At 67.7% G+C, this 55,453-nt stretch carries 56 protein-coding genes and 1 tRNA gene (2 of these 57 running past the window's edge); 25 read left to right on the forward strand and 32 right to left on the reverse strand.

Going from position 1 to position 55,453, the window contains the following annotated elements; all coding sequences use genetic code 11:
* A protein-coding gene (locus FBR43_RS14040; protein WP_249276606.1) for a hypothetical protein crosses the window boundary here: on the forward strand, positions 1–102 show its 3' portion. It extends 210 nt beyond the left edge of the window; the window shows 102 of its 312 coding nt (coding positions 211–312); its start codon lies off the left edge, out of view; the stop codon is at positions 100–102.
* Positions 103–104: 2 nt separating this feature from the next.
* Here the strand turns inward: FBR43_RS14040 and FBR43_RS14045 are convergent, their stop codons facing one another.
* Together FBR43_RS14045 and FBR43_RS14050 are read right to left on the reverse strand one after the other, a co-directional pair.
* Positions 105–875, reverse strand: coding sequence for a hypothetical protein (locus FBR43_RS14045; RefSeq protein ID WP_136943686.1), 771 nt, complete (start codon positions 873–875; stop codon positions 105–107).
* A complete protein-coding gene (locus FBR43_RS14050; protein WP_136943687.1) occupies positions 815–2,083 on the reverse strand; it encodes a TIGR04063 family PEP-CTERM/XrtA system glycosyltransferase in 1,269 nt (422 codons plus the stop codon). The genes FBR43_RS14045 and FBR43_RS14050 overlap by 61 nt, the downstream gene beginning before the upstream one ends.
* Before the next feature lie 83 nt (positions 2,084–2,166).
* On the opposite strand from FBR43_RS14050, the gene FBR43_RS16560 reads away from it, so the two are divergent.
* Together FBR43_RS16560 and FBR43_RS14055 are read left to right on the forward strand one after the other, a co-directional pair.
* The gene (locus FBR43_RS16560; protein ID WP_262708695.1) at positions 2,167–2,301 is read left to right on the forward strand and encodes a hypothetical protein; all 135 of its coding nucleotides are present in this window, start codon (positions 2,167–2,169) and stop codon (positions 2,299–2,301) included.
* Positions 2,294–3,394: an acyltransferase family protein gene (locus FBR43_RS14055; RefSeq protein WP_136943688.1), complete on the forward strand. Its 1,101-nt coding sequence runs from the start codon at positions 2,294–2,296 to the stop codon at positions 3,392–3,394. Before FBR43_RS16560 ends, FBR43_RS14055 begins: the two co-directional genes overlap by 8 nt.
* Here FBR43_RS14055 and FBR43_RS14060 read toward each other — a convergent pair.
* Positions 3,354–3,911 carry a type 1 glutamine amidotransferase domain-containing protein gene (locus tag FBR43_RS14060; protein WP_136943689.1) on the reverse strand — a complete coding sequence of 186 codons (558 nt, stop codon included), beginning with the start codon at positions 3,909–3,911 and terminating at the stop codon, positions 3,354–3,356. The two genes, FBR43_RS14055 and FBR43_RS14060, sit on opposite strands and share 41 nt — an antisense overlap.
* Before the next feature lie 114 nt (positions 3,912–4,025).
* On the opposite strand from FBR43_RS14060, the gene FBR43_RS14065 reads away from it, so the two are divergent.
* Together FBR43_RS14065 and FBR43_RS14070 are read left to right on the forward strand one after the other, a co-directional pair.
* Positions 4,026–5,060 (forward strand): DNA topoisomerase IB, encoded by a 1,035-nt coding sequence (locus tag FBR43_RS14065; RefSeq protein WP_136943690.1) that lies wholly within the window; start codon positions 4,026–4,028, stop codon positions 5,058–5,060.
* Between the two features lie 10 nt (positions 5,061–5,070).
* Positions 5,071–6,267: a mechanosensitive ion channel family protein gene (locus tag FBR43_RS14070; protein ID WP_136943691.1), complete on the forward strand. Its 1,197-nt coding sequence runs from the start codon at positions 5,071–5,073 to the stop codon at positions 6,265–6,267.
* A 16-nt stretch (positions 6,268–6,283) separates the two neighbouring features.
* On the opposite strand, the gene putA is transcribed toward FBR43_RS14070, so the two are convergent.
* Positions 6,284–9,316, reverse strand: coding sequence for a bifunctional proline dehydrogenase/L-glutamate gamma-semialdehyde dehydrogenase PutA (gene putA, locus FBR43_RS14075; RefSeq protein ID WP_136943692.1), 3,033 nt, complete (start codon positions 9,314–9,316; stop codon positions 6,284–6,286).
* Between the two features lie 105 nt (positions 9,317–9,421).
* On the opposite strand from putA, the gene FBR43_RS14080 reads away from it, so the two are divergent.
* The 4 genes from FBR43_RS14080 to FBR43_RS14095 all read left to right on the forward strand — a co-directional run bounded on the left by FBR43_RS14080 (position 9,422) and on the right by FBR43_RS14095 (position 12,552).
* On the forward strand, positions 9,422–9,874 hold the full coding sequence (locus tag FBR43_RS14080; RefSeq protein WP_136943693.1) for a MaoC family dehydratase: 453 nt from the start codon (positions 9,422–9,424) through the stop codon (positions 9,872–9,874).
* A gap of 103 nt (positions 9,875–9,977) precedes the next feature.
* Positions 9,978–11,153 (forward strand): acetyl-CoA C-acyltransferase, encoded by a 1,176-nt coding sequence (locus tag FBR43_RS14085; protein WP_136943694.1) that lies wholly within the window; start codon positions 9,978–9,980, stop codon positions 11,151–11,153.
* Between the two features lie 62 nt (positions 11,154–11,215).
* On the forward strand, positions 11,216–12,007 hold the full coding sequence (locus tag FBR43_RS14090) for an energy transducer TonB family protein (protein WP_136943695.1): 792 nt from the start codon (positions 11,216–11,218) through the stop codon (positions 12,005–12,007).
* 62 nt (positions 12,008–12,069) lie between these two features.
* Positions 12,070–12,552, forward strand: coding sequence for a pyridoxamine 5'-phosphate oxidase family protein (locus tag FBR43_RS14095; RefSeq protein ID WP_136943696.1), 483 nt, complete (start codon positions 12,070–12,072; stop codon positions 12,550–12,552).
* A 59-nt stretch (positions 12,553–12,611) separates the two neighbouring features.
* On the opposite strand, the gene FBR43_RS14100 is transcribed toward FBR43_RS14095, so the two are convergent.
* The gene (locus FBR43_RS14100) at positions 12,612–13,844 is read right to left on the reverse strand and encodes a polyhydroxyalkanoate depolymerase (protein WP_136943697.1); all 1,233 of its coding nucleotides are present in this window, start codon (positions 13,842–13,844) and stop codon (positions 12,612–12,614) included.
* A 159-nt stretch (positions 13,845–14,003) separates the two neighbouring features.
* On the opposite strand from FBR43_RS14100, the gene FBR43_RS14105 reads away from it, so the two are divergent.
* Together FBR43_RS14105 and FBR43_RS14110 are read left to right on the forward strand one after the other, a co-directional pair.
* Positions 14,004–15,836: an ABC transporter transmembrane domain-containing protein gene (locus FBR43_RS14105; RefSeq protein ID WP_136943698.1), complete on the forward strand. Its 1,833-nt coding sequence runs from the start codon at positions 14,004–14,006 to the stop codon at positions 15,834–15,836.
* 14 nt (positions 15,837–15,850) lie between these two features.
* Positions 15,851–17,014: a saccharopine dehydrogenase family protein gene (locus tag FBR43_RS14110; RefSeq protein WP_136943699.1), complete on the forward strand. Its 1,164-nt coding sequence runs from the start codon at positions 15,851–15,853 to the stop codon at positions 17,012–17,014.
* A gap of 32 nt (positions 17,015–17,046) precedes the next feature.
* Here FBR43_RS14110 and FBR43_RS14115 read toward each other — a convergent pair whose 3' ends face one another.
* From FBR43_RS14115 to FBR43_RS14145, 7 genes are all read right to left on the reverse strand, one after another.
* Complete coding sequence (locus FBR43_RS14115) at positions 17,047–17,361, reverse strand: hypothetical protein (protein ID WP_136943700.1); 315 nt, start codon at positions 17,359–17,361, stop codon at positions 17,047–17,049.
* Positions 17,358–19,622: a ribonuclease R gene (gene rnr / locus FBR43_RS14120; RefSeq protein ID WP_136943701.1), complete on the reverse strand. Its 2,265-nt coding sequence runs from the start codon at positions 19,620–19,622 to the stop codon at positions 17,358–17,360. The genes FBR43_RS14115 and rnr overlap by 4 nt, the downstream gene beginning before the upstream one ends.
* A 35-nt stretch (positions 19,623–19,657) precedes the next feature.
* Positions 19,658–20,134: a hypothetical protein gene (locus FBR43_RS14125; protein WP_136943702.1), complete on the reverse strand. Its 477-nt coding sequence runs from the start codon at positions 20,132–20,134 to the stop codon at positions 19,658–19,660.
* A 7-nt stretch (positions 20,135–20,141) separates the two neighbouring features.
* Positions 20,142–20,498, reverse strand: a complete 357-nt coding sequence (locus FBR43_RS14130; RefSeq protein WP_136943703.1) for a DUF6152 family protein — start codon at positions 20,496–20,498, stop codon at positions 20,142–20,144.
* 65 nt (positions 20,499–20,563) lie between these two features.
* Complete coding sequence (locus FBR43_RS14135) at positions 20,564–22,096, reverse strand: aminoacyl--tRNA ligase-related protein (protein WP_136943704.1); 1,533 nt, start codon at positions 22,094–22,096, stop codon at positions 20,564–20,566.
* Positions 22,097–22,149: 53 nt separating this feature from the next.
* Entirely contained in the window at positions 22,150–22,863 is a 714-nt protein-coding gene (locus FBR43_RS14140; protein WP_136943705.1) for a glutathione S-transferase, read from the reverse strand.
* Positions 22,860–23,150, reverse strand: a complete 291-nt coding sequence (locus tag FBR43_RS14145; RefSeq protein ID WP_136943706.1) for a BolA family protein — start codon at positions 23,148–23,150, stop codon at positions 22,860–22,862. The genes FBR43_RS14140 and FBR43_RS14145 overlap by 4 nt, the downstream gene beginning before the upstream one ends.
* A 41-nt stretch (positions 23,151–23,191) precedes the next feature.
* Between FBR43_RS14145 and FBR43_RS14150 the strand changes: the two genes are divergently transcribed.
* Complete coding sequence (locus FBR43_RS14150; RefSeq protein WP_136943707.1) at positions 23,192–23,800, forward strand: J domain-containing protein; 609 nt, start codon at positions 23,192–23,194, stop codon at positions 23,798–23,800.
* Positions 23,801–23,859: 59 nt separating this feature from the next.
* On the opposite strand, the gene phaP is transcribed toward FBR43_RS14150, so the two are convergent.
* Together phaP and FBR43_RS14160 are read right to left on the reverse strand one after the other, a co-directional pair.
* Positions 23,860–24,711 (reverse strand): phasin family protein, encoded by an 852-nt coding sequence (phaP, locus tag FBR43_RS14155; RefSeq protein ID WP_249276607.1) that lies wholly within the window; start codon positions 24,709–24,711, stop codon positions 23,860–23,862.
* 113 nt (positions 24,712–24,824) lie between these two features.
* Positions 24,825–26,603, reverse strand: a complete 1,779-nt coding sequence (locus tag FBR43_RS14160) for a PHA/PHB synthase family protein (protein ID WP_136943708.1) — start codon at positions 26,601–26,603, stop codon at positions 24,825–24,827.
* A gap of 96 nt (positions 26,604–26,699) precedes the next feature.
* On the opposite strand from FBR43_RS14160, the gene FBR43_RS14165 reads away from it, so the two are divergent.
* The gene (locus FBR43_RS14165; protein ID WP_136943709.1) at positions 26,700–27,908 is read left to right on the forward strand and encodes an LL-diaminopimelate aminotransferase; all 1,209 of its coding nucleotides are present in this window, start codon (positions 26,700–26,702) and stop codon (positions 27,906–27,908) included.
* An 8-nt stretch (positions 27,909–27,916) separates the two neighbouring features.
* Positions 27,917–28,345 (forward strand): acyl-CoA thioesterase, encoded by a 429-nt coding sequence (locus FBR43_RS14170; RefSeq protein WP_136943710.1) that lies wholly within the window; start codon positions 27,917–27,919, stop codon positions 28,343–28,345.
* A gap of 20 nt (positions 28,346–28,365) precedes the next feature.
* Here the strand turns inward: FBR43_RS14170 and FBR43_RS14175 are convergent.
* From FBR43_RS14175 to sdhC, 11 genes are all read right to left on the reverse strand, one after another.
* Positions 28,366–28,442, reverse strand: a tRNA-Pro gene (locus tag FBR43_RS14175).
* Between the two features lie 54 nt (positions 28,443–28,496).
* The gene (locus FBR43_RS16235) at positions 28,497–28,826 is read right to left on the reverse strand and encodes a hypothetical protein (RefSeq protein WP_169542624.1); all 330 of its coding nucleotides are present in this window, start codon (positions 28,824–28,826) and stop codon (positions 28,497–28,499) included.
* A gap of 23 nt (positions 28,827–28,849) precedes the next feature.
* Entirely contained in the window at positions 28,850–30,346 is a 1,497-nt protein-coding gene (locus FBR43_RS14185) for a L,D-transpeptidase family protein (protein ID WP_136943711.1), read from the reverse strand.
* A gap of 73 nt (positions 30,347–30,419) precedes the next feature.
* Positions 30,420–31,532: a cell division protein ZapE gene (zapE, locus tag FBR43_RS14190; RefSeq protein WP_136944245.1), complete on the reverse strand. Its 1,113-nt coding sequence runs from the start codon at positions 31,530–31,532 to the stop codon at positions 30,420–30,422.
* Positions 31,529–31,990: a PaaI family thioesterase gene (locus FBR43_RS14195; protein WP_249276608.1), complete on the reverse strand. Its 462-nt coding sequence runs from the start codon at positions 31,988–31,990 to the stop codon at positions 31,529–31,531. Before FBR43_RS14195 ends, zapE begins: the two co-directional genes overlap by 4 nt.
* A 65-nt stretch (positions 31,991–32,055) precedes the next feature.
* Entirely contained in the window at positions 32,056–32,502 is a 447-nt protein-coding gene (locus FBR43_RS14200) for a GFA family protein (RefSeq protein WP_136943712.1), read from the reverse strand.
* A gap of 18 nt (positions 32,503–32,520) precedes the next feature.
* Positions 32,521–33,306, reverse strand: coding sequence for a succinate dehydrogenase iron-sulfur subunit (locus FBR43_RS14205; protein WP_136943713.1), 786 nt, complete (start codon positions 33,304–33,306; stop codon positions 32,521–32,523).
* A 111-nt stretch (positions 33,307–33,417) separates the two neighbouring features.
* A complete protein-coding gene (locus tag FBR43_RS14210; RefSeq protein WP_449448564.1) occupies positions 33,418–34,257 on the reverse strand; it encodes a hypothetical protein in 840 nt (279 codons plus the stop codon).
* A 118-nt stretch (positions 34,258–34,375) separates the two neighbouring features.
* Complete coding sequence (sdhA, locus tag FBR43_RS14215) at positions 34,376–36,178, reverse strand: succinate dehydrogenase flavoprotein subunit (protein WP_136943714.1); 1,803 nt, start codon at positions 36,176–36,178, stop codon at positions 34,376–34,378.
* On the reverse strand, positions 36,175–36,567 hold the full coding sequence (gene sdhD, locus FBR43_RS14220; protein ID WP_136943715.1) for a succinate dehydrogenase, hydrophobic membrane anchor protein: 393 nt from the start codon (positions 36,565–36,567) through the stop codon (positions 36,175–36,177). Before sdhD ends, sdhA begins: the two co-directional genes overlap by 4 nt.
* Position 36,568: 1 nt before the next feature.
* Complete coding sequence (gene sdhC, locus FBR43_RS14225) at positions 36,569–36,982, reverse strand: succinate dehydrogenase, cytochrome b556 subunit (protein ID WP_136943716.1); 414 nt, start codon at positions 36,980–36,982, stop codon at positions 36,569–36,571.
* Positions 36,983–37,157: 175 nt separating this feature from the next.
* Between sdhC and FBR43_RS14230 the strand changes: the two genes are divergently transcribed.
* The 5 genes from FBR43_RS14230 to FBR43_RS14250 are packed head-to-tail and all read left to right on the forward strand — an operon-like array spanning position 37,158 to position 43,401.
* A complete protein-coding gene (locus tag FBR43_RS14230; RefSeq protein WP_136944248.1) occupies positions 37,158–38,501 on the forward strand; it encodes a methyl-accepting chemotaxis protein in 1,344 nt (447 codons plus the stop codon).
* Between the two features lie 19 nt (positions 38,502–38,520).
* Positions 38,521–39,882, forward strand: coding sequence for a methyl-accepting chemotaxis protein (locus tag FBR43_RS14235; protein WP_136943717.1), 1,362 nt, complete (start codon positions 38,521–38,523; stop codon positions 39,880–39,882).
* A 56-nt stretch (positions 39,883–39,938) separates the two neighbouring features.
* Positions 39,939–42,686, forward strand: a complete 2,748-nt coding sequence (locus FBR43_RS14240; RefSeq protein ID WP_136943718.1) for a [protein-PII] uridylyltransferase — start codon at positions 39,939–39,941, stop codon at positions 42,684–42,686.
* A gap of 26 nt (positions 42,687–42,712) precedes the next feature.
* A complete protein-coding gene (locus tag FBR43_RS14245) occupies positions 42,713–43,096 on the forward strand; it encodes a VOC family protein (RefSeq protein WP_136943719.1) in 384 nt (127 codons plus the stop codon).
* The gene (locus tag FBR43_RS14250; RefSeq protein WP_136943720.1) at positions 43,093–43,401 is read left to right on the forward strand and encodes a hypothetical protein; all 309 of its coding nucleotides are present in this window, start codon (positions 43,093–43,095) and stop codon (positions 43,399–43,401) included. The genes FBR43_RS14245 and FBR43_RS14250 overlap by 4 nt, the downstream gene beginning before the upstream one ends.
* Positions 43,402–43,417: 16 nt before the next feature.
* On the opposite strand, the gene infC is transcribed toward FBR43_RS14250, so the two are convergent.
* The 4 genes from infC to FBR43_RS14270 form a co-directional block, all read right to left on the reverse strand.
* Positions 43,418–43,948, reverse strand: a complete 531-nt coding sequence (gene infC, locus FBR43_RS14255) for a translation initiation factor IF-3 (RefSeq protein WP_136943721.1) — start codon at positions 43,946–43,948, stop codon at positions 43,418–43,420.
* Between the two features lie 105 nt (positions 43,949–44,053).
* Positions 44,054–44,623 (reverse strand): Uma2 family endonuclease, encoded by a 570-nt coding sequence (locus FBR43_RS14260; RefSeq protein ID WP_136943722.1) that lies wholly within the window; start codon positions 44,621–44,623, stop codon positions 44,054–44,056.
* Positions 44,624–44,633: 10 nt separating this feature from the next.
* Complete coding sequence (gene thrS / locus FBR43_RS14265; protein WP_136943723.1) at positions 44,634–46,634, reverse strand: threonine--tRNA ligase; 2,001 nt, start codon at positions 46,632–46,634, stop codon at positions 44,634–44,636.
* Positions 46,635–46,689: 55 nt separating this feature from the next.
* Positions 46,690–47,514, reverse strand: a complete 825-nt coding sequence (locus FBR43_RS14270; protein ID WP_136943724.1) for an LD-carboxypeptidase — start codon at positions 47,512–47,514, stop codon at positions 46,690–46,692.
* 83 nt (positions 47,515–47,597) lie between these two features.
* Between FBR43_RS14270 and FBR43_RS14275 the strand changes: the two genes are divergently transcribed.
* The 6 genes from FBR43_RS14275 (at position 47,598) to FBR43_RS14300 (ending at position 51,882) form a co-directional block, all read left to right on the forward strand.
* The gene (locus tag FBR43_RS14275; protein ID WP_136944249.1) at positions 47,598–49,007 is read left to right on the forward strand and encodes a glutamate ligase domain-containing protein; all 1,410 of its coding nucleotides are present in this window, start codon (positions 47,598–47,600) and stop codon (positions 49,005–49,007) included.
* Positions 49,004–49,750, forward strand: coding sequence for an alpha/beta fold hydrolase (locus FBR43_RS14280; protein ID WP_136943725.1), 747 nt, complete (start codon positions 49,004–49,006; stop codon positions 49,748–49,750). Before FBR43_RS14275 ends, FBR43_RS14280 begins: the two co-directional genes overlap by 4 nt.
* Before the next feature lie 32 nt (positions 49,751–49,782).
* Positions 49,783–50,235 carry a VOC family protein gene (locus FBR43_RS14285; RefSeq protein ID WP_136943726.1) on the forward strand — a complete coding sequence of 151 codons (453 nt, stop codon included), beginning with the start codon at positions 49,783–49,785 and terminating at the stop codon, positions 50,233–50,235.
* A 1-nt stretch (position 50,236) separates the two neighbouring features.
* On the forward strand, positions 50,237–50,977 hold the full coding sequence (gene gloB / locus FBR43_RS14290; protein WP_136943727.1) for a hydroxyacylglutathione hydrolase: 741 nt from the start codon (positions 50,237–50,239) through the stop codon (positions 50,975–50,977).
* A 78-nt stretch (positions 50,978–51,055) separates the two neighbouring features.
* Entirely contained in the window at positions 51,056–51,481 is a 426-nt protein-coding gene (locus tag FBR43_RS14295; protein ID WP_136943728.1) for a hypothetical protein, read from the forward strand.
* On the forward strand, positions 51,481–51,882 hold the full coding sequence (locus tag FBR43_RS14300) for a hypothetical protein (protein WP_136943729.1): 402 nt from the start codon (positions 51,481–51,483) through the stop codon (positions 51,880–51,882). The genes FBR43_RS14295 and FBR43_RS14300 overlap by 1 nt, the downstream gene beginning before the upstream one ends.
* On the opposite strand, the gene FBR43_RS14305 is transcribed toward FBR43_RS14300, so the two are convergent.
* The 3 genes in view from FBR43_RS14305 to FBR43_RS14315 are tightly spaced (at most 55 nt apart) and all read right to left on the reverse strand, a layout consistent with a single transcriptional unit that may run on beyond the window.
* Positions 51,832–53,481 (reverse strand): amidohydrolase family protein, encoded by a 1,650-nt coding sequence (locus FBR43_RS14305; RefSeq protein WP_136943730.1) that lies wholly within the window; start codon positions 53,479–53,481, stop codon positions 51,832–51,834. The genes FBR43_RS14300 and FBR43_RS14305 overlap by 51 nt on opposite strands.
* Positions 53,482–53,534: 53 nt before the next feature.
* Complete coding sequence (gene hslU / locus FBR43_RS14310; protein ID WP_136943731.1) at positions 53,535–54,827, reverse strand: ATP-dependent protease ATPase subunit HslU; 1,293 nt, start codon at positions 54,825–54,827, stop codon at positions 53,535–53,537.
* 55 nt (positions 54,828–54,882) lie between these two features.
* A protein-coding gene (locus tag FBR43_RS14315; protein WP_136943732.1) for an FAD-dependent oxidoreductase crosses the window boundary here: on the reverse strand, positions 54,883–55,453 show its 3' portion. It continues 527 nt past the right edge of the window; only the last 571 of its 1,098 coding nucleotides appear in the window; its start codon lies off the right edge, out of view; its stop codon occupies positions 54,883–54,885.

Here is a 55,453-nt window from a genome sequence, read left to right on the forward strand (position 1 = left end):
ATGCCCGGGCATCTGCTCGCCGACTGTGCGGTCGTCGCCGTCGAGCATGCCGCCGGCACGCTCGCTGCCCGAATCGAAGCGCTGAGCGTCGAGGAGCGTTAGGGTCAGCGCGTGGCGAAGCGCCGCAGCGTGACGAGCGCGTCCTCGAGCCCTTCGGCATCGGGCCGCTCGGTCATCGCCGGCGTGGTGCGGCGGCGCGCCATGCCGCGCTCGAGCCGATCGAGCAGCAGATGGATCGTGGCATCGGTCTCGGCGGCGACGATCGCGGGCTCGGGTTCGCGTAATTCGGCGCGGATCGGCAGCGGCAGCGGCCGTACCGGCGGCGTCAGTTCGAACGTCTCGATCCGCGCCTCGCTGGCGACGGGCTCGGGTTCTACGTCGACATCGGGTTCGATCGCACCGCGAGCGAAGGCGACCATCGGCACTTCGAGATTGGCGGGCAGCGGGCGCTCGACCGGCGCGGAATCTGCCGAGACTTCGGCTTCGAGCTCGCGTGGTGCCACGACCTCGAGAAACGGCGTGCCCAGATCGCGTGCGGCCATCACCGGCTCGCGCAGCGGTGCGTCGGGATGCAGATCGGCACGCCGTTGGAGCGTGCGTGCGCGCGGCGCCGGCGTCAGCACGCGACGCGCGACGAACAGCGTCGCCCCGCCTGCGATGCCGCCGGCGGCGAGCACGATGAGCAGGCGAGCGGTCGCTCCCAGCGGCGGCTGTGCCGGCGGGAACAATGCGGCGATGCCCGTGTCGAGCATCAGCCCTTCGAGACGCCAGGTGGGAAACAGTCCGGCAGCGAGGGCCGCGGCAGCGCCGACGATCAGCGCGGCGAGCGGTGCGAAGGGGAGGTTGCGGGGGAGACTGGCGGTGAGCGCGACCATGTTCGTTCCATTCCGTCGGCCGAGAGCAGCCGTTGATATACCGGGCGATAGCGCGAAACATTTGACGACCAGTTACGCTCGCGCTCGACAAAGGCGCGCGCCGCCGCACGCCGCGCATCCCAGCCGGCACGGTCCGCCAGCATCCGCGCCAGTGCCGCGGCGATCGCCGGCGGCGAATCGGGGGCGAACAGCGTGCCCGTGACGCCGTCCTCGATGAGTTCGCGATGCCCGCCGACATCCGATGCCGCGACCAGCCGGCGTTGCGCCATCGCCTCGAGCGGCTTGAGCGGCGTCACCAGATCGGTGAGGCGCATATGCTTGCGCGGATAGGCGAGAATATCGATCAGGCTGTAATAGCGCTCGACCTCGTGATGCGGCACGCGGCCGACGAAGCGGATATGATCGGCAACGGGCGATGCGGCGGCCTGTGCCGCGAGCGCCGCCGCCATCGGCCCGCCGCCCACCAGCAGCAGTTGCGCATCAGGCTGCGCTGCGACGAGTGCGGGCATCGCCGCTACCAGATCGTCGAGGCCCTCATATTCGTAGAAGCTGCCGACATAGCCGATCACCGATGTGCCTAGCCCCAGTTCGGCGGCGAGCGCCGCGTCGCGCGGCGGCGGATCGCCGAACAGGTCCATGTCGACGCCGTTGGGGCTCACCATGATGCGCTCGGGCGCGACGCCGCGCGCGATGAGATCGCCGCGCAGCCCCTCGCAGATCACCGCAACGGCATCGACGCGGCGCACTGCCCAGCTCTCGGCCGCGCGCGTCAGGCGATAGCGTGCCGAGCCTTCGCGGCCGGTACCGTTGCCGACGGCGGCATCCTCCCAGAATGCGCGAATCTCGTACAGGAGCGGCAGCCCGTGCCGGCGCGCCACGCGCAGCGCCGCCAGTGCGTTGAGCACGGGCGAATGCGCATGCAGGATATCGGGGCGAAAGCGATCGATCGCGCGCTCGATTCCCGCTGCCAGCGCGCCGATCTCGCGCCATTCGCCGATCGGGGTGGGCGCCGATGCGGGCGCGATGCTGCGATGGAAGTCGAGCCCGTCGAAGCACTCATGCGATGCGTCGGCAGTGCCGTGCCGCGGCCCGGTGACGCCCGCCACGTCCCAGCCCAGCGCCTGCTGCGCCTTCAGGATCGCGCGCGTGCGAAAGGTATAGCCGCTATGCAGCGGCAGGCTGTGATCGAGCACGTGGAGTATCCGCATGAGCGCGCAATGCCACGCAGGCGCTTAACGGGCCGTCAACCGGCGATGGCCTATCGCCCGTTCATGCAGCGAGGCCGCCCCGCATGATCGACAATTTCTCGCTCGGCATCACGCACGCGTTGATGCTCTATGCCTGCTGGCTGATGCTGCGGCGCCCCGATCTCGACAGCGAAGCGCCGCAGGAAAAGGGCTTCGGGCGCCCGCCCCGCGATGGCTGAGCCTAGCGCTGCACCGGCCGAACTGCGCGCGCTCACCGCCGCGCGCGGGCTCGCTGCCTGGTGGGTGGTGCTCTACCATATCCGCGATTCGATCGGCGGGCTCGATGGCTGGCCGATGGCAGTGCTCGCGCGCGGCTATCTCGCGGTCGACTTCTTCTTCCTGCTGTCGGGCTTCGTGCTGTGGCTGAGCTATGCCGAGCGGCTGCGCGGCGGCGGCTGGCCGGCGGTCGCGAGTTTCCTGCACCGCCGCTTCGCGCGCATCTGGCCGCTGCACGCCTTCGTCCTGACCGGCGGCGTGATGCTCGCGCTGTTGCTGGCGGCGACGGGGCGACACGATCCGGTCGAGTTCCCCTTCACCGAGCTGCCTTGGCATTATCTGTTGGTGCAAAGCTGGGGCATGGAAGGCGCGCTCGCGTGGAACAAGCCCGCCTGGTCGATCTCGGTCGAGAGTGCCGCCTATCTCGCCTTTCCACTGCTGATCCTTTCGATCGACTGGCGGCGCGTGCCGACGCCGGCGGTGATCGCCGCGATCGTCGCGCTGCTCGTGCTGCTGGCGACCACGCTGGCCGCGCGCGATGCCGATACGCTCAACCAAACGAGCGGGCGCCTGGGGCTGCTGCGCTGCATGTTCGAGTTCGCCGCCGGCACCGCCGTCTGCGCGCTGTGGCTGCGCTGGCGCGCACGCCCGCGCGCCGCGACGATCGCATCACTCGGCGTGATGGCGATGCTCGGCGCGCTATGGGCAGCCGGCGCGCTGCCCGAAATCCTCGCTGTCCCGCCGATGTTCGCCGCACTGTTGCTCGTGCTGGCGCTCTCGCATCGCGGCGGCGTGCTCGCCAGCGCGCCGCTACATTGGCTTGGTGAGGTGAGCTATGCCACCTATCTGGCGCATTATCTGATGTGGAAGGCGTTCAAGCTCGCCTTCGTCGCCGCCCCCGGTGCGGTCGCATGGCCGCTGATCGCGCTGTACCTGCTGATGGTGCTCGTCGCCTCGGGGGCGCTCTACCGCTGGGTAGAACGCCCCGCGCAGAAACGGATCAACGCGTGGCGCTTCAGTCGGCGTCGGCCCCGACCTTCGCCAGCGCTTCGATGATCGCGCGGTTGAAGGCGGGAATGTCGCCCGGATTGCGGCTGGTGATGAGATTGCCGTCGACCACGACTTCCTCGTCGACCACGTCGGCGCCGGCATTCTCCAGATCGGTACGCACCGACGGCCAGCTCGTCACGCGGCGCCCGTCAACCACATCGGCTTCGACCAGCAGCCACGGCGCGTGGCAGATCGCCGCGACCAGCTTCTCGTCGTCGACGAAATCCTCGACGATCTCGACCGCGCGCTCCTCCATCCGCAGCTTGTCGGGATTGCCGACGCCGCCGGGCAGCACCAGCGCCTCGTAATCGTCGACATCGACATCGGCGAGCGTCAGGTCGGGCGTGATGCTGTCGGCAGGTTCGCTGTCGTTCTTCACGCCCCGGATCGGATCGGTCTTGATCGAGGCGAGCGTCACGGTGGCGCCGGCATCGAGCAGTGCCTGCCGCGGTTCGAACAGCTCGCTGTTCTCGAACCCGTCGGTGGCGAGCATCAGCACGCGGATTCCCTGTAGATCGGCCACGTCGGTTCTCCTTGGATGTCGGTTGGATCGCGTCGCCAACCCCTGCGCACCCCCGCTGGTTCCGGAACGAAGCGCCGGCCCGCGCATTCCTTGCGCCATACCGATGGAGCAACGATGACCGGCACGATCACCTATTGCGACGATTGCCAGCCGGGAATCACCCGGCGCAAGGTGCGCGGCGGGTGGGGATATTGGGGCGCCGACGGCAAGCGGATCACCGACCGCGACGAGATCGACCGGCTGAATGCGATCGGCCTGCCGCCCGCCTATCGCGACGCATGGTTCTGCCCCGATGCCAGCGGCCATATCCAGGCGGTGGGCTGGGACGAGAAGGGCCGCAAGCAGTATCGCTATCACGCGGGGTTCCGCGAAGCGCAGGAAGCCGCCAAATATTCGCGCTGCGCGGTGTTCGGCGAGCGGCTGCCGCGACTGCGCAAGCAGGTCGAACGCGACCTGCGTGCGCGCAAGCTCTCGCGCGAGCGCGCGGTCGCCGCCGTGGTGCGGCTGCTCGATCGCGGGCAACTTCGCGTCGGCAACGAGGGATATGTGAAGGCCAACAACAGCTTCGGCGCCACCACGCTGCGGCGGCGCCATGCCAAGCTCACCACCTCGTCGCTGCTGCTCCAGTATCGCGCCAAATCGGGCAAGATGCGGGTGCTGACGATCACCGACGGGTCGCTCATCCGCTTCGTGCGGCGGTGCCAGGACCTGCCGGGCCAGCATCTTTTCAGCTGGGTCGACGAAGCCGGCGAGGTGCGCCCGGTGACATCGACCGACGTCAACGTCTATATCCGCGAGGCGATGGGCGAGGATTTCACCGCCAAGCATTTCCGCACCTGGGGCGCGAGCGCGATCGCATTCGAGGCGCTGGCTACGGCGGATGCGCCGATCGGTCTGAAAGCCATGCTCGAGCCGGTCACCGAAGCCTTGGGCAATACGCCGGCGATCGCGCGCAAAAGCTATGTCCACCCGACGCTGGTGGCGCTCGCCAAGGACAAGCCGGCGCAACTCGCGCTGCGCGAGACACTGCGCCTGCCGCGCGCCACGCGCCACCTGAGCCGCGCCGAGCGCGGACTCATCGCGTTGCTCAAGGCCGAAGCCGAAGCGGCCGACGCCGGCGCATCGCCCGCCCCTCCCCGCGCAGCCTGAAGAAGGCCACATGTCGAATGTCAACGCCGCGGTGGCAAACACCGCCGATACCGTTTCGGTAACGCCCCAACTGATCGCCGGGCAAGCGCGTCGCCTGTGGATCGACAGTATCGACTGGCTGCAGGGCCACTGGCTGCAAATCCTGGTGGCGGTCGCGGTCGCGACCATCATCGTGCTGGCGCTCGCAGCGCTCAAGAGCTGGGGCAAGCGCTATTGCGAGCGGCAGCCGGTCATCACCGGCTGGTCGGGCGTGTTCGGCCGCGCGATCGCGCGCACCAACAGCTTCTTCATGGTGATGATCGCCGCCAAGCTGGTCGAAGGCTATGCCGATGCGCCGGCGGCGGTCAGCGCCACGGTCAACTTCCTTTTCACCGTCGCGGCGGTGTTCCAGGCCGCGATCTGGGTGCGCGAGATCGTGCTCGGCATGGTCGAGGCGCGCACGCAGACCGATCGGCACGGCGCCGAGGCGCTGGGCACCGCGATGGGGCTCATCCGCCTGCTCGTGACCTTCGCGGTATTCGCGATCGCGCTCATCGTCGTGCTCGACAATCTGGGCGTCAACGTGACCGGCCTCGTCGCGGGTCTGGGCGTCGGCGGCATCGCCATCGGTCTGGCGGCGCAGGGCATCTTCGCCGATCTGTTCGCGGCGCTTTCGATCATCTTCGACAAGCCGTTCCGCCGTGGCGACAGCATCAGCTACGATACGACCAGCGGCAGCATCGAGGAAATCGGCCTCAAATCGACGCGCATCCGCAGCTTCCAGGGCGAGGAGCGGATCATCTCGAACAAGCAGCTGCTCGACAAGGAAATCCAGAACAACACCAAGCGCGACCATCGCCGCGCCAAGTTCGTGATCGGCGTGACCTATCAGACGCCGCCCGAGACGTGCGCGCGCATCCCGGCGCTGTTGCAGGAGATCGTCGAGGCGCACGACAAGAGCTTCGTGCGCGCCGGTTTCACCGGCTTTGGCGCGTCGAGCCTCGATTTCGAGGTCGAGTTCGACTCGCCCACCGCCGACTATGCGAGCTTCTACGACGGCCGCACCGCCGTCGGCATCGCGATCCTCAAGCGGTTCAACGACGACGGGATCGAGATCGCCTATCCGACGCAGACGACCTTTACCGCAGCGCCCGACGGCACGCTCGTCATGCCCTATCCGCAGGTGCAGCCGGTACGGCAGATCGACGACGGCGGCGCGGGCGACTGAACCGCCCGCGCCAGCCTCAGATGCCGCCTTCGTCGAGACTGAGCAGCGATGCGTTGCCGCCGGCACTGGTGGTATCCACCGAAACCGCGCGCTCGGCACAGAAGCGCGGCAGATAATTGGGACCGCCGGCCTTGGGGCCGGTGCCCGACAGCCCCTCGCCACCGAAGGGCTGGCTGCCGACGACGGCGCCGATCATCGAGCGGTTGACGTAGAGATTGCCGATGCGCGCGTGGCGCTCGGCGAGATCGGCCGATCGTGCGATGCGGCTGTGTAGCCCCATCGTCAGCCCGAACTTCTTGGCGTTGATCCGCTCGATCGTCTGCACCAGTTCGCCGGCCTTCCATGTCGCCATGTGGAGCACGGGGCCGAACCATTCGCGGTTGAGATCGTCGGGCGAATCAATGCCGATCAGCGTCGGCGGCACGAACAGGCCCTCGGCGGGCGCATCGACGGTCTTGAGCCAGCGCGGGCGCATCGTCTCGCGATAGGCCATCAGCCGATCATAGGCGTCGCGATCGATCACCGGCGGTACGTCGGTTCTCGGATCGGCTGGGTCACCGAGCACGAGCAGGTCCATCGCGCCGCGCAGCATCTCGAGGATCGCGGGTGCGACTTCCTCCTGCACCAGCAGCAGCCGCAGCGCCGAGCAACGCTGTCCCGCCGAGCGGAAGGCGCTGGTAACCACGTCGAGCACGACCTGCTCGGGCAGCGCCGTCGAATCGACGATCATCGCGTTGATACCGCCCGTCTCAGCGATGAACGGAATGATCGGCCGCTCGTCGTCGACCAAAAGCGCGTGCGCGATGCGCTTGGCGGTGGCGGTCGATCCGGTGAAGGCGACGCCGGCGATACGCGTGTCCGAGATCAGCTCGGCGCCCACATCGGCGCCGCCCGTCACGAGGATGAAGGCATCGCGCGGGATGCCCGCCTCGTGCGCCAGCTCGACCGCGCGGCGCGCAATCAGCGGCGTCTGCGGCGCGGGCTTGGCGACGACGGTGTTGCCCGTCACCAGTGCAGCCATGTTCTGGCCGGTGAAGATCGCCAGCGGAAAGTTCCAAGGCGCAACGGTCGCCCAGGTGCCGCGGCCCTCGAGGCGCAGCTCGTTGCGCTCGCCCGTCGGCCCCGGCAGCGCGCGCGGCGGCAGCACGGCGCGCGCCTGCATCGCATAATAGCGGCAGAAATCGGCAGCCTCGCGGATCTCGCCGAGCGCATCGGGGATCGTCTTAAACGCTTCTTTCACGCACAACGCCATCAGTTCGGTGCGGTTGGCCTCGATCAGGTCGGCATAGCGCTCGACGATCGCCGCGCGCTCGCCCACCGGCCGCGCGTCCCAGGCGGGATAGGCCGCCTGCGCGCGCGTCACCGCATCGTGGACCGCGCTGTCGGCGGTGTGCCAGGCCTCGATCGCTCGCTTGCCGCGACCGCTGGCGCGGCGCGGATCGGCATGCACGGCATCGGTGCCGCGATTGTCGATGCCCACCGCGCCGATCGCCTGCGCGGTGTCGCGCAGCAGCGCACGATCGAACAGGTCGATGCCTTCGGAATTGCGCCATCCGCCCATCAGATCGACGGGCAGCGGGATCGACGGATGCCGTGTGCCACCTACCGCCGCGACCTTCTCGACCGGATCGGCGAGCAGCTGCTCGTCGGTCAGATGCTCGTCGGCAAGCTGGTGGACGAAGCTCGAATTGGCGCCGTTCTCGAGCAGGCGGCGCACCAGATAGGCGAGCAGATCGCGGTGCCCGCCGACGGGTGCGTAGATGCGGCAATGATAGCCCTCATCACGCACAAGCCGCTCGTAGAGCCCCTCGCCCATGCCGTGCAGGCGCTGGAACTCGAAATCGCGCGCATCGCCCGCCCATTCGAGAATCGTCGCGACGGTCAGCGCATTGTGGCTGGCGAAGGCGGGGCGGATATGCGTCGCCTCGAGCATGTCGCGCGCGCAGGCGAGGTACGAGACGTCGGTCGCGGCCTTGCGCGTGAACAGCGGATAGTCCGACAGACCCTCCACCTGCGTACGCTTGATCTCGCTGTCCCAATAGGCGCCCTTGACCAGCCGCACGTTCGTGACGCGCCCCAGCGTGTCGGCCCAGCCGATGACGGCGCGCGCGCGCTTCGAATAGGCCTGCACCGCCATGCCATAGCCGTCCCAGCCGCGCAGCTCGGGGCGGCGTGCGACGGCGCCGATGATCGCGAGGCTCATCTCGAGCCGCTCGCTCTCCTCGGCGTCGACGGTGAGCGCGATGTTCTGCGCTGCGGCCTCTGACGCCAGCTGTGCCAGCATGTCGGTAAGCTCGGGTACGCACGCATCCCAATGCGGCACCTCGTAGCGCGGGTGCAGCGCCGAAAGCTTGACCGAAACCGAATGGCCGCTCGCCGGATCGCGCCCCACTGCGCGGATCGCGTCGAAATAGGCGCCGAAATAGCGCTCGGCATCGGCCTTGGTCCGCGCGGCTTCGCCCAGCATGTCGAAGCTCGCGGTGAAGCCGCGGTTCTCGGGGTTCTTCATGCGGCGCTGCGCTTCGTCGATGGTGCGGCCCATCACGAAGACCTCGCCCATCATCCGCATCGCCGCGCCTACCGCCTGGCGGACGAACGGCTCGCCCGCGCGGCTGAGCAGGCGCTTGAGCGCGCCGCCGCCCTCGCCCACCAGCGCACGCCCAACCACCAGCCCCCACGTCGCCGAGTTGACCAGCGCCGAGTTCGACTTGCCGGCATGGTCGCGCCAGTCGGCATCGCCCAGCTTGTCGGCGATCAGCAGATCGGCGGTCTCGGGATCGGGCACGCGCAGGAACGCCTCGGCGAGGCTCAGCAACGCCACGCCTTCGGACGAATTGAGGCGATATTCCTGGAGGAACTGGTTGACCCACCCCTTGTTCTGCGCGGCACGCAGATCGGCGATCAGCGCCGAGGCATGGTCGAGCACGCGCACACGCGAGTCGGGCGCGAGCCGCGCACGCTCGATCAGCGGTTTTAGAACATCGGGTTCGGGCGCGCGGTGCAGCCGCGCCAAGGCGTCGCGAGCGGGTGACGTTAGGGCCATCTGCATTTTCGTATATCCGGTCAACAAGGCTTGCGGGCACCCCCGCACGGCCGGTAAGCGTATTGCTGCGCTATGTGCGAAAAACGTCGTCGGCGAAAGCGTGGAGAGGCAATGGCGATCAGTATCGAGGAACGTGCGAGCCAGGTCGGCCAGACACGCGACTCCGACTGGGTGACCGTCGATCAGGCGATGATCGACGCCTTTGCCGAGGCGACGGGCGACCGCCAGTTCATCCATATCGATCCCGAACGTGCCGCCGCGACGCCCTTTGGCGGCACGATCGCCCACGGCTTCCTCACGCTGTCGCTGATGCCGATGCTCGCCGCGCGCACCGAGGGGCTCGACATCGCCGATGTGCGCATGGGCGTGAACTATGGCGGCAATCGCGTGCGCTTCCTCGCGCCCGTCCGCTCGGGCAAGCGCGTGCGCGGGCATTTCAAGCTGCTCGAACTGGCCGAGAAGCGCCCCGGCCAGTGGCAGCAGACCACCGAATTCACCGTCGAGATCGAAGGTGAGGAAAAGCCCGCGCTGATCGCCGAATGGATCAGCCAGATCTTCGTCTGAACCAAACGTCGTCCAACCGTCACCCCAGCGAAGGCTGGGGTATCAAGCGGCCAAAGACCCCAGCCTGCGCTGGGGTGACGCCCTAGCAAGAAGGAATCCCATCATGCGCTCTGCCGTCATCGTCTCGACTGCCCGCACTCCCATCGGCCGCGCCTATCGCGGTGCGTTCAACAATCTGCCCGCGCCTACGCTGGGTGCGAAATCGGTCGAAGCGGCAGTGCAGCGCGCCGGCATCGACGGCGCCGAAGTCGACGATGTGGTGTTCGGCGCCGCGCTCCAGCAGGGGCATCAGGCAGGCAACATCGCGCGGCAGGTCGCCTTGCGCGCCGGCCTGCCCGTTTCGGTCGCGGGCATGTCGGTCGATCGCCAGTGCGCCAGCGGCCTGATGGCGATCGCCACTGCCGCCAAGCAGATCATCACCGATCGCATGGACGTGACGGTCGCCGGCGGGCTCGAATCGATCAGCCTCGTCCAGACGCCGCAGATGCGCATCGCGATGGACCCCGAACTGGTGGCGATGCACAATGCCGTGTACATGCCGATGCTCCAGACTGCCGAAACGGTGGCCAATCGCTACGGCATCTCGCGCGAGCGGCAGGATGCCTATGGCCTGCGCTCGCAGCAGCGCACTGCCGAGGCACAGGCCGCCGGCCGCTTCGACGACGAGATCGTGCCCGCCACCGCGACGATGAACATCGTTAACAAGGAGACGAAGGAAGTTTCGACCAAGGAAGTCACGCTGTCGAAGGACGAGGGCAACCGCCCCGAGACCAACGCCGAAGGACTGGCGGCGCTCCAGCCCGTCGTCCCTGGCGGCTCGATCACCGCAGGCAATGCCAGCCAGCTATCCGACGGATCGTCGGCCTGCGTGCTGATGGAGGAAGCCGTCGCCGCCAAGCGCGGCCTCACGCCGCTCGGCCGCTATGTCGGCATGGCGGTGGCAGGCACCGAGCCCGACGAGATGGGCATCGGCCCCGTCTATGCGATCCCCAAGCTGCTCGAGCGCTTCGACCTTAAGATGGACGACATCGGCCTGTGGGAGCTGAACGAGGCGTTCGCGGTACAGGTCCTCTACTGCCAGGACAAGCTCGGCATTCCCGACGAGCTGCTCAACGTAAACGGCGGCGCGATCTCGATCGGCCACCCTTATGGCATGTCGGGCGCCCGCATGACGGGCCATGCGCTCATCGAAGGCAAGCGCCGCGGCGCGAAGTACGTCGTGGTGACGATGTGCGTCGGCGGCGGCATGGGCGCCGCCGGGCTTTTCGAGGTTCTCTGACGACGAATAGCGTGCGGCAGCGGGCACTTGCCGCTGCCGCACGCGCCCGATAGCCTGTGGCGATGGCGCAGGCTCTGGCACGGCGGCAGCGGGTGAGCGTGATGGGCGGCGTGATCGCGCTGCACGCCCTGCTTCTGCTGCTGCTTTTTGCGGCGCGCATGGCGGTGCCGCCATCCGACGAGGTGCAGAAGGTGCTCGCCACGTTCGACGTGACCGACACGCCGCCTCCAGCGATTATCGTCGAGCCGCCGCCGCCGCTCCCCGACGAAATCGAGGCCGCCCCGCGCGGCCCGGCGATCGACGCCCGCGAGGCGCGCCCTACGCCGCCCGAGCGCGAGCCGCTGCTGATCGACGCGCCGCCTCCGCCTGCTTCGATCGCAGTGCCGTCGATCGTGCGCCTCCCTGTTCCCAGCGTTGCACCCGAAGCGCCCGCCAGCGGCCGTGGCAGCGCGGGGCTCGGTGCAGGGGGCGCCGACGGACCCGGCGGCGGCGAAGGTGGCGGTGGGCGCGGCGGTGCGGGAAGCGGCGCCGGCAGCGGGCGCTCGCTGGTGCTCGCCGAAGCCGAATGGATTCGCCAGCCGACGGGCCGCCAGTGGAATTCGGTTTGGCCGATGGAAAAGGTGCCCGGCTCGGTACGCAAGATTGGCGGCTATGCGGTGCTCCGATGCACGGTGCTGCCCGACAATCGCGCGCGTGATTGCACCGCGATGTATGAGGAGCCGACGGGCAAGGGCGTTGGCAAGGCGGCGGTTGCGCTTTCCGAGCATTTCCGCGTCCGCCCGATCCGCGCCGACGGCACCCCCCATGCTTCGCTGGTCAAGATCCCGGTAACCTTCCGGCTGCGCGAGCGCTAGGCGGAAACCCTTGGCGTGCTACTCGTTATGCTGTCCGAACCCAAGCAGATGGAGCAGCCACGATGCAGGCCAAGCAGGAACAGGACACCGAGATCCGCGAGCGGATGTGGAAGGAAATGGGAAAGAGCCCGTTCGTGATGATCGGCCTCGTCGGCAGCCACGAACATTCCGAGCCGATGACCGCGCAGCTCGATCCCGATGCCAATGGCGAATTCTGGTTCTACACCAACCGCACCAATCGCATCGCGAAGGGCGGCGAGGCGATGGCGCAATATGTCGCCAAGGGCCACGACCTGTTCGCCTGCATCCACGGCACGCTGACCGAGGAAACGCGCCCCGAGATCATCGATAAATACTGGTCGAAGCAGACCGAGGCATGGTTCGAAGGCGGGCGCAACGACCCCGATCTGATGATGCTGCGCTTCGAGCTCAAGGACGCCGAAATCTGGGAAGGCGACCAATCGCTGACGGGCATGTTCAAGATGCTTACCGGCCAGACGATCAAGCCGAGCGAAGCCGGACGTCATGCGGAGGTGTCGCTCTAAGCCGCGACCGAGACCAGGATATGAGGAAAAGGCCCGCCTGACCGCGGGCCTTCTTTCTGTCAGCTACCGTGCGTGGCGATCCACTCCTCGAGCACCGGAGCGATGCGGCTGCGCCACTTCGATCCGTTGAAGATGCCGTAATGGCCGACATCGGGCGCCATCAGATAGCGCTTCTTGTCTTCGGGGAGATGCGTCGCCAGCGTCAATGCGGCCCGCGTCTGGCCAAGGCCCGAGATATCGTCGCGCTCGCCCTCGATCGCGAGTAGCGCAACGTCGGTGATCGCGCCCGGATCGACGCGGCGGCCGCGGTGCGTCATCGTGCCCTTGGGCAGCGCATGCGTCTGGAACACCAGATCGACGGTCTGGAGATAGAATTCGGCGGTCATGTCGCACACCGCGCGATATTCATCGTAGAAGCCGCGCGTCGCATCGGCGCTCTCGTCGTCGCCCTGCACCAGATGCTTGAACATCTCCCAATGGCTGACGAGGTGGTTGCCCAGATTCATTGTCATGAAGCCGGCAAGTTGCAGGAAGCCCGGATAGACGCGCCGGCCCGCGCCCGGATAGAGCATCGGCACCGTCGCCACGACATTCTGCTCGAACCATGCGTGCGGCCGCTCGGTCGCGAGCGTGTTGACCGCAGTCGGCGCCTCGCGCGTGTCGATGGGGCCGCCCATCATCGTCAGCGTGCGTGGGCGGTTGGGGTGCTGGTCGGCGCTCATCAGCGCGACCGCCGCATAGCAGGGCACCGAAGGCTGGCACACCGCCAGCATGTGCGCGCGCGCATCGCCTTCGGCGCCGATCGTCGCCAGCCAGTCGGTCACGTAATCGATATAGTCGTCGAGGTCGAAGCGGCCGTCGGACAGCGGCACCAGCTTGGCGTCGCGCCAGTCAGTGATGTAGACGTCGGCGACGGGCAGCATCCGCTCGACGGTGCCGCGCAGCAGCGTGGCATAATGGCCCGACATCGGCGCGACGATCAGCAGCTTGGGACCGCCTTCCACGCCCTCGCGCACGAAATGCTTGAGCTGGCCGAAGGGCTTGCGCGCCACGATCTCCTCACGAACCGCAACCTGCCGACCGTCGATCTCGGTGTGCGTCAGGCCGAACTCGGGCTTGCCGCGCGGCGCTGCGGCATGCGCGAACACCTCGAGCGCCGAAGCGAGCACCGGGCCGCCGCCGAAATAGGCGAACGGGTTTGCCGGGTTGTTGAGCAGTCCGGCGCTGAAATTGGCGAGCGCACTGGCGCCCGCGAGCATCGAACGCTGCATTTCATAGGCGTTGTAGAGCATCGGGTATCCTCCGCAGCTTCCCCCAACCGAACGGCGAAAGACGCATCGAATATAGCGCGCCCTGGTTGCAGCGCAATGAAGACGGCCTTGCGCGCGCCGCGCGGCCGATCCGCGCGCATGACGGTTTCCCCGCCCCGCGCTTCGCGCTAGGCATGCGCCATGGCCGACGCTGCTGCCCCGCCCCCCATCGCCGCCGCCGCATCCGTCGCGATCGACGCGCCTCCAGGCGAAACCCCGGCCGCGCCGCGCCGCCTCTCGGCGCTGGCCATCGTCTGGCGGTTCACGCGGCGCTATCCGCTGCAACTGGCGATGGCGGTGCTGGCCTTGCTCGTCGCCGCCGCGGCGACGCTCTATGTGCCGCGCACTTTCCAGCTCGTCGTCGACAACGGCTTTGCCGGCGGCACCGACGCAGCAAGCATCGCGCCCTTCTTCCACCGCTTGCTGATGGTCGTCGCGGTGCTGGCGGTCGCGACCGCGGCGCGCTTTTATTTCGTTTCGTGGCTGGCCGAACGGACGGTGGCCGACATGCGCGCGGCGGTGCATCGTAACCTGCTGCGCCTCGCGCCGCGCTGGTTCGAGGAGAACCGGCCGTCGGAGATCGCATCGCGCCTTACCGCCGATACCGGCGTTGTCGAGCAGATCGTCGGCTCGACGGTGTCGATCGCGCTGCGCAACGTGCTCATCGGCGTCGGCGGCGTCATCTATCTGTTCGCGCTCAGCCCCAAGCTGACGGGCTATCTGCTGCTTGGCATTCCGCTCGTCGTGCTGCCGATCCTGTGGCTGGGATCGCGCGTGCGCCGGCTGTCGCGCGAGAGTCAGGACCGCATCGCCGATATCGGCGCGATCGCGACCGAGACCCTCGGCGCGATGAAGATCGTGCAGGCCTTCGGGCAGGAAGCGCGCGAGGGCGAGCGCTTCGTCGCCGCGGTCGATCGCGGCTTCGGCACTGCACGCGCGCGCTTCGCCACGCGCGCGGTGATGACCGCTCTGGTCATCGGCATGCTGTTCACCGCCGTCACGCTCATCATCTGGGAAGCCGTGAGCGACGTGGCGAGCGGGCGGACGACGGGCGGATCGATCACCGCCTTCGTGCTTACCGCCGGGCTCGTAACGGGATCGTTCGGCGCGCTGGTCGAGGTCTATGGCGATCTTTTGCGCGCTTCGGGTGCGGCGGCGCGCCTTGCCGAACTGCTGGGCGAGGAGCCCGAAATCGCTGCCCCCACCGATCCGGTCGCGCTGCCCGACCCGCCCGAGGGCCGGGTCGCGTTCGACGGCGTTACCTTCCGCTACCCGACACGACCCGATGTCGCGGCACTTGCCGATTTCACGCTTCACGTCGCGCCCGGCGAGACGGTGGCGGTGGTGGGGCCATCGGGCGCCGGCAAGTCGACGTTGTTCCAGCTCGTCCAGCGTTTCTACGATCCGCAGGCGGGCAGCGTCTCGGTCGACGGCGTGCCCGTGCACCGTGCCGACCCGGCAGACGTGCGCGCGCGCATCGCGATGGTGCCGCAGGAAACGGTGATATTCGGGGCCTCGGCACGCGACAATCTGCGCTACGGCAAATGGGAAGCTAGCGACGAGGAATTGTGGCGCGCCGCGGAAGCCGCCAACGCCGCCGCCTTCCTGCGCGCGCTGCCGCAGGGGTTGGACACGTTTCTGGGTGAAGGCGGCGCGCGGCTTTCGGGCGGCCAGCGCCAGCGCATTGCCATCGCACGCGCGCTGCTTCGCGATGCCCCGATCCTGCTGCTCGACGAGGCGACCTCGGCGCTCGATGCCGAGAGCGAGCGGCTGGTGCAGGACGCGCTCGAGCGGCTGATGGCGAGCCGCACCACGCTGGTGATCGCCCACCGGCTGGCGACGGTACGCGCCGCGCGGCGCATCGTGGTGATGGATGCAGGACGCATCGTCGAGACGGGCAGCCACGCCGAGCTGATGACGCGCGGCGGGCTCTATGCGCGCCTTGCGACGCTGCAGTTCAGTGAGGCGGCCTGACGGGAGAGGCAGGGATGGAACGCGAATTCGATGTCATCGTCTATGGCGCGACCGGCTATACCGGCGGGCTCGTCGCCGAATATCTGGCACACACCTACCCCGATCGCCGATGGGCGATGGCAGGTCGCTCGCTCACCAAGCTCGAAGCCGCGCGCACCGAAGCCGGCGCCCCGGCCGACCTGCCGCTGATCGCCGCCAATGCCGACGATCCCTCGGCGCTCAAGGCGATGTGCGCGCGTGCGCGTGTGGTGCTTACCACCGTCGGGCCGTATCAGCTCTATGGCGAGCCGCTGGTGGCCGCCTGCGCGCATGGCGGCACCGACTATGTCGACCTGTGCGGCGAGCCCGCCTGGATGCGCCAGATGATCGACAAGTATCAGGCCGATGCCGCCGCATCGGGCGCCCGCATCCTGTTCTCGTGCGGGTTCGATTCAATCCCGTTCGATCTCGGCGTCTGGAAGCTGCAACAGGCGGCGCGCGCGAAGTTCGGTCGCCCCGCGCCGCGCGTGAAGGGGCGCATCCGCAAGATGCAGGGCACCTTTTCGGGTGGCACCTTCGCCAGCGCCAAGGCGACGATGGCCGCCGCCGCGCGCGACCCCGGCATCCTGAAGTTGATGATCGACCCCTTCGCGCTGACGCCGGGGTTCGAAGGCCCCAGCCAGCCCAAGGGCCTGATCCCCGAATATGACGCTGCCGTCGGCGGCTGGGTCGCGCCGTTCGTGATGGCGGCGATCAACACCAAGAACGTGCATCGCACCAACGCGCTCACCGGCCACGCCTATGGCACCGACTTCGTCTATGACGAGATGATGATCGCGCCGGGTCTGGGCGAAATGGGCAAGGCCGCTGCCGAGGCGATCGCGAAAATGAACCCGATCGGCGGCGACAAGGGGCCGAAACCCGGCGAAGGCCCCAGCCGCGAGGAGCGCGAGGCGGGCTTCTACGACATCCTGTTCATCGGCGAGATGCCCGATGGCGACCGCGTCGAAGCCGTGGTGACGGGCGACAGGGACCCCGGCTACGGATCGACGAGCAAGATGATCGCCGAAACGGCGCTGTGCCTGATCGATGCCGACGTGCCCGCCACGGGCGGCATCTGGACGCCCACCGCGCTGATGGCGCAGCCGCTGGTCGAGCGCCTCGAAGCGCGTGCGGGGCTGACTTTCGTGGCGGGGTGATCCGCCCCGGCATAGAGAGGATTACAAGACCCTCACCCCTGATAGGACAGGATTGCCACGAAGGCCGTGGTCAGCGCAGCGAGCAGCGTGAGCGGCACCCATTTGCGGCGGCGGCGCTCGATCGCGGCGTCGAGGCGCGACAGGTCGAGCCAGTAGTTTCCCGGCGCCGCGGCGCGGATGATGCCGTCGCGCGCCAGCTTCTCGAACTCGCGACGCTCGGTGGGGCTCGGCGGGGCATATTCGATCGCGTCGCCCGGCTCGATCGCATGCAGCGCGAGGAAATGCGCGCGTACCTTGTGGCGCGCGAGCGACACGGCGCGCGCGGGCGTGCGCACCGGCGCGCTCACCGGCGCTTCTTTCCCTGATGACGGATATTGGCGGGCCGCCCGCGCCGCTTGAGCACGCGCGGCGGCGCCGGCCGCCGGCCGTCATCGCGCGGCGCTTTGCCCGGCCCGCTGCCCGATCCCTTGCCGTCAGGCAGTTCGAAGCGCAGCGCACCCGTCACCGGATTGGCCTCGGCGAGCCGCAGTTCGAGCCGCTGGCCCATCGCATAGCTTTCCCCCGTCTCGTCGCCCACCAGCCGCTGGCTCGCCTCGTCGAAGCGGAAATATTCGCGGCCAAGATCGCGTGCGGGCACCAGCCCGTCGCCGCCGACGCCGTCGACCGTGGCGAAGAAGCCGAAGCTGGCGACGCCAGTGATGCGCGCCTCCATCACTTCGCCAACATGCGCCGACAGATAGGCGGCGACATAGCGGTCCACCGTCTCGCGCTCGGCTTCCATCGCGCGGCGCTCGAGCCCCGAGATCATCTGACCCACGCGCTCCATCGCGCCGGCATCCTCGCCCGAAAGCTCGCCCGGTCCGAGCTTGTACGCGCTCACCAGCGAGCGGTGGACGATGAGATCGGCATAGCGGCGGATGGGCGAGGTGAAATGCGCATAGCTACCGAGCGCGAGGCCGAAATGCCCGGCATTCTGCGGCCCGTAATAGGCCTGCGTCTGGCTGCGCAGCACCTGCTGCATGATCTCCTCGCGCGCCTCATGCTCGCCCAACAGGCCGAGGATGTGGTTGAACGTACGCGGCTGCATCACCTGGCCGAGCGCGAAAGCGATATCGAAGGTCTTGAGATAGTCCTTCAGCGCGACGAGCTTCTCGCGCGAGGGCGGCTCGTGGATGCGGTACATTACCGGCGCCTTCTTCTTTTCGAGCGCCTTGGCCGCCGCGACATTGGCGGCGATCATGAAATCCTCGATCAGCTTGTGCGCGTCGAGCCGCTCGCGCGGCGCGACCGAGAGGATGCGCCCCTTCTCGTCGAGCACGATGCGCCGCTCGGGCAGGTCGAGATCGAGCGGGCTGCGCTTGTCACGCGCGGCGTTGAGCGCGCGCCAGCACGCCCAGAGCGGCAGCAGCGTAGAAGACACGAGGTCGGCCGGCACTGCGTCGCACGTCTCGTCCCGCGCTGCGGCATCCACCGCCGCCTGCGCATCCTCATAGGCGATATTGGCCGCGATGCGCACCACCGCGCGCGTGAAGCGCCAGTCGCGCAATTCGCCATCCTTGCCGATCCGCAGATGGCAGACGAGCGCCGCACGATCGACGCCCTCTTTCAGCGAGCAGACATCGGCCGAGAGTATCTCGGGCAGCATCGGCACGACGCGATCGGGGAAATAGACCGAGTTGCCGCGCTTGCGCGCTTCCTTGTCGAGCAGCGATCCCGGACGGACGTAGAACGAAACGTCGGCGATCGCCACGATCGCGCGGAATCCGCCCTCGTTCGCTGGATCGTCGTCGGGGGCGGCCCAGACGGCGTCGTCATGATCGCGGGCGTCGACCGGATCGATCGCAACGATGGGAATGTGGCGCAGATCCTCGCGCTCATCGCCGAGCGGAAGTTGCGCCACGCGCTCGGCTTCGGCGAGCAATTCGGGCGAGAACACGTTGGGAATGCCGTGCCGATGGATCGCGATCATCGAGAAGCTGCGCGGCGCGAACGGATCGCCGAGCCGCTCGCTGACCTTCACGCCGATGCGCGGCGGGCGGCCGGTCTTCTCGGCGAGCACCAGATCGCCCGGTTCGGCATCGCCGCGGTCGAGCACCGGGAAGGATCGCCGATCCTTCTTCTCGACCCCCTGCAGGAACAGCCGGCCGCCTTCCTCGTGCAGCACGCCCAGCACCTGCTCCTCGCCGCGCGCCAGCCGCTTCATCGGATGCGCGATCCAGCCCTTGCCGGCTTCCTCGGTGCGCGCGAGGATGCGGTCGCCCGGCCCCAGCGCCGGTTGCTTCGCCCGCTCGCGTACGCGCAGCCGCGGCACCGGCAGCCCTTCGGCTTCCCAGCGCTCGGGCACCGCCCACACCGTGTCGCCCTCGACACCGGCGATGCGCAGTACCGTGACCTTGGGCAGCCCGCCCATCTTGTGGAAGGCGCGGCCGGGAGCGCTGTCGATCAGCCCCTCGTCGCTCATGTCCTTGAGCAGCGCCTTCAGCGCGATCTTGTCCTGCGCCGACAGGCCGAACGCCTTGGCGATCTCGCGCTTGCCTGCCGGCTGCTCGGACTGCGCGATGAAATCGAGAATCTGCTGGCGGCTGGGAAGCCCTGGGCGAGTACGCATCGCCGACAGATAGGCGCGCGCACGGCGCGGCGCCATCACGTATAGGCGATCATCCGCCCCGCCACGACCACGGCGGCCCATAGCGCGAGCGACAAGACCGCGAGCGCCCGCGCCGCCGCGGGCACGCTTGCCACCCCAACCCCAATCGCGCGGAAGCGCCAGCGAAAGAACAGCGCGTTGCCGATCGCCGCGGCGACCAGCCATAGCTTGAGATGAAAGGTGGCGCTGGTGGCGAGCGCCGGGGCATCAGCGGCGAACAGCAGCAGTCCGCTCGCGAGCATGATCGCCAGCCCCGCCACCGCCGCCGGCGTCAGCGCGCGTTCGAGCGGGGCAAGCGGCAGCATCGACCACGCCCCGGCAATGCGCGCATCGACGATGCCAATCGCACCCACCAGCAGGATGGCACCCAGCACGTGCGCGACGTTCGTCCAAGGATACACGCCGCCGCGCGCGAGCACATCGAGGCCCGTCGCCTCGACCAGCCCCGCCGCCCCCATCAGCACCGCTTCCACGCTCAGATCAGCGCAGCTCGACCTTCTTGTCGTTCACAAATACGCGCTCGACACGCATTTCGGGCGTACCGTCCTTGCGCACATAGCCCGTGAGCGAGATTCGCTGTCCGGCATCGATCTCGTTCTTGGCCAGCCCGCGCGCTTCCATCCGCGTCGTAGGGGCGAGCACCACGTCCCAGCTTCCGCCACGCCAGTTCATCTTGGCGGTGCCGTGCGCATTGCCCCAGGTTACCGAATTGAGCGGCCCCGTGAGCGTGATGGGCTTGCTCTCGTCATACGAGCTCCAGCCATGATGCGCGAGGGCGGCCGCGGGCATCGCGGCGATGGCGCAAGCGGCGAACAGCGAATGAAGGCGGCGAGACATGGCGCATCCTCGTGTGATTGATCGCGTCGAAACGCGACAACGCGCGAGCAGCGCCGAACGCTCCCTCAATAGGCGCGCGCCACCAGGATGCGCTCGACTGCCGGTTCGCCGGTGAAGATGCAGGCGCCATCCGCCGGCGCGGCGTCCTGCGCGACGTTGCGCACGGTAAGCTTGAGCGCCTTCAATCGCTCGACCACGGCGTCGAGCGCGGCGCCGCTCGGCTTGCTCCACTGCACCTCGACCCAGCCGGGATAGCGCTCGCCCTCGGCGAAATGCGCTTCGAGCTCGGCGAACTTGGTGACGCCGCGACGGATGCCGGCATCGAGGCGCGTACGCGCATCGGCGTGCAGTGCCTGCTGGATATTCTCGAGCATCGCGGCGGCGGCGCCAACGAACGCGTCGCGCGGCTCGATCGCGCTCGCGAGCTTGCCGCTGTCCTGATACAGCCGGTCGCGGCGGATCACCGCGACGTTGCCGCCCGCCACGTCGCGCGGGCCGACCTCGACGATGATCGGCGCGCCCTTCTTCACCCAGCCCCAGCGCTTGGCCTGCGCCTTGGCCGCCTTGCCGTCGACCAGCGCGCGCACCGGCTCGCCGAGCGCGCTCAGCTTCGCCAGCTCGCCCTGCAAGGCACGGGCATAGTCCATCACCGCCGCATCCTCGGGACCATCGCGCAGCATCGGCACGATGACGATTTGCCACGGCGCGATTGCCGGCGGCACGCGCAGCCCGTCATCATCGCCATGCACCATGATGACGCCGCCGATCATGCGCGTGGAAACGCCCCAGCTCGTCGTCTGCGCCAGTTCGAGCTCGCCTTCGGCATTCTGGAAACGGATATTCTGCGCGGTGGAAAAGGTGGTGCCGAGGAAATGGCTGGTGCCCGCCTGCAGCGCCTTGCCGTCCTGCATCATCGCCTCGATGCTGTAGGTGGCGACGGCGCCAGGGAAGCGCTCGTTCTCGGGCTTCTCGCCCGCCACCACAGGCATCGCCAAGCAATCCTCGGCGAAGCTGCGATAGACTTCGAGCATGCGCAGCATCTCGTCGCGCGCCTCGGCTTCGCTGGCGTGCGCGGTATGGCCTTCCTGCCACAGGAACTCGGCGGTGCGCAGGAACATGCGCGTACGCATTTCCCAGCGCACGACATTGGCCCATTGGTTGATGAGCACCGGCAGATCGCGCCACGACTGCACCCAGCGGCTGAACGCAGCACCGATCACCGTCTCGCTGGTGGGGCGTACCACCAGCGGTTCTTCCAGCCTGGCGGCGGGGTCGGGCACCAGCTTGCCGTCCTGCTGGATCAGCCGGTGGTGCGTGACGACCGCCATCTCCTTGGCGAAACCGTCGACATGCTCGGCCTCCTTCTCGAAATAGGAGAGCGGGATGAACAGCGGGAAATAGCAGTTCTCGTGCCCCGTCGCCTTGATGCGATCGTCGAGCAGGCGCTGGATGCGTTCCCAGATGCCATAGCCCCATGGCCGGATGACCATGCAGCCGCGCACGCCCGATTCCTCGGCCATGTCGGCCTCGGCGATGACGGTCTGATACCAGCGCGCGAAATCATCGGCGCGGGTGACGGAAAGGGCGTGCTTTATCATGCGCGCGCGATAGCGCGGCGCAGCGCCGAGCGGAAGCGGGCTTGGTTCCCAGCCTAGGCGCCGTCGAGCTCGGGGTAGTGGCGGAAGATGCCCATCTCGTTGAACGCCAGCCGACGGTCGCTCGCCAGATACGCCTTCACCCCCGCAAGGTCCGAAACCGCGCGATGCAGCGCCATGAGCGCGGGGTAGTCGCCCTCGATCGCCGCCATGCGCTGCGGAAACGCGTAGCGCAGGCCTTCGACGAGCTGGAACAGCGAGCAGTCGGCATAGGTCCAGCGCGGCCCCATCAGGAACGCGCCGCTTTCGTCATGCGCGGCGGCATCGTCGAAATGACCGAGGAACTTGGGCATCCGCTCGTCGCGGAACGTCTGCGCGGCGCGCGCCGCCTCGGGCTTCTGGTCCTCGTAATAGTCGCCGGTGCCCACCGGATGATGGACATTGTGCGCCTCGGTCACGCAATCGGCGATGGTGAGTTGCAACTGCTCGATCCAGAGCCGGTCGGCAAGCTCGGACGGCGCCAGCATGTGCCGCTCGCCCAGATAGGCGAGAATCGCCGCGACATGCGCGATCACCAGCCCCTCGGGCGTCTCCAGATAGGGCGGCGCGAAGGGCGTGCGGCCGTGGCGGGCATTGAGATCGGCAAGCAGCGCATCGCTGCCTTGCTCGCGCGCGGCATCGACATAGTCGATCCCGCCGGCTTCGAGTGCCAGCCGCACGAACTCGCCGCGGCCCTGAATCTCGGGCCAGTACCACAGCGTATAGGTCAATCGCCTTCTCCGGTTGCGCGCAGCTTCATGCTGAGCGCGTGGATGCGCGTGGCGAGCAGCTCGGCCAGCGCATGGTTGACCAACCGCTGCCGCTGCACCCGGTTCAATCCGGCGAAGGCGGCGCTTTCGATCTCGACGGCGAAATGCGTCTCGCCCGTGCCATCATCGCCCATATGGCCGGCATGGTGGTGGCTTTCGTTGAGCACCACCAGCCGCGACGGAGCGAGCGCATGGGTCAGACGATCGGCGATGGCGGCCTCAACGGCGCCGGTGGAAGGCATGGTCATGGCGCCTATATAGGCGGCTTTTGCATCACGGAGGAGCCGGCTTGGCACGAGCCGAACGCAAGGAGCGACCGACCGGCAGATTCCACGGCCGCGTGGAAGCCGAAGGGCGCGTGTGCGCGGTGCCGGGCTGCGATGCGCCGGGCGAATTCCGCGCGCCCCCCGCCGAGCCCGCCCCGCGCATGGACGGTCCCGCGCCGTTCCGCTGGATGTGCCTCGATCATGTCCGCGCGTTCAACGCGGGCTATAATTTCTTCGCCGGCATGAGCCCCGACGAGATCCACGACGCACAGCGCCCCTATGCCGGCTGGGAGCGCGAGACGCGTGCCTTTGCCGCCAACGGTGCCGATCGCCCGCCGCGCTGGGCCGATTTCGCCGATCCGCTCGACGCGATCGGTGCACGCTTCCGCCAGCGAATGGAGGCCGAGCGCCCGCGCGCCGATGGTCGTCCGCTATCGGGCCGCGACCGCGAGGCGCTGCGTACGCTGGGTCTCGAGCCCGATGCCGATCGCCGGGCGCTTCGCCAGCGTTATGCAGACCTGGTCCGCCGGCTGCATCCCGATCACAATGGCGGCGATCGATCGAGCGAGGCGCGGCTGCAAAAGGTCGTCGAGGCCTATCAGCATCTGCGCGGCGCCGCCGCCTTCGCCTGATACGAAAAGGGGGCGGACGCCGATGGCGCCCGCCCCCCAATACGTCAGGTGCCGATCGCTCAGGCGACCATCTTCACCTTCTCGGCCGCGACCGCCATGCGGTTCGACAGCGGCTGCGCGGCGTCGCCGGCGAGCTTTAGCATGTGCTCGGTCGCCTTCGAGGCTTCGGCCACATACATGTCGAACGCCGAGCGAAAATAGTCGCTCTGCAGCTTGAACAGCTCGGTGGGCGACTTGACCTGCGCCATCGTCTTCATCGTCGTGCTCGCCTGCTCGAACGACTTGCGGCTGTACTCGGCGGCTTCCTGGCCGAGCGATTCCATGCCCTTGGCGGCGATGCGGCTCGATTCGACCATCGCTTCGATGTTGCCCTTGGCGAGGTCGTTCATTTCCTCGACGATGCGAGCGTTCTTCTCCATCGCCGACTTGGCGCGGTCGTTCATGTCGGCGAACATCGCCTGGCCCTTGCCGGCCATGTTCTCGGTCATCGTCTCGGCGGCGTTCTTCATTTCGGTCTGCATGCTGGCGGTTTCCTTCTGTACGGTTTGTGCCGCCTCGACTGCGGCTTTCTTGGTATTCTCGGTTGCGGCGACGGTCTGCTCGACGACCGCTTCGGTCGCTTCGCGCACGGTTTCAGCGGCCTGCACGGCCACCGGGCTGACCATCGCGGCCGGCTTGGTGTCGCCGATCTCGGTCTTGGCCGCGACCGGCCCCGGCGGCGCCGAAACGGCGAGTTGCGACGACGCAGGCTTCACGGGTGCCGCTTGCGGCTTGGGCGGCTGAGCCAGGATCGCCGATCCGGCCTTTGGCGCCGCTGCCTTGGCGGCGGGCTTCGCTGCGGCCTTCGTTTCGGTCGACTTTGCGGGGCGCCCGGCGCTCGCCGAGCGCGGGCTCGTGGACTTCGCGGCCATGGGGCCTCCGACACAGTTGATGTTGCGTTGCAGCAAATACGGTATCGCTGCCGCAATTTCAAGTGCCGATTGTGCGCTGCAACAAAAGCGTAACCCGCAGTAAAGCTTTGTATTCAACGCATACGAACATAGTCTCCGGGCGCATCAGCCAGCGCAGCAAGCGCACCCTCTCCAGGGATACGCGCACTCTCGGCGGCAACCTTTGCCGGTGCCCGTTCGCCGATCCAGCCAAGCCAGTCGGGCCACCAGCTTCCCTTGGTTTCGCGCGCACCGGCAACGAAGGCCTCGAGCGTTTCGGCGGGCTCGTCGTTGGTCCAATACTGGTATTTCTGCGCGCTCGGCGGATTGACAACGCCCGCGATATGTCCCGATCCCGCCAGCACGAAGCGGATGGGTCCGGCAAAATGCTGCGTGATCTTCCACACGCTTTCGGCCGGCGCGATATGGTCTTCGCGGCCCGCCTGTACATAGGTGGGCGTGCGCACCGTGCCGAGATCGATCGGCGTGCCGGAAATGCTGATCGCGCCGGGCCGCACCAGCTTGTTGTCGCGATAGAGATCGCTCAGATAGCTTTGATGCCAGCGCGCCGGCAGGTTCGTTACATCTCCGTTCCAGTGCAGCAGGTCGAACGGCGCATATTCCTCGCCCATCAGATAGTTGTTCGTCACATAGTTCCAGATGAGGTCGCGCCCGCGCAGCAGGTTGAACGTCGCGGCCATGTAGCGCCCGTCGAGATAGCCGTCGCCCGAGAGCGACTGGATGAGCTTGAGCTGCTCGTCGTCGACGAAGAGGTTGAGATCACCCGCCTGCTCGAAATCAACCTGGGCTGTGAAGAAGGTGGCGCTCGCCACCTTGCCCGCCTCGCCGCGCGCCTCGAGCAGCGCCAGCGTCGCAGCAAGCGTGGTGCCCGCCACGCAATAGCCGATGGCGTGCACACTCTCGACGCCGAGCAGCTCGCGGATCGTGTCGATCGCGTCGATCTGGCCGCGTTCGACATAATCGTCCCACACCACGTCCTTCATGCTGGCGTCGGCCGACTTCCACGACACGACGAACACGCTCAGCCCCTGCTCGACCGCCCAGCGGATGAAGCTCTTCTCGGGCGTCAGGTCGAGGATGTAGAAGCGGTTGATCCACGGCGGAAAGATCACCAGCGGCGTTGCGAACACCTGCTCGGTGGTCGGCGCATAGTGGATCAGCTCATACAGCGGCGTGCGCTTCACCACCTTGCCCGGCGTGGTGGCGATGTTGCGCCCGACCTCGAACGCTGCCGAATCGGTGTGCGTCAGCTGGCCCTTCTCGATATCGGCCAGCATGTTCTGCAGACCCTTCAGCATGCTCTCGCCGCGCGTCTCGACAATTTTCTCGAGCACCAGCGGGTTGGTGGCGGCGAAGTTCGACGGGCTCATCGCGTCGATGAAGCCTTGCGTGGCGAAGCGGATGCGCTCCTTCTGCCGCTCGTCGACACCGTCGATCGCATCGACGCCCTTCACCATATGATCGGCGATCAGCAGATAGCTCTGCCGGATGAAGTCGAACAGCGGCTGCTCGCGCCATTGCGGCGCCTTGAAGCGCTTGTCGCGCGCACGCTCGGGCGGCTCGGGGGGCGCCGCACCCGCTGCCGCCGGATCGAGGAAGCGCTGCCAGAGCTGCATCGTATCGGCCCAGAAATCGGCCGAGGCGCGGATCGCGGGCACCGGGTCGAACAATGCGGGCGGCGACGCCGGCGAGTGGGCGGGCGGCTCGGGCAGGCGCGCGAGCATGTCGAAGCCATGCTCCATCAGCATCTGCTGCGCGCGGCCCATCACCCAGGTCCAGTGCTGGAGTTCCTCGAGCGTCGGGATCGCGGGCAAGGCAGCCTGCGATCCATCGGTATGCGCGCGGTCGGCCATCGTCCTCTCCTATGGCAGTCGCCGGTTGGGCTTCGTATAGCGGACGGGGGCGGCGCGCGTGAACCCGCGCATCGCCCCGCTTGAAAGGTTCAACGCATGTCCGACGAATTCTACCGCATCAAACGCCTGCCGCCCTATGTGATCGCCGAAGTCAATGCGATGCGGGCAGCGGCGCGCGCGGGCGGCGAGGACATCATCGACCTGGGGATGGGCAATCCCGATCTGCCGCCGCCGCCGCACGTCATCGACAAATTGTGCGAGGTCGCGCGCAAGCCCTCGGCGCATGGCTATTCGCAGTCGAAGGGTATTCCGGGCCTCAGGCGCGCACAGGCCAATTATTACGGCCGCCGCTTCGGTGTCGACGTCGATCCCGAGACCGAGGTCGTCGTGACGATGGGGTCGAAGGAAGGGCTGGCGAGCCTCGCCACCGCGATCACCGCGCCCGGCGATGTCGTGCTGGCGCCCAATCCAAGCTACCCGATCCACACCTTCGGCTTCATCATCGCCGGCGCCACGATCCGCAGCGTGCCGACGACGCCGAACGAGGAATATTTCCGCAGCCTCGATCGCGCGATGGCGTTCACGGTGCCGCGGCCCAGCATCCTCGTCGTCAACTACCCCTCGAACCCCACCGCCGAGACGGTCGATCTGGCGTTCTACGAACGGCTGGTCGCATGGGCGAAGGAGAACAGGGTCTGGGTGCTTTCCGACCTCGCCTATTCGGAGCTCTATTTCGACGGCCGCCCGACGCGCTCGATCCTCGAAGTGCCGGGTGCCAAGGACGTGGCGATCGAGTTCACCTCGCTCTCGAAGACCTATTCGATGGCGGGCTGGCGCATGGGGTTCGCGGTAGGCAATGCGCGGCTGATCGCGGCGATGACGCGCGTGAAGTCGTATCTTGATTACGGCGCGTTCACCCCCATTCAGGCGGCGGCGTGCGCGGCGCTCAACGGACCGCAGGACATCGTCGAGACCAACCGCCAGCTCTATCACAAGCGGCGCGACGTGATGGTCGAGGCGTTCGGCCGCGCCGGCTGGGACATTCCGCCGCCCGCCGCCAGCATGTTCGCCTGGGCATCATTGCCGCCGGCGCTGCGCGAAATGGGCAGCCTTGAGTTTTCCAAGCAATTGCTCACCCAAGCCAAGGTCGCCGTCGCGCCGGGCGTCGGATATGGCGAGGACGGCGAGGGCTATGTGCGCATCGCGATGGTCGAGAACGAGCAGCGCCTGCGCCAGGCGGCCCGCAACATCCGCCGCTATCTGCAATCGATGGGCGTCAATGCCCCCGTCGCGCAGGCGGGCTGACCGGCCGCATGCCCCGCCCCGGCTTCGCCTTCTCGACGCGCTTTCGCGTCCGCTATGCCGAGATCGACGGGCAGAAGGTGGTCTTCAATTCGCGCTACCTAGAATATGTCGACGTCGCCGCGACCGAGTTCTGGGAATGGACGGGCATCGCCCCCGCGCTCGGGCCGCTATGGACCGACACCGAATTCCACGTCCGCCGCAGCGAGATCGACTATCTGAAGCCGTTCATCTGGGGCGACACGATCGAGGCGTTCGCGCGAATCGAGCGGATCGGCCACACCAGTATCGTCCAGCGCTACGAGCTGGCGCACGCCGACACGGGCGCGCTGCACGCCGCGATCGACATGGTAGTGGTGAACGTCGATCTGCCGACGGGCCGGCCGGCACCGATCGACGAGCGAGTCCGCGCGTTTCTGGCGGCGCTGCCGCAGGACTGAATGCCGGCGATGTGAGATTCTGGTCGGGGCGACAGGATTCGAACCTGCGACCCCCACACCCCCAGTGTGATGCGCTACCAGGCTGCGCTACGCCCCGACCAAGGTGGGCGCCTCTACGCGGGTTGGGCGCAGCGCGCAAGGGGGATGCGGCCTACTCCTCGACCGGCAGCAGCGGCTCGGGCGTGCCGGTGGCGTCGGGAGCCGGCGCGCTGCGGTCGATCCGCGCGGTCATGCCGACGGCATCGGCATCCTCGAGCATCTGCTCGTCCTCGGCCAGCGGCTCGGGCGTCGGCGTGGGGCTGGGCGTTGGCGTCGGCTCGGGCAGCGGCGCGAGGCTCGGCAGCGGCTCGGGCGTGGGCAGCGGCTCGGGTTCCGAATAGCTGTTGTCGGGGCCGGGCTCGGCGGGCACCTCGGGCTCGCCCGAACAGGCGGCCAGCATCAAGAGCGGCGAAAGCGCGAGAGCGGCAAGGCGCGAGTGCATCGTTCGATATCCCTGGTTGTCGTTCAGCGCGCCGCGACCTGCGCTGCGGCGCGGCGTTCGATCTTGTCGGCGAGCACGCCGTCCCAGCCATAGGGATCGGCGCGGAAGTTCATCGCGCCGTTCGCGCTGGCGAAGGCGGTCCAGTAGAGCAGATAGACCTCGACCGGCGTGTTGAGGCGCGCGCGCACCGTCTTGGTCGTCGTCGTCACCTGCTCGTCGATCGCGGCCTCGCTCCACTCGGGCACGTCGCGCAGCAGCCGCTTGGCAAGCGCATCAGGCTTTTCGAGCCGGATGCAGCCATGGCTCGCGAGCCGGTCGAACCGGCTGAACCCTGCCTTGGCAGGCGTATCGTGCAGATAGACCGCGAACGGGTTGTCGAAATCGAACTTGAAGCGGCCGAGCGCGCTGGTGTCGCCCGATGCCTGTTGCAGCCGCCGCCCCTCGCCCTCGCCGATCACGCGGAAGCCATTGGCCTTGAGATAGCCCATGCCCTTGGGCCAGAGCTCGGCATTGGCGATGCTCGACGGCACGTTCCACGGCGGATTGAGCACCACCGAATGGATCGTCGAGGCGAGCATCGGAGTCTCGCCGCCATCGGGCTTGCCCGTAACCGCCTTCATCGACATCACCGGCTGGTCGCCCTCGAAAACCGTCAGCACCGCAGCGGCGATGTTCACCTGCACGCGATCCTTGGGCATCTGCGTCGGCATCCAGCGCCAGCGTTCCATGTTCGCCATGATCTGGCGGACGCGATCGCGCGCGGGCACGTTGAGCGCCGCCAGCGTCTGCTTCGAAACGAGTCCGCTGGGGTTGAGGCCGTAGCGCCGCTGCGCGCGCACGACGGCGGCCTTGAGCTCGGCGTCGAAGCTGTCGCCGGTAGCCGCAACCTCGCCATCCTCGATCGCCAGGCGCTTGCGCAGCGCCGCCACGCGCGCGCCCTTGGCCCCCTGCGCCAGATCGGGACCATCGGGCAGCGCCTGCCAGCCCCCCTTGGCAACGATCGCGCGGTAGCGCGTAAGCCCCGCCTTCAGCCCCTCATAGCCGGCATAGGGCGGCGGCAGCGAAGCGAACCAGGCAGTGATGCGGTCATCGGCGACCGCCTTGGCGAAACCGGGCAGCGGATCGAACGTGCCGGGCCTGAGCGCCCAGTCCGACTGGAAATCGGCGGTGTCGAGCCGGCCGGTGCGGACCGCGCTCGCATGATCGAGCGCGGCGCGCACCAGCGCGTCGTGCGCCTCGGGCACCGCGACGGCGGCATCCACGCGGCGCAGCCCCTGTTCGGCGCTGTTGGCCTCGAGCAGTTGTGCCAGCTCGGTTGCCTGCTCGGGAGTCAGTCGGGGAAGCTCGGGCACCGGCTGGATGACCGGCACTGGCATCGCCTGCGGTGCGACCGACGAAGGCGGCAGCGTGATGCTGCGCGGGGCGGCGGGAGCGGGAGCGATCTGCGCATGGGCGGCGGTCGTCGCCGCTACCGCGCCGGTCAACGCCAGAAATCGAAAGGGTAGCGATTTGCTCGTCATGTCATTCTCACCGGAACCGCCGATACGCCGCGGTCCGTTCCTGCGTGCGCCATACTCGATCGGTCGCGCGCGTTCAAACGGTGCCGTGGCCCAGTGCCATATAGGCATCCGAGCGCATCTCGTTGAGGCGGCTGACGGTGCGCTCGAACTCGAAGGCGCCGTCGCCCGCTTCGTAGAGCTGTTCGGGCGCGGCATCGGCAGCCGCGAGCAGCTTGACCTTGTGCTCGTACAGCGCGTCGATCAGCGTGACGAAGCGCGCCGCCTCGTTGCGGTTTTCCGGACCCAGCCGCGGGATGCCGACGATGACGACGGTATGGAACCGCCGCGCGACGGCGAGATAGTCGGGTGCGCCGCGCGCCTCGCCGCACAGGCGCTTGAAGCTGAACACCGCCACACCTTTCAGGCATTTGGGCACGTGCAGCATCCGCCCGCCGCCCACGTCGAGTTCGCACGCGGGTACGTGCGCGCGGTCCTCGGGCGGATAGTCGGTCAGGCGGAAGAACGCCGCCGAGAGCGCCGCCGTCGCCTCTGCACCGTTGGGCGTCAGCCAGGTGTCGATCGCGCCCAGCCGGTCGCGGCGATAATCGACGGGGCCGTTGAGCGGCAGCACGTCCATCTGCGCTTCGATCAGGTCGATGAAGGGCAGGAAATGCTCGCGGTTGAGACCGTCCTTGTAGAGATCGCGCGGCGGCCGGTTCGACGTCGCGACCATGGTGAGGCCGTGCCCCAGCATCGCGGTGAACAGACGCGACAGCACCATCGCATCGGCGCTGTTGTTGATGACCATCTCGTCGAACGCCAGCAACCGCGTCTCGCCCACCAGCGCGGCGGCAACGGGAGCGATGGGATCGCCCGTCTGGTTGCGACGCTCGGCATGCAGGCGCGCGTGCACCTCGATCATGAAGGCATGGAAATGCACTCGACGCTTCCGCCGTACCGCGACGTGATCGTAGAACAGGTCCATCAGCATCGACTTGCCGCGCCCCACCCCGCCCCACAGATATACGCCGCGCGGCGGCTCGGGCGCGCGGCCGAGCACGCGCCACAACAGGCTGCCTTTCTTCGGCGCCGATTCGAGCGCCGCCGCCAGCGTGTCGAGCCGCTCGGCGGCCGCCAACTGATCGGCATCGGGCCGCAGTTCGCCTGCTTCCACCAGCGCATGATAGGCGGCGAGCACCTGCATCATGCGCGCGCCGCGCCACCCTTGCGCGCAGTGCAGGCGAAACTCGCGCACGCCGTCTCGTTCTGCACGATCAGCCCGCGCACGAAGAACATGCGCGCCGTCTCGCGCAACAGCTCGACCACGGCTTCGATCGGGCGCGAGGCATCGGCGCCGGCGATGAACTGCGCCGACAGATCGACCGTGGCCGCCGGCGCCTGCATCAGCCCCAGCGCGCGCGCGCCGGCGAAGGTAGCGACGTCCATGAACCCCAGCAGCGCGCCGCCATGCACATGGTCGCGCAGATTCGAATGGAGGCGCTGCGGCACCATCCGCACGCGCGCGACGCGCTCACCTTCGACACGTACCGAGATCGGCGCGAGAAACGCGTTGAAGCGCGTCGGATCGGTCATTTCCCAGCGATGCCAGCCGGGCAGATCGGGATCGGGAAAATAGCGGAAAGGCTGGTGGGGCAAATCGGTCAACGCGGCACTCCGTTCGCGCGCCACCCCTCGACACGCGCCGTCTTGCTGTCAACCGGGGTGCGACCTCAGCGCGCGGCCTCGCGGTGCGTGTGGCGCGGCTGCATCGCCTCGAACTGCGGCAGCGCGGGATCGAACCGGTCCCAGACGGGCGCATCCTTCACGTAGATGACGCTCTGCGGGCTGATCGCGCTCGGATCGTCGAGCGATCCGGCCTGCACCATGATGATTTCGCCCGGCAACGTACCCGACGTGTAGAGCCGCCCGCCACACTCGCCGCAGAAGTGCCGCGTCACGTCACCGCCGGTATCGCCGTGATTGGTGTAGGTCTTGGGCGTACCCTGAATCGCGAGCTGCGACTTGTCGATGCCGACGATCGTGGTGTGCCCGGTGCCCGTCGCCTTCTGGCAATCGCGGCAGCAGCATTGCGAGACGAACAGGCTCGGCCCCGTCAGCCGGTAGCGGATCGCACCACACAGGCATCCGCCTTCGAGTATCGAGCCGGCTTCGATCATGCGACGCTTCCTTTCGGGTTACACGATACGTTCGGCGACCATCTTTTTGGTCTCGGCGATGGCCTTGGCGGGATTGAGGCCCTTAGGGCAGGTATTGGCGCAGTTCATGATCGTGTGGCAGCGATACAGCCGGAACGGGTCCTCGAGGCTGTCGAGCCGCTCGCCGGTCATCTCGTCGCGGCTGTCGGCCAGCCAGCGATAGGCTTGGAGCAGGATCGCCGGACCCAGGAACTTGTCCGAATTCCACCAGTAGCTGGGGCACGAGGTCGAGCAGCATGCGCACAGGATGCACTCGTAGAGGCCGTCGAGCTTGGCGCGGTCCTCGGGGCTCTGCAGGCGCTCCTTGCCCGAAGGCGGCGGCGTGACCGTCTGGAGCCACGGCTTGATCGAGGCATATTGTGCGTAGAAATGCGTGAAGTCAGGAACCAGATCCTTGATGACGTCCATGTGCGGCAGCGGCGTGATCTTCACCTCGCCCTTCACGTCCTCGATCGCCTTGGTGCAGGCGAGCGTATTGGTGCCGTCGATGTTCATCGAGCACGAGCCGCAGATGCCCTCGCGGCACGAACGACGGAAGGTGAGCGAGGGATCGGCCTCGGCCTTGAGCTTGATGAGCGCGTCGAGCACCATCGGCCCGCAATCGTCGAGATCGAGCTCGAAGCGGTCGTAACGCGGATTCTCGCCCGAATCGGGATCGTAGCGATAGATCTTGAACGCCTTCACTCGCTTGGCGCCGGCGGGCGCCTTGTGGACGCGCCCCTCCTTCTTGATGACGCTGTTCTTGGGCAGGGTGAAGGTGGCCATGATCCGCTCGTTTCCTTTGCTCCCGAACAAGGTGGGGGGCGCCCCCACCCGTTCAAGCTTCCGAGCGGATACATAGCCCGCAGGCCGGATGCAAATACCGGCTTGGGGCGATCACACGACGTCGAGCACCAGCCCCAGCGTGCGTGCCTCGTCGGCCTCGATGTACCAGTTCTCGGGCGCACGCCGCACCAGATCGTCGAACGAAACGCGCGAACCCTCGACGATCGCGCGGAAGCCTTCCTCCTCGATCAGGATCGAATGCTCGATCTCGTGCAGATTGGCCTTGAGATTGGCGATGCAGGTCTTGAGCGGGCCCGAAATCTCGATCGTCTTGTTCATGATCCGCTCGTGGATCATGACGCGCGTGCCCTTGGTGAGAAAGCGCTTGTCGACCGGAAATGCCGACATGAAGGTGGCACCCGCCGAATAGACCGCCACCTTGCCGAGGAAGAGGAACTCGCGGCCCTGCGCCTCGCGCATCAGCCGGATGTCGTCGCCCATCAGCCGCGCCACCTCGGGATCACCGCCAAGCGTCGAGATCGAGATGACAGTCGTCTCGCCCGTCGGCGCGTTGGCGAGCTGCTCGCGGAAGCTCGTGTACATCGCATGGTCGACGGGGCCGGCAAGCGCGACATGCGGCGATGCCAGCAACGGATAGTCGTTGATGCCCGTGCCGTTCGCGCTGCCTATGCTGGGTGGGCGATCATTGGGCACGATTTCGGGGTCAAGCGGGTTCTCGATCGGTTGCACGCTGGGAGCGGGCTGCGAAACGTCGGACATGGCGGCGGGCCTTTCGGGCGGCGAGGGAATGGCGAAATGACGGACCGAACCCCGACGGCGCGGGGCACGCGAGCGCGCGGCAAGCAGCGGGCGAAGTGCGATCCATCCCCCGGCAGCGGCAAGCGCCGCCAGACCGGCATAGACCAGGCCGTCGATTATCCCCGCGTTCACCGCTTCGCCGAACCAAGCGACGTAGCTTTGGTTCCGCCCCGCACCGTGCCCGTCGCCATATCGACGGCATCATGCGCGCGCATTGCGGCCCGGCGCCAGGGGCGCGGGCCGCGCCGGATCAATATACCCGCTTCTTGGGCTTGATATACTCGATGTCGTCGGTGAGCGTGTAGTCGTGCACCGGGCGATAGGCGATGGTCGTCGCGCCGCCATTGCCGCCCCAGCCGTCGAAGCTGGCGACGGTGTGCTTCATCCACTCGTCGTCGTGACGATCGGGGAAGTCCTCGTGCATGTGTGCGCCGCGCGATTCCTTGCGGTTCAGCGCCGAGCGGATCGTCACCAGCGCTTGGCCCATCAGATTGTCGAGCTCGAGCGTCTCGACGAGATCAGTGTTCCAGATCAGCGAGCGATCGGTGACGTTGACGTCCTGCATGCCGGCATAGATCGCGTCCATCTTGGAAACGCCCTCGGCCATCAGCTCGTCGGTGCGGAAGACGGCGGCGTGGCGCTGCATCGTCTTCTGCATCTCGCCACGAAGCTGCGCGGTCGGCGTGGCACCCTTGGCGTTGCGGAAATGATCGAGGCGGCCGATCGCCATCTCGGCCGAATCGCTCGGCAGCGTATCGTGCGGCGTACCGGGCTTGAGCGTTTCCTTGATCCGCAGCCCCGTCGCGCGACCGAACACCACCAGATCGATCAGGCTGTTCGAGCCCAGACGGTTGGCGCCGTGCACCGACACGCACGCCGCTTCGCCCACGGCATAGAGACCCGGCACCACCGCATCGGGATTGCCGTCGCGGATGTGGACGACCTCACCGTGATAATTGGTCGGGATGCCGCCCATATTGTAATGCACCGTGGGTACGACCGGCAGCGGCTGGCGCGTCAGATCGACGCCGGCGAAGATCTTGCCCGTCTCGGTGATGCCGGGAAGCCGCTCGGCGAGCACCTTGGGATCAATATGGTCGAGATGCAGGAAGATGTGGTCGCCTTCCATGCCCACGCCGCGACCCTCGCGGATTTCCATCGCCATCGAACGGCTCACCACGTCGCGCGATGCCAGGTCCTTGGCGCTCGGCGCATAGCGCTCCATGAACCGCTCGCCCTCGGAGTTGGTGAGATACCCCCCCTCGCCGCGCGCGCCTTCGGTAATGAGCACGCCGGCGCCGTAAATGCCGGTCGGGTGGAACTGCACGAACTCCATGTCCTGCAACGGCAGCCCTGCACGCAGCACCATGGCGTTGCCGTCACCCGTGCAGGTGTGCGCCGAGGTGGCCGACTGATAGACGCGGCCATAGCCGCCCGTCGCCAGCACCACCGAATGCGCCCGGAAGCGATGGATCGATCCGTCTTCCATGCACAGAGCGATCACGCCGCGGCAGCGACCGTTCTCCATGATGAGGTCGAGCGCGAAATATTCGATGAAGAAATCGGCGTCGTACTTCAGGCTCTGCTGGTAGAGCGCGTGGAGCATTGCATGGCCGGTGCGGTCGGCGGCGGCGCAGGTGCGCTGCGCGGGCGGCCCCTCGCCCATATTCTGCATCATCCCGCCGAACGGGCGCTGATAGATCTTGCCCGCCTCGGTGCGGCTGAACGGCACGCCGGCATGTTCGAGCTCGTACACAGCCTGCGGCGCCTCACGGCACAGATATTCGATCGCGTCCTGATCGCCCAGCCAGTCCGATCCCTTGACGGTATCGTACATGTGCCACGTCCAGTGATCGGGCCCCATGTTGCCGAGCGACGCGGCGATGCCGCCCTGCGCTGCCACGGTATGGCTGCGCGTGGGAAACACCTTGGTGATGCACGCGGTCTTGAGGCCCGCCTCGGCGATGCCCATCGTCGCGCGCAGGCCCGATCCGCCAGCGCCGACGACCACGGCGTCATAGGTATGGTCGATGATCTTGTACGCTTCGCTCATGGGACGATGGCTCCAGCCGTGAAGGCGAGCTTGAGGATCGAGAACAGCGCGACCGCGCCCGCGCCGACAATGAAGAAGTGCATCAGCACCATCAGCACGACGCGCGTTTCGGCATGGGCATAATCCTCGATCACCACCTGCAGGCCGAGCCGCGCGTGATAGAGGACGCTGAGCAGCATCAGCGCCAGCGGCACTGCCGCCCAGGCCGAGCCGAGCCACGCCGAGACGGTCGCCCAGTCATAGGCCGGCAGCAGCGCGACCGAGACGAGGAACCACAGGGTCAAGAGCAGGTTCGAGCCCGCCGTCAGCCGCTGGTTCCACCAGTGATGCGCGCCTTCCTTGGCGCTGCCGAGGCCGCGTACGCGGCCGATGCTGCTTCCCGAACCCATCTTACTTCCCCACCAACACGAACGCCCAGAAGGCGATCGTCGCGACCGCCGAGAAGGCGATCGTCGCGACGGCGCCCTGGCGATTGACGCGCAGTTCGTATCCGGCGCCGACATCGAGAAACAGATGCCGCACACCCGAGGCCATGTGCTGGAACAGCGACCAGGTGAGGCCGATGCCGACAAGATAGCCGAGTGGATTGAGACCGCCATCGGCCTGCGTGAACCAGCCCATGAACGCCGCATAGGCATCGGGGCCCGCCGCCGCGCAGGCGAGCCACGCCACGACCAGGAACGTGCCGACCAGCGCCATCCCGTCGCCGGTCGCCCGGTGCAGGATCGAGACGAGCATCGCCGGACCCCATTTGTAGATGCCGAGATGGGGGGAAAGCGGACGTTGGACGGGTTTGGTGGCCAAGGGCGGTTCCTTTCGCACGCGCTAATGGAGCGGGGCGCGCGGGGATGCAACCCGCAGGCCGCTGACTAACCCCGCCTTAACGCCTGACACGCTAGCCCTTCGTCCATGTCGCGCGAAGTCGGTCGCGCCGGCCATTGCATTCGAGGATCAGCACAGCGTGCCAACTGCCAAGGATTTGCCCGCCCCCGGCTCGATAAGTGCGCGAATCGACCTCGCGGCGCGGCTGCGCGTGTTCGACGTCGACGGATCGATGGCGACGGGCGCGCGAGCGGTATGGGCGATCATCGAACCCGAGGCCCGCACGATCGCCGAAGCCTATTGGTCGCACTGGCGTCGCTGCTTCGACGATGCGGGCGACTGGGCGCCGCTCGACGGGCAGCGTGCGATCGATGCCGGCGTCACCTTCCTGCGCAACCGCTTTCTTGACACCGGCGGTCGCGCCTGGGTCGAGGCGATCGAACGCGCGGTCGCCGCAGCCTATGCCGCCGACGTGCCGCCGATGGCGCTGCTCGCGATGGTAAACGCGAGCGACCGCGTGGCGCTCGACATCCTGTTACAGCGCATGGCCCGCGACGATGCCGGTTTCGCAGCCGCGATCGATACGCTGATGCGCCTTTCGGCACTCGAGATCGACCTGACGGTCGAGATATACAATGCGCATACCGCCCATGGCGCCGAGCGCGCGCGCGAGCGGCTGGCCGGCGATTTCCGCGCCAGCATCGGCTCGAGCGTCGAGATCGCCTCGCGTGAGGGCGAGACGCTGCGCACACAGGCACAGGCGACCTCGGCCTCGGCCCGCGGGATGCTCGGCAAGGCGAGCGAAGTCGCCGCCGCGGCCGAGCAGTCTGCCGTGGCGATGCGCGAGGCGGCGCAGACCGCCGCGGGGCTGATCCGCGCGATCGAGGATGCGCGCAGCGAAGTCGAGGCCGCCGCCGAGATCGCGACGCGTGCCAGCCGGCAGGCGGGCGAAGCGGTCGAGACCTCGGGCGCGCTCAGCGACCATGCCAAGTCGATCGAATCGATCCTGGGGCTGATCCGCGAGATCGCGGGGCAGACCAATCTGCTGGCGCTCAACGCCACGATCGAGGCGGCACGCGCGGGCGATGCCGGGCGCGGCTTCGCCGTCGTCGCGCAGGAAGTAAAAAGCCTCGCCAACCAGACTGCGCGCGCGACCGACGACATCGCCGCCAAGATCGCTGCGATCCAGTCGGCGACGCGCTCGACCGTCGACACCTCGGCATCGATCCGCGCGACGGTGAGCGAGGTGCAGGATTCGGCGCACCGCATCCGCCACGCGATGGAAGTGCAGGCGCAGACCGTCACCGCCATCACCGCCGCCGTCGACGAAACCGCGCTCGCCGCCGATTCGATGTCGATGACGATCGCCGCGATCCGCGAGGATACCGAGACCGTAGCGACCGGCATCGACCGGGTGGGCCAAGGCTTCGTGGCGCTCGAAGGGCAGCTCGGCACGCTGAAGAACAGCGCTGGCGATTTCGTCGGCAAGGTCGCGGCCTGACGCGCAAGGGGGCGTTTGGATGGAAGGTCCGGGAGATAGGCGCTGGAGCGGCAGGAACCGCAGCATCGCCGAAAGGCTCGCCGATTATGACTGGGACTCGACGCTGGTAGCCGGCGCGCACGAGGTCGCGGCGCTGCTCGCCGACGAGTTCGACGGCATCTCCGAAGCCTTCTGGCGGCATTATCTCGATCTGCCTGCCGCCGCGCACCTGAAGCCCGGCATCAATCCGCAGGTGATGGCGCGCGAGCGAGCGCGCAGCGCTCATTATGCGCGCGTCAAATATGAGCGGCCCGACGACCCCGAATGGGCGCGGTTGGCCGAGAACCATGCCGAGAAGTCTTCGCGCAGCCTCGTGCCGCTGCCCGCGCTGCTTTCGGCGCTGGCGTTCGCGCACAGCCACACCATGGCGCTGCTCGAAGCCAAATGCGCGGGCGACGTGCCGCGCATGCGGCGGCTGGCCGATGTCGTGCAGCGGCTCGCGCTGATCGAGGCTGGCGTAATGGCGAGCTATCTGGGCAACCGCGACGCCGCGAGCGAACGCGAACAGCGCCAGTCGCGCGCCGATCGCTTCCGCGCCGACATCGCCGCGTCGATCGATGGGGCATCGAGCCTCAGCGACCGGATCCGCGCGCAGGCACAGGCGGCGTCGGGCACGGTGCGGTCGATGATGGGCAAGGCGAACATGGTGGCGGCAACTGCCGAGGAATCGGCGGTGGCGATGCGCGAGGCGGCGCAGACCGCCGCGGGGCTGATCCGTGCGATCGAGGATGCGCGCAGCGAAGTCGAGGCTGCCGCCGAGATCGCGACGCGCGCCAGCCGGCAGGCGGGCGAGGCGGTCGAGACCTCGGGCGCGCTCAGCGACCATGCCAAGTCGATCGAGTCGATCCTGGGGCTGATCCGCGAGATCGCCGGCCAGACCAACCTGCTCGCGCTCAACGCCACGATCGAGGCGGCACGCGCGGGCGATGCGGGGCGCGGCTTCGCCGTCGTCGCGCAGGAGGTGAAGAGCCTCGCCAACCAGACCGCGCGCGCGACCGACGACATCGCCGCCAAGATTGCTGCGATCCAGTCGGCGACGCGCTCGACCGTCGACACCTCGGCATCGATCCGTGCGACGGTGAGCGAAGTGCAGGAGTCGGCGCACCGCATCCGCCACGCCATGGAAGTGCAGGCGCAGACCGTCACCGCCATCACCGCCGCCGTTGACGAAACCGCGCTCGCCGCCGATTCGGCTTCGGGCACCGTCGACCTCATCCGCGAGGACAGTGCGGGGATGAGCGCCGAGATCGAGGCGTTGCAGGCGGGCTTTTCGGACGTGCACGGGCGACTTGCCGCGCTGAAGGACGCCGCCGACGATTTCCTGTCGAGTGTCGCGGCCTGACACCGGGCGTACCGGGGTGGGATGACCCCGCAGGCGTTGCGCCCTATCTAGAGTGGATGCCGCCCCGTTTTGCCACACTGCCCAACCGCCGGGCGATCATCGACCGGCGGACCATCGCCGACGCGCTCGCCGTGCTCGAGGGCGCCGATGCGACCGCATTGCGCAAGGCCGGCACCATGCTGCTTGCCGATGCAATGGCGGCGGGCCGTGCCGAGATCGAACGGCGGTTCGCCGAGCACCCCACGCGCGGGTTAGAGACCGCCGCGGCCTATGGCTTCCTGATGGACCAGCTGCTGCGGCTGTTGTGGGATTTCACTGTCCAGCGGCTCTACCCCAACAACAATCCCACCGCCGCCGAGCGCATGACGCTGATCGCGGCCGGTGGCTATGGCCGCGGCGAGATGGCGCCGCATTCGGACGTCGACCTCGGCTTCCTCACGCCGTGGAAGCGCACCGGCTGGTGCGAGCAGGTCATCGAATCGATGCTGTACGCGCTCTGGGACATGGGCCTGAAGGTCGGCCATTCGTCGCGCTCGATCGACGAGATGGTCAAGATGGCGCGCAGCGACGTGACGGTGCGCACCGCGCTGCTCGAGGCGCGCTACGTCTGGGGCGATACCGCGCTGTACGACGAAGCGGCGCGGCGCTTCCGCGTCGAGGTGCAGGGCGACACACGTGGCTTCGTCGCCGAGAAGCTTGCCGAGCGTGATGCCCGCCACAGGAAGATGGGCGACAGCCGCTACGTCGTCGAGCCCAATGTCAAGGAAGGCAAGGGCGGGCTGCGCGACCTGCACACGTTGTTCTGGATCGGCAAGGACGCCTATGAGGTGCAGCGCGCCGCCGAGCTCGTCGGCAAGGGCGTGCTCAGCGCGCGCGAATATCGCCGTTTCAATCGCGCAGAGAACTTTCTCTGGGCGGTACGCTGCCACCTGCATCTGATCGCGGGCCGCGCCGAGGACCGTCTGACCTTCGACATGCAGCGCGAGATCGCCGAGCGAATGCGCTACGCCGACCGGCCGGGCAAGTCGGCAGTCGAGCGCTTCATGCAGTTCTACTTCCTTCAGGCCAAGACGGTGGGCGACCTGACGGGCGTCTTCCTCGCGCAACTCGACGAGACGTTCGCCGCTCGCGGCCGGCGCTTCGGCCTGCCCACGATCCGGCGCAGTCCCCGAAGGCTGAAGGGCTTCGTGCTCGATCGCGGCCGGCTGGCGCTGCCGCATGACGATTATTTCCGCGACGACCCTGTGCGTCTGCTCGAAATCTTCGCGCTCGCCGACCAGCACGGCCTCGAAATTCATCCGCTGGCGATGCGCGCCGCCGCGCGCGACGCCAAGCTGATCGACGAGCATCGCGACGATCCCCGCGCCAACGCGCTGTTCCTCGACGTGCTCACCAGCCCGCGCGACCCCGAGACGGTGCTGCGCTGGATGAACGAGGCGGGCGTGTTCGGGCGCTTCGTGCCCGATTTCGGCCGCGTCGTCGCGCAGATGCAGTTCGATATGTATCACCACTATACCGTCGACGAGCACACCATCCGCGCCGTCGGCCTGCTCGCGCGCATCGAGAGCGGATCGCTGGCCGAGGACCATCCGCTCGCCACCGCGATCTTCGGGCATATCGTGTCCCGACGCGCGCTCTACGTCGCGGTGCTGCTGCACGACATCGCCAAGGGGCGCGGTGGCGATCATTCGGTGCTGGGCGCCGAGGTGGCCGAGCGGCTGTGCCCGCGGCTGGGACTGAGCGGTGCCGAGACCGAGACGGTCGCCTGGCTGGTGCGCTGGCACCTGCTGATGTCGGCCACGGCCTTCAAGCGCGACCTTTCGGACTTCAAGACGATCCTCGATTTCTCGGGGCATGTCGCCAGCCCGCAGCGGCTGATGATGCTGCTGGTGCTCACCATCGTCGATATCCGGGCCGTGGGACCGGGCACCTGGAACGGCTGGAAACGCCAGCTGCTGACCAACCTGTTCGAATCGGCCGAGGAAGTGCTGCGGCTCGGACACAAGCAGAAGGGTCGCAGCGAGCGCATCGCCGCCAAGCAGGCGGCGCTGGCCGAGCGGCTGGGCTGGTCGCAGGAAGCCTATGACCGGCTCGTGCGCACCCTGCCCGACGCCTATTGGGTCGCCGAGCCTGCCGACGTACTCGAACACAATGCACGGCTCATCGCGCGCGCCGGCGATGCGGCGCTGTCGATCGACGCGCAGCCACACGCCGAGCGCGGCGCCACGCTGGTGACGATCCACGCATCGGACCATCCGGGCCTTTTCTATCGCGTGGCAGGCGCGATCCATGCCGCCGGCGGCAACATCATCGACGCGCGCATCCACACGACGCGCACCGGTATGGCGCTCGACAATTTCCTCGTCCAAGACCCGCTTGGCCGGCCGTTCGATGAGCCCGGCCAGCTGCAGCGGCTGCACGGCGCGATCACCGACGCTCTAGCCAACCGCGCCAAGCTGAGCGAGAAGCTTAAGGCCAAGCCGCTGCCGCGGCTGCGCGCCGAGACGTTCGCCGTGCAGCCCGCGGTGCTGATCGACAACAAGGCGTCGAACCGCTTCACCGTGATCGAGGTCAATGCGCGCGATCGCCCGGCGCTGCTGTTCCACCTCGCGCACGCGCTGTTCCAGTCGAAGGTAACGATCCACTCGGCGCATGTCGCGACCTATGGCGAGCGCGCGGTCGACACCTTCTACGTAACCGACCTGATCGGCGACAAGATCGACTCGAGCGGGCGGCTGAAGACAATCGAGCGGCGATTGCTCGATGCCGCGACAGGCGACGTCGATCTGGCGCGCGCAGCGTGATATATCCGGGCCGAAGGGAGATCGCGATGCCGGTACAGGGAATTGGCGGACTGTTCTTCCGCGCGACCGACCCGGAAGCGCTCGGCGAATGGTATCGCGAGCATCTGGGCGTGGGCGCGGGCCTTGCCGCCGAGGATGCGGGCGAGGCGCGCGAATGGTGCTGGATGGCTCAGGGCGGGCCTGTGGTGTTCGCGCCGTTCAAGGCCGACACAGATTATTTTGCCGCCGACAAGGCATTCATGCTCAACCTGCGCGTTACCGCGCTCGACGAAATGCTCGAAAGGCTGAACGCCGCAGGCATCGCAATCGAGACACGCGAGGAATGGGATTCGCCCGAGGCCGGTCGCTTCGCGCGCATCCATGATCCCGAGGGAAACGCGATCGAATTGTGGGAATTGCCGCCGCAGTGACCCGCACAGCCCTGCTCATTGCCGTCGCATTCCTGCTGACGGCGAACGCCCCCGGCGAAGCGCTGCCGACATCGACGGTGATCCTGCTCGGTGCCACCGTGGCCGCGGTGATCGTGGTGCGCGGCGTGCTCACGCGGCGCATGATCCGGCGTCGGCGTGGCCCTTCACGCCGACCGGCGCGCGACGGCGGCCATGCCGAGGGATCGACAGGCGGCAGTCGCGACCGGCGCGAGAACGACGACACCGCCCCCGAGGGCGGCGACGGCGGATCGGATGGGGGCAGCGACGGCGGCGGTGGGGACTGACGGCCGCCCGGATCGCTTATTTGGGGGAGAGCACCATCAGCATCTGACGGCCTTCCATGCGCGGATAGCTCTCGACCTTGGCATCCTCGGCGCAATCGGCCTGGACGCGCTGGAGCAGTTGCATGCCGAGCTGGCCATGCGAAAGCTCGCGACCGCGAAAGCGCAGCGTGACCTTCACCTTGTCGCCTTCGCCGATGAACTTGTGGATCGAGCGCATCTTCACGTCGTAATCGTGGTCGTCGATGTTCGGACGCATCTTGATCTCCTTGATCTCCTGCGTCTTCTGCGACTTGCGTGCGAGGTTCGCCTTCTTCTGCGCCTCGTACTTGTACTTGCCGACGTCGAGGAACTTGGCGACGGGCGGGTCGGCATTGGGCGACACCTCGACCAGGTCGAGGCCGACACCCTTGGCCTGCTCCATCGCCTCGCGCGTGTACATCACACCCAGATTCTCACCGTCCTGGTCGATCACGCGGACCTTGGGCGACTGGATGAATTCGTTGAAGCGCGGGCCGTTCATCGGCGGGGGCGCCCTCGGGCGCCGCATTGGGGGGCGTATAGCGGATTCTCCTGTTTGTAGGACCAAGGGGCAAAATAGTGATTCGCGCGGGCGAATGAAAGCGTATTGCCGTGTTTCGATCCCGCGCGGCCGTCAATCGAGCGTGTCGAGCCGCAGAGTGATGCCGGGAAGCAACAGCGGCGCGACGCTATTGTGTGCCTCATATTCCTCGACATCGGTAAACATGCCATCCTCAGGCGCGCGATGGATGCGGATCGTCTGGCGGACCGCGTCGACCACCCAATAGTCGCGCACACCGTAGCGCGCGTAGAGCGGTGCCTTCACATGGATGTCGTAGGACAGCGAACTGTCCGCGACCTCGATCAGCAGAACAACGTCCGGTCCCCGCGCGTCGCGCGACGCCAGATCGCGCGGCCAGACTGCGATGTCTGGCTCGACCAGCGTGCCCGCGTCAAGGGCAAGAGAGGACTCGGCATATACGCCGAGCTCGCGCGGCTTCCGCATGACCAGCCATTCGATCAATCGGGACTTCATGCGCTCGTGCGCACTCGCCTTTGCCGCTGCCATTGGCACAATCTTCCCGTCGATCAGCTCGATGTTCTCGCTCTCGGCGATGACCCCCGATTCGGTGAGCGCGAACACCTCATCCACCGTCAGGCGGGCGGGGATCAGGCCTTTGCGGATGTTCTGAAAGACGGTCATCGCGCCTCCCTTAGCACAGATCGGGCGGCGTCGCCTCCTGCCGCAGCATCGCCAGCGCCTCGTCGAGCGGCATCACGCGCTGCCCCTCGCGGCCCAGCGTGCGCACGGCGACGGCGCCTTCCTCGGCCTCGCGCTTGCCCACCACCAGCAGGTGGGGGACTTTGGCAAGGCTGTGCTCGCGCACCTTGTAGTTGATCTTCTCATTGCGAAGATCGGCCTCGGTGCGGATGCCCGCGGCCCTGAGCTTGCCCTCGACCTCGCGCGCATAGCCATCGGCATCGGAGACGATCGTCGCGATGACTGCCTGGGTCGGCGCGAGCCACACTGGCAGACGGCCGGCGAAATGCTCGATGAGGATGCCGATGAAGCGCTCATAGCTGCCGAAGATCGCGCGGTGGAGCATGATCGGGCGGTGGCGCTCGCCATCCTCGCCGACATAGCTTGCATCGAGCCGCTCGGGCAGCACGCGGTCGGACTGGATCGTGCCTACCTGCCATGTCCGCCCGATCGCGTCGGTCAGGTGCCATTCGAGCTTGGGCGCATAGAAGGCGCCTTCGCCAGGCAGTTCCTCCCATCCATATTCCGCGGTCGCCAGCCCCGCCTCGACCACGGCGTTGCGCAGCTCGGTCTCGGCCAGATCCCACATCTGATCGGTCCCGAAACGCTTCTCGGGGCGCAGCGCGAGCTTGATCGAATAGGTGAAGCCGAAATCCTTGTAGATACGATCGGCGAGTTCGCAAAAGGCGCGCACTTCGGCGACGATCTGGTCCTCGCGGCAGAAAATGTGCGCGTCGTCCTGCGTGAACTGGCGCACGCGCATCAGCCCGTGGAGCGCGCCATGCGGCTCGTTGCGGTGGCAGCAGCCATTCTCGTAGAGCCGGAGCGGCAGGTCGCGATACGACTTGATCCCCTGACGGAAGATCAGGACGTGCGCCGGGCAGTTCATCGGCTTGAGCGCCATCCAGTCGGCATCGTTGCTGACGATCGGGCCTTCATCCTCGACGTTGGGCACCTCGTCGGGAATGACGAACATGTTCTCGCGATACTTGCCCCAATGCCCCGACTGTTCCCACTGGCGCGCGTCCATCACCTGCGGCGTCTTGACCTCGCTATAGCCTGCCGCGTCGATCGCGCGGCGCATATAGGATTCGAGCTCGCGCCAGATGACGAAGCCGTTGGGGTGCCAGAAGACGCTGCCATGCGCTTCGGCCTGCAAGTGGAACAGGTCCATTTCCTGGCCGAGCTTGCGATGGTCGCGCTTGGCAGCTTCCTCGAGCCGGTGGAGGTGCGCGTCGAGCTGCTTCCTGTTGAGCCAGCCGGTGCCGTAGATGCGGCTGAGCATCGCGTTCTTCTGGTCGCCGCGCCAATAGGCGCCCGATACGCGCGTCAGCCTGAAGGCGTCGGGCGCGACCTTGCCCGTCGAGGCGAGGTGCGGGCCGCGGCACATGTCGAGCCACGCGTCCTCGCCGCGGCCGGCGCGATAGACCGTCAGTTCCTCGCCATCGGGGAGTTCGGCGGCCCATTCGGCCTTGAACGTCTCGCCCTGTTCACGCCAGCGCGCGATCAGGTCCTCGCGCGACCAGACTTCGCGGATGAGCGGCTCGTCGCGCGCGATGATGCGGCGCATCTCCTCCTCGATTGCCGGCAGGTCGTCCTCGGTGAATGGGCGCTCGGCGGGGGCGAAATCGTAGTAGAAGCCGTCGTCGGTCGAAGGGCCGAAGGTAATCTGCGTGCCCGGAAACAGCTTCTGTACCGCCTCGGCGAGGATGTGCGCATAATCATGGCGAACGAGCTCGAGCGCGTCGGCCTCGTCCTTCGCGGTGATAAGCGCCAGTTGCGCATCGCCCTCGAAGGGGCGCATGATATCGCGCACCTCGCCATCGACGCGCGCCGCCATCGCCGCCTTGGCAAGTCCCGGGCCGATCGCCGCGGCGATGTCTGCGGGGGTAGTCCCCGGCGCTACCTCGCGGATCGAACCATCGGGCAGCGTGATCTTGAACATCGCGGACATGCAGGCAGCTTTCGACAAACGGTTATGCGCCGGGTCAATATCGTTGGCGGTGGCGCTACGCCACCCCGAAGGGCACCACATGGTTGTCGGCGTCGTGCCCCACGCGCGCGCGGCCGAGATAGGGCACGCCCATTTCGCGGCACCAGCGCTGCATGATGCCGTCGAGGCTTTCGCCGAACTCGGCCTCGCCCGCGCCTTCGGTGATCGCGGTCACGCTGCCCAGCCTTATGCCGGCAATCCCGCGCAACTGCGTGGCCCTGGCGATCTGCCACATCATCCGGTCGATCCGATACACCGCCTCGCCCACTTCCTCGAGCATCAGCACATGATCGGTGAGGTCGGGGACATAGGGCGTGCCGAGCATTGCCGTCAGGATCGCCATGTTGAACGCCGCCCCCGGCCGCCCGTCGCCAAGGCTGGGTTCGAGCGCGCGGCGGTCCTGTGCCGTCAGCCACGCCAGCGCGCGCCAGATGGGGGCGGCGCGGTTGGCTTCGGTCGCCTCGGTCGACATCGGGCCATGCACGGGTTTGCCGATGCCCCGCGCATAGAGCGCGCCCAGCAGGAACCCCATGTCCGAATAACCCATATAGGTCTTCTCGCGCGCCGCCGGGCCGAGCGCGGGCAGCACCTCGTCGAGAATGCGGTTCGAGCCATAGCCGCCGCGCGCGAACCAGATGGCGTCGAAGGCGGGATCGTTGGCGTAGCGCAGAAGCGTCTCGGCGCGCAGCGCATCGTTGCCGGCGAAATGCCCTTCGACGACGAAGCACTGCGGATCATAGACCAGCTCGGCCTGCGGGAAGTAGAGCGCCGCGAAGGCCTGTCCGCGCGCGGCGGCGAGCGGCTGGATCGAGCGGGCGGGGGCGCAGACGGCGATCTTCATGGGCGCGCATCCTTATCGCGCGCGGCTCCCAAGTCGAGGGGCGGGGCTTGCCGATCGGCCGGGCGGCCGATAGCGCGGCGGCGATGAGCGAGGCGCAATCCTATTTCTTCGTCGGCATCGGCGGATCGGGCATGATGCCGCTGGCGATGATCCTGGCGGCGCGCGGCGCGCGCATCGCGGGGTCGGATCGCGCGCTCGACCGCGGCGGCGTGCCCGCCAAGTTCGGGGCGCTCGCCGATCTGGGCGTGGCGCTGCACCCGCAGGACGGCAGCGGTATCGTGCGCGCGGACCAGATCGTCGTCGCCTCCGCCGCGGTCGAGGATGATGTGGCCGACATGGTGGCGGCGCGACGCGTCGGTGCCACCGTGGTACGCCGTGCGGCACTGCTGGCCGAATTGTTCAACGCCGCGCCGATAGGCATCGGCATCGCGGGCACCTCGGGCAAGTCGACCGTCACGGGCATGATCGGCTGGATCCTGCACGCCTGCGGGCGCGATCCGGTGGTGATGAACGGCGCGGTGATGACCAACTTCGCCGATCCCGCCCGCCCCTTTGCCAGCGCGCTGACGGGGAGCGGCGAAGCGTTCGTCAGCGAAGTCGATGAAAGCGACGGATCGATCGCGATGTACCGCCCGCACGTCGCGGTGCTCAACAACCTGACGCTCGACCACAAGCCGATGGCCGAGCTGCGCGCGCTGTTCGGCGGTTTCGTCGAGGCGGCGGGCCATGTCGTCGCCAATGTGGGCGATCCCGAAGTGGCCGCACTCGTCGCCGGCATCGCGCCTGCGCGGCGCATCACGGTGGCGGTGGAAGGCGAAGCCGATCTCGTCGCCACCGATCTCGTGCCCGAGCCGTTCGCGATCCGCTTCGAGCTTGCGGGCGAAGGCCAGCGCATCGCGGTGCGCCTGGGCGTGCCCGGCCGGCACAACGTCGCCAATGCGCTCGCCGCGATCGGCGCGGCGCGCGCGGCGGGCATTCCGCTTGCCGAAGCCGCGAGCGCCGTCGAAGGATTCACCGGCCTCAAGCGCCGCTTCGAGCTGGCGGGCGTCGGCGGCGGCGTGGCGGTGATCGACGATTTCGGCCACAACCCCGACAAGATCGCCGCCACGCTCGATACGCTGCACGCCTTCCCGGGCCGCGTGCTCGCGCTGTTCCAGCCGCATGGCTATGGCCCGCTCAAGGTGATGCGCGCCGAACTGGTGGCGATGTTCGCAGCGAGGCTGCGCGAGGGCGACCTGCTGGTACTGCCCGATCCCGTCTATCAGGGCGGCACCACCAGCCGCGAAGTGACCAGCGCCGACATCGTCGCCGATCTGGCGGCGCAGGGTGCGCGCGCGCGCCACATTCCCGATCGCGCCGCCGCCGCCGCGCATCTCGCCGCGCAGGCCCGCCCCGGCGACCGGATCGTCGTGATGGGCGCGCGCGACGACAGCCTCAGCCAGCTTGCTGCCGACCTGGTGGCGATGCTCGATGCCGCGAAGGACCACCGATGACCGATACGCCCCCCGCTGCGCCTGCGCCCGCCGACGCGCGCATCGCCTTTCGCGTCACCGAAGGCGCCGGCCCCACCATCTTGTTCCTGCCGGGCTATGCCAGCGACATGCACGGCACCAAGGCGCTCGCGATCGAGGCGTGGGCGAAGGAGAACGGTCGCGCGTGCGTGCGCTTTGACTATCGCGGCTGCGGCGAGAGCGAAGGCAGCTTCGAGGATTATACGCTCGCCGACTGGCGCGACGATGCGCTGCTGATCGTCGATCAGGTGATCGAGGGTCCGGTGCTGCTCGTCGGATCGTCGATGGGCGGCTGGATCGCGCTGCTCGTCGCGAAGGCGCGGCCCGATCGGATCGCGGGCTTTGTCGGCATCGCGCCCGCCCCCGACTTCACCGACTGGGGTTTCACCGCCGAGGACAAGACCGCGCTACTCACCGAAGGGCGGATCGAGAAGCCCTCGCCCTATGCCGACACGCCCACCGTCACCACGCGCGCCTTCTGGGCTTCGGGCGAGGCGAACCGATTGATGTTCGGCACCATCCCGCTCGCCGTGCCGGCGCGGCTGATCCAGGGCATGCGCGACGCCGAGGTGCCGTGGGAGCGCGCCTGCCGGCTGGTGCAACTCATCGCCGCCGACGATGTGCGCACAGTGCTAATCAAGGATGGCGACCATCGCCTGTCGCGCGACGCCGACATCGCGATCATCCTCCAAGCGATTGACGAGGTGGTGGCGGCAGCCGACTAAGCTTCCTATCTGGCGGGCAAAGGAGCCGCCCCATGCACTATCTGCACACCATGATCCGCGTCGCCGATCCCGACGCGACGATCGCCTTCTTCGAGCTGCTTGGTCTGCGCGAAGTGCGCCGGATGGAAAACGAAGCAGGCCGATTCACGCTCATCTTCCTGGCCGCCGACGAGGACATGAACGCGCCCGGCGAGCGCGCGAAGGCCGAGGTCGAGCTGACCTACAACTGGCCGCCCGAAGACGGCAGCGCGCCCGAGACCTATACGGGCGGGCGCAACTTCGGCCATCTCGCCTACCGCGTCGATAACATCTACGAAACGTGCCAGCGGCTGATGGACGGCGGCGTCACCATCAACCGCCCTCCCCGCGACGGGCACATGGCGTTCGTGAAGTCGCCCGACGGCATCTCGATCGAGCTGTTGCAGAAGGGCCAGCTCGATCCTGCCGAGCCGTGGAAGTCGATGCCCAATACGGGGAGCTGGTGACATGGGCGGCGGGGAGATCGAAGTCGTCGTCGTGCCGGCGCTCAGCGACAACTACATCTTCCTGCTGCACGATGCGGTGTCGGGCGAGACGGTGGTGATCGATCCGGGCGATGCCGCGCCGGTGCTCGCCGAGGCCGATGCGCGCGGCTGGCATATCGGACAGGTGTGGAACACGCACTGGCATCCCGATCACACCGCGGGTAACGCCGCGATCAAGGAAGCGCACGGCGCGACCGTGACCGCACCCGCCGCCGAAGCTGCGAAGATTCCGACCGCCGACCATAGCGTTGCCGAGGGCGATCGCGTGGCGATCGGCGCACATGAAGCCGTGGTGATGGAGACGCCGGCGCACACCGCGGGCCATGTGAGCTTTCACTTCGCCGATCCCGCGATGCTGTTCTGCGGCGACACGATGTTCGCGATGGGGTGCGGCCGGCTGTTCGAGGGTACGCCCGAACAGATGCACGCCGCGCTCCAGCGCTTCGCGCTGCTGCCCCAAGACACGCGCGTCTTCTGCGCGCACGAATACACGCTCTCCAACGCGCGCTACGCCCGCGCCGCCGAGCCCGACAACGCGGCGATCGCCGAGCGGCTGCGCGAAGTCGAAGCCGCACGCGCGGCGGGCACGCCCACGGTGCCCACCACGATCGCGCTCGAACGCGCGACCAACCCCTTCGTGCGGGCCGCGTCGGCCGGCGAGCTGGCCGAGCGCCGCGCCGCAAAGGATAATTTCGCCGGCTGAGCCGTTCAACCTCCAGTCACCTCCGGCCCGTCAGGCTGTCGCTTGCCGCTCGGATGTCGGCAGGCCGGAGAGAAGCCCATGCCCTACTACCGTCCCATCATCGCAATCGGCGCCGTCGCTATGATCGCCGGCTGCACCACCACTCCCGAAGCCGCGCAGCGTGCCGCGTCGATCCAGGCCGATCGCACCGCCGAGCTCGAAGCCAAGCTCGCGGGCTACACGCCCGAGGAACCGCGTACCTGCGTGTCGCTGACGCAGCTCAACCAGAGCGAGACCTTCGGCAGCACGATCCTGTATCGCGCCAGCCCCGGCCTCTATTACCGCAACGACACCAGCGGCAATTGCGGCGACCGGCGCGACGACATCCTCGTCACGCGCACGCCGAGCACGCAGTTGTGCAGCGGCGAGATCGTGCGGACGATCGATCGCTTCCAGCGCTTCCAGACGGGTGCGTGCACATTGAACGCCTTCGTGCCCTACCGACGCGATCGCGACGAAAGCTGATGCGTGCGCTCGCCGCGCTGTGCTGCGTGCTTGCGAGCGGCTGTGCCGCCTCGCCGCAGCAGCAGGCGCTGAGCGCCGAACGAGCCGAGCGCGCGCTCGCCGCCGTAACCGAGGGCCGCGTGGCAGGTCCGGCCGAGACGTGCATCCCCGCCACCAACATCAACGGGCCGCAGATCGTCGCGCCCGACAAGCTGATCTATCGCGAGAATGCACGGCGCGTGTGGATCAGCACCGCGATCGGCTGTCCGTCGCTCAACGCCAATTCGATCGTCGTCGCGCGCGTGTTCGGCGCACAGATCTGCCGTAACGATCTGTTCCAGACGCTGCCGCGCGGCGGCGGGTCGATCCCGTCAGCGGCGTGCCGCTTCGGCGACTTCGTTCCCTGGGAGCGGCCCGGCTGAGGCAGCGCGCGCGGCCTTGTCGCGCGCCACCATCGCGGCCACGTCCTCGAGCAGCCTGGGTGCGTCGTAGACGATGCCGTCTTTGACCGTCCACCGCACGCCCCCCACCGTCTCGAGCCGATCGGTCTCGGCGTTCAGCCGCTGCGTGCCGGTGCCGTAGAGCGTCTTGAAATTCTGGAGCGGGTTCTCGGGCACGATCACGAGGTCGGCGAGCATCCCGCGGCGCACCAGCCCGAAGGGTGGCGCCTTGCCTTTGGGATCGTACAGCGTCCGCGCGCCATCGATCGTCGCGGCGCGGATCACCTCGAGCGGCAAGAAGCCGGCTTCCTGCAGCATCTCCATCTCGAGGATATAGCCGAAGCCCCATATCTGATAGATGAAGCCGGGGTCCGAACCCACCGTCACGCGGCCGCCCATGTTCTTGTAGTCGTTCACCAGCCGCATGTAGCGGGCGTAGAAATTGCGCCATGCGACTTCGCGTGCGGTCGTCCAGTCGAAGAAATAGGAGCCGTGATTCTCGCGGTTCGACTGGAAGAAGTCCCACATCGTCGGCAGCGTGTAGCGCTGGTGCCAGTCGGCATTGCGCGCGCGCATCAGGTCGCGCGAGGCCGAATAGATGTTGAAGGTGGGGTCGAACACCAGCCCGTTGGCCTTCTGCTCGGCGAGATACGCCTGCCATTCGGCGCCGCCGGGCTCGGAGATATCGTCCCAGATCTCTGCGATCTCGCCGAAGCGGTGCTGCTCGTCGAGGAAGTTATAGTCGGGTGGCGTGGGTTGCAGGCTCTTGCCGGCCAGCAGCGATTCGAAATGGCCGTAGAAATGCGTGACGGTGCCCAGCCCCCAGCCGCCCGCCACCCGCGCATTCACACTGTGCACGCCAGGCTGCGACAGGTGCGCGACGGTGCCGAGGCCCAGCTTGTTCGCCTCGTCGATCGTCGCCTCGATCACGTCGGGCGTTTCGTCGCCGCGGTTGAAGATCTTGATGCCGTCGAGGCCCTGTGCAGCGGCCCAGCGCACCCAGGCGCGGGCGCGATCGGGGTCGTCGATCCGGCCGCCGTCCCACCCCTGCCCCAGCACCTGATAGGCGAACAGGCGCGGTGCGGCGATCTCGTTGGCGGCGCTGCGGCGGCGATCCTCGATCGAGCGCGCGGGATCGCCGTAGAAGCTGACGCCGCGCACGCTGGTGACGCCGTGCGCCAGCCACAGCTTGTAGCCGTAGCTCGCATCGGGCGCCTTGGCGGCGTTGCCATTGTGCCCATGCGTGTCGACGAAGCCCGGCATCACGAACATGCCCGTCGCGTCGATCTCGTGCGTGGCGTCGCGCGGCAGCCGATCGACCGCGAGCGGCTTGCCCGGCGTACCGGCGATGCGGATGTCGGTGATGCGGTTGCCCTCGATCACGATATCGGCGGGGCCGTAGGGCGGCGCGCCGCTGCCTTCGATGATCGTGGCGCCGCGGATGACCAGCTTGGCATAGGGACCGGCGCCCTCGCCCGCCGCGCGCGCCGCGGGGCGCTGCATCGCGGCGTCCTGCTGCGCAAAGGCGGGGGGAACGAGGAAGGTGGCGAGGCTTGCGGCAAGCGCGATCAGGGTTCGCATCGGCGCGATGCTAGGCGATCACGCGCCCGCCGCAAGCCCTGCTCGAACGGGCCTTACAGCACGTAGCGACTGAGATCGGTGTTGCGAGCAATGTCGCGCAACTGCGACTCGACGTAAGCGGCGTCGACGGTGAGCGTCTCCCCCTGCCGGTTCTCAGCATCGAAGCTCACTTCCTCGAGCAGCTTTTCCATCACCGTCTGCAACCGGCGCGCGCCGATATTCTCGACCTCGCCATTCACTTCGGCGGCGATGCGCGCCACCGCGCGGATGCCGTCGTCGGTGAAGGCGATGGTCACGCCTTCAGTGCCGATCAGCGCCTTATACTGTTCGGGCAGGCTGGCCTTGGTGTCCGAGAGGATGGCGACGAAATCATCCTCGGTCAGTCCCTTGAGCTCGACGCGGATCGGCAGGCGGCCCTGGAGTTCGGGCAGCAAGTCGCTGGGCTTGGCGACGTGGAAAGCGCCCGAGGCGATGAACAGGATGTGGTCGGTCTTCATCGGTCCGTATTTTGTCGCCACGGTCGTGCCCTCGATCAGCGGCAGCAGGTCGCGCTGCACGCCTTCGCGGCTCACCGATCCGCCGCGCACGTCGCTGACGGCGATCTTGTCGATCTCGTCGAGGAAGACGATGCCGTTGGCTTCGGCATCGGCGAGCGCCTGCCGGCTCACCTCGTCCTGGTCGAGCCTCTTGTCGGCTTCCTCCTCGACCAGCTTGGCCCAGGCGGCATGGACGTTCATCTTGCGCCGCTTCATCTGCGGGCCGCCGAGGCCCTTCATCATCTCGCCTAGGTTAATCATCTGCGCACCGCCGCCGGGCAGCTCGAAGGGCATCGAGGGCGCGGCCTCGAGCTCGATCTCGATCTCGCTATTGTCGAGATGCCCTTCGTTCAGGCGCATCCGGAACGATTCGCGCGTTGCCTGACTCGAATCCTTGCCCGTCAGTGCGTCGAGCAGCCGCGTCATCGCGGCGGCCTCGGCCTTGTCCTTCACCGCCAGCCGGCGGCGTTCCTTTTCGAGCCGGATCGCTTCCTCGACCAGATCGCGGGCGATCTGCTCGACGTCGCGGCCGACATAGCCGACCTCGGTGAACTTGGTCGCCTCGACTTTGACGAAGGGCGCATCGGCAAGCTTGGCGAGGCGGCGGCTGATCTCGGTCTTGCCGCAGCCCGTGGGGCCGATCATCAGGATGTTCTTGGGCGTCACCTCGTCGCGCAGTTCGGCGCCAAGCTGCTGGCGGCGCCAGCGATTGCGCAGCGCGACGGCGACGGCGCGCTTGGCTTCCTTCTGGCCGATGATGTGCGAATCGAGCGCGGCGACGATCGCCTTGGGCGTAAGCTGGTCTTGCATATGTCCGGGGGATGATGGGGTCACTGCCCGCTAGATGGCCCCGCCGGACGATCAATCAAGCAGGGCAGCGCCAGTCGGCGGCGATGCGGGCATGGCCGGCGACGATGGCCGCGATGTCGGCGGCGACGGGAGTCGCATCCTCCTCGCCGCGCTCGAAGGTGCCGCCAAGCAGGATGCCGTCGGCGCGAGGGAACATGTAGCCGCCGCCCATCGCATAGGCATAGTCGATCTCGGGCTGCGGCAGCAGAATGGCGAGCTGACCGCGGACGGGCACCAGATCGCGGTCGCCGAACAGCGCGCGGGCGCCGAGGCCGGTGCAGTTGAAGACGATCGGCTCGGGCAATGCGGCGACCTCCTGGCGGTCGACGAAGGCGCGGCGCACCAGCCGCCCGCCGCGCAGATGGAAATCGCTGAGCATCGCGTCGAGATAGCGGCCCGTCTCGACATACATCGTATCGAAGCGCCGCAGCGTGCGGTTGCCGAAGGGATGGCTGCCAGCGGCGAACTCGCTTTGCGCTGGCTGGTAGGCGAGCAGGAACGCTTCGGGATCGGCGGGATCGGGCGGCTGGCGGAACGCCGGCTGCCATGTCGGCACCCAGTTGATGCCGTAGCGATCGCCCGCCAGG

This window comes from Sphingomonas baiyangensis, assembly GCF_005144715.1.
Lineage (GTDB): Bacteria > Pseudomonadota > Alphaproteobacteria > Sphingomonadales > Sphingomonadaceae > Sphingomonas > Sphingomonas baiyangensis.

Bases quoted from the DNA above. Each gene is read 5' to 3' on its own strand.
- FBR43_RS14045 (WP_136943686.1), bottom strand. From the start codon at position 875: ATGGTCGCGCTCACCGCCAGTCTCCCCCGCAACCTCCCCTTCGCACCG.
- FBR43_RS14050 (WP_136943687.1), bottom strand. From the start codon at position 2,083: ATGCGGATACTCCACGTGCTCGATCACAGCCTGCCGCTGCATAGCGGC.
- FBR43_RS16560 (WP_262708695.1), top strand. From the start codon at position 2,167: ATGATCGACAATTTCTCGCTCGGCATCACGCACGCGTTGATGCTCTAT.
- FBR43_RS14055 (WP_136943688.1), top strand. From the start codon at position 2,294: ATGGCTGAGCCTAGCGCTGCACCGGCCGAACTGCGCGCGCTCACCGCC.
- FBR43_RS14065 (WP_136943690.1), top strand. From the start codon at position 4,026: ATGACCGGCACGATCACCTATTGCGACGATTGCCAGCCGGGAATCACC.
- FBR43_RS14070 (WP_136943691.1), top strand. From the start codon at position 5,071: ATGTCGAATGTCAACGCCGCGGTGGCAAACACCGCCGATACCGTTTCG.
- putA (WP_136943692.1), bottom strand. From the start codon at position 9,316: ATGCAGATGGCCCTAACGTCACCCGCTCGCGACGCCTTGGCGCGGCTG.
- FBR43_RS14080 (WP_136943693.1), top strand. From the start codon at position 9,422: ATGGCGATCAGTATCGAGGAACGTGCGAGCCAGGTCGGCCAGACACGC.
- FBR43_RS14085 (WP_136943694.1), top strand. From the start codon at position 9,978: ATGCGCTCTGCCGTCATCGTCTCGACTGCCCGCACTCCCATCGGCCGC.
- FBR43_RS14090 (WP_136943695.1), top strand. From the start codon at position 11,216: ATGGCGCAGGCTCTGGCACGGCGGCAGCGGGTGAGCGTGATGGGCGGC.
- FBR43_RS14095 (WP_136943696.1), top strand. From the start codon at position 12,070: ATGCAGGCCAAGCAGGAACAGGACACCGAGATCCGCGAGCGGATGTGG.
- FBR43_RS14100 (WP_136943697.1), bottom strand. From the start codon at position 13,844: ATGCTCTACAACGCCTATGAAATGCAGCGTTCGATGCTCGCGGGCGCC.
- FBR43_RS14105 (WP_136943698.1), top strand. From the start codon at position 14,004: ATGGCCGACGCTGCTGCCCCGCCCCCCATCGCCGCCGCCGCATCCGTC.
- FBR43_RS14110 (WP_136943699.1), top strand. From the start codon at position 15,851: ATGGAACGCGAATTCGATGTCATCGTCTATGGCGCGACCGGCTATACC.
- rnr (WP_136943701.1), bottom strand. From the start codon at position 19,622: ATGCGTACTCGCCCAGGGCTTCCCAGCCGCCAGCAGATTCTCGATTTC.
- FBR43_RS14130 (WP_136943703.1), bottom strand. From the start codon at position 20,498: ATGTCTCGCCGCCTTCATTCGCTGTTCGCCGCTTGCGCCATCGCCGCG.
- FBR43_RS14135 (WP_136943704.1), bottom strand. From the start codon at position 22,096: ATGATAAAGCACGCCCTTTCCGTCACCCGCGCCGATGATTTCGCGCGC.
- FBR43_RS14145 (WP_136943706.1), bottom strand. From the start codon at position 23,150: ATGACCATGCCTTCCACCGGCGCCGTTGAGGCCGCCATCGCCGATCGT.
- phaP (WP_249276607.1), bottom strand. From the start codon at position 24,711: ATGGCCGCGAAGTCCACGAGCCCGCGCTCGGCGAGCGCCGGGCGCCCC.
- FBR43_RS14160 (WP_136943708.1), bottom strand. From the start codon at position 26,603: ATGGCCGACCGCGCGCATACCGATGGATCGCAGGCTGCCTTGCCCGCG.
- FBR43_RS14165 (WP_136943709.1), top strand. From the start codon at position 26,700: ATGTCCGACGAATTCTACCGCATCAAACGCCTGCCGCCCTATGTGATC.
- FBR43_RS14170 (WP_136943710.1), top strand. From the start codon at position 27,917: ATGCCCCGCCCCGGCTTCGCCTTCTCGACGCGCTTTCGCGTCCGCTAT.
- FBR43_RS16235 (WP_169542624.1), bottom strand. From the start codon at position 28,826: ATGCACTCGCGCCTTGCCGCTCTCGCGCTTTCGCCGCTCTTGATGCTG.
- FBR43_RS14185 (WP_136943711.1), bottom strand. From the start codon at position 30,346: ATGACGAGCAAATCGCTACCCTTTCGATTTCTGGCGTTGACCGGCGCG.
- zapE (WP_136944245.1), bottom strand. From the start codon at position 31,532: ATGATGCAGGTGCTCGCCGCCTATCATGCGCTGGTGGAAGCAGGCGAA.
- FBR43_RS14200 (WP_136943712.1), bottom strand. From the start codon at position 32,502: ATGATCGAAGCCGGCTCGATACTCGAAGGCGGATGCCTGTGTGGTGCG.
- FBR43_RS14205 (WP_136943713.1), bottom strand. From the start codon at position 33,306: ATGGCCACCTTCACCCTGCCCAAGAACAGCGTCATCAAGAAGGAGGGG.
- sdhA (WP_136943714.1), bottom strand. From the start codon at position 36,178: ATGAGCGAAGCGTACAAGATCATCGACCATACCTATGACGCCGTGGTC.
- sdhD (WP_136943715.1), bottom strand. From the start codon at position 36,567: ATGGGTTCGGGAAGCAGCATCGGCCGCGTACGCGGCCTCGGCAGCGCC.
- FBR43_RS14235 (WP_136943717.1), top strand. From the start codon at position 38,521: ATGGAAGGTCCGGGAGATAGGCGCTGGAGCGGCAGGAACCGCAGCATC.
- FBR43_RS14240 (WP_136943718.1), top strand. From the start codon at position 39,939: ATGCCGCCCCGTTTTGCCACACTGCCCAACCGCCGGGCGATCATCGAC.
- FBR43_RS14245 (WP_136943719.1), top strand. From the start codon at position 42,713: ATGCCGGTACAGGGAATTGGCGGACTGTTCTTCCGCGCGACCGACCCG.
- infC (WP_136943721.1), bottom strand. From the start codon at position 43,948: ATGCGGCGCCCGAGGGCGCCCCCGCCGATGAACGGCCCGCGCTTCAAC.
- FBR43_RS14260 (WP_136943722.1), bottom strand. From the start codon at position 44,623: ATGACCGTCTTTCAGAACATCCGCAAAGGCCTGATCCCCGCCCGCCTG.
- thrS (WP_136943723.1), bottom strand. From the start codon at position 46,634: ATGTCCGCGATGTTCAAGATCACGCTGCCCGATGGTTCGATCCGCGAG.
- FBR43_RS14270 (WP_136943724.1), bottom strand. From the start codon at position 47,514: ATGAAGATCGCCGTCTGCGCCCCCGCCCGCTCGATCCAGCCGCTCGCC.
- FBR43_RS14275 (WP_136944249.1), top strand. From the start codon at position 47,598: ATGAGCGAGGCGCAATCCTATTTCTTCGTCGGCATCGGCGGATCGGGC.
- FBR43_RS14280 (WP_136943725.1), top strand. From the start codon at position 49,004: ATGACCGATACGCCCCCCGCTGCGCCTGCGCCCGCCGACGCGCGCATC.
- FBR43_RS14285 (WP_136943726.1), top strand. From the start codon at position 49,783: ATGCACTATCTGCACACCATGATCCGCGTCGCCGATCCCGACGCGACG.
- gloB (WP_136943727.1), top strand. From the start codon at position 50,237: ATGGGCGGCGGGGAGATCGAAGTCGTCGTCGTGCCGGCGCTCAGCGAC.
- FBR43_RS14295 (WP_136943728.1), top strand. From the start codon at position 51,056: ATGCCCTACTACCGTCCCATCATCGCAATCGGCGCCGTCGCTATGATC.
- FBR43_RS14300 (WP_136943729.1), top strand. From the start codon at position 51,481: ATGCGTGCGCTCGCCGCGCTGTGCTGCGTGCTTGCGAGCGGCTGTGCC.
- FBR43_RS14305 (WP_136943730.1), bottom strand. From the start codon at position 53,481: ATGCGAACCCTGATCGCGCTTGCCGCAAGCCTCGCCACCTTCCTCGTT.
- hslU (WP_136943731.1), bottom strand. From the start codon at position 54,827: ATGCAAGACCAGCTTACGCCCAAGGCGATCGTCGCCGCGCTCGATTCG.